A 57,671-nucleotide genomic window follows, 5' to 3' on the forward strand; every position below is an offset into this window, starting at 1 on the left:
GATCAGAAACTGTCTCGGCGGCCAATCGCGCTCCTGTCCGTTACTGGCTGCCTCAGCGAAGCCACGACACCCACAGACTGCCACAGAAGTTGACCTGGCATCGGAGGTGCAAAAGCAGTGGCGGTCCGGGGCAGAAGCCCCGGACCGCCACCGTTCTGGCTGGTGCTAGTTGAACAGGAAGTTCGCCGTGTGTGTGGTGCCGTCGATCAGCGTGACCTCCAGGCGCCCACAGCTGTTCGCCAGGGACTTGTCGGTCTTCCAGTTGTACTGGTACTGCCGGGTGACCGGGTCGTACGTCAGGGTGCTCGCACCCGGAGTTGCCGTCGGCTTGAGCCCGCCCTTCGGAGCCCACGTGTCGCACGTCGTCGGCTGCAGCTGCGGGGCGCCCGCCGCGAAGATGCCCAGGCCCTGGTCGCCGCCGAGGCCAAACTTGATCGGGACGGCGCTGCCGGCCTTCGCGGAGTTGGCCTTGTCAGCGCTGACCGGTGCGCCGAAGGTCTGCCAGTCGTAGACCACCTGGTAGGTCACGCTGACCGGGGCGGCGTTGTTGCCGGCGCGGTCCCGAGCGCCCGAGCAGGTGGCGGTGAAGTACCCGACGGTCGGTCCGCCGGTGACGGACAGGGTGGCGGGCACAGCGACTCCACTGTCACTGTCGGTGGTCGAGCAGCCCGGGGTCACCGACGTGCCGAGGGTGATCTGCTGGCCCTGGCCGACCCCGGTGATCTTGACGGTCGGCGGCGTCACGTCGTCGGCCTCGGTTACCGCCTTGTAGGCGTTCACCAGGCCATACCCGAAGAAGCCGTTGACGTTCGGGTTGTTCGGGTCGACCTTGCACCGGCCCTGGGTGTAGTCGGTGCCGGAGGTGGGGCAGGCGAGCGGGATGGCCTGCTTGCGCAGCAGCTCCCTGATGTAGTCGGGAGTGGCCCCGGGATGCTTCGACACCAGCAGCGCGGCGACACCGGCAACGTGTGGTGAGGCCATCGAGGTGCCGGACAGCGTCCGGTAGCTGGCCACCCCGGTCGAGGGCGAGGTGGAGTAGATGCTCGATCCGGGAGCGGCCACGTCTACCGCCCCGAGGCCGAAGCTGGAGAAGGACGAGCGCGCCGGCTGCGTGGTCAGCCCCGGGTACCACGGGCCGACGGCGTTCGCCGGGGCGGTGGGCTGGGTGGTCGACGAAACCGACACCACGTTGGGCAGTTCCGACGGCAGGTCGAGGCAGCTCGGGTCGAGGGTACGCCGGCTCGGGGTGGTGTCGTCCGGGCTGGTCGTGTCGACCGTCTTGCTGGCGAGGTCCTGGTTCTCGTTTCCGGCCGCGGCGACGTTGAGGATGCCGTGCTCGGTGGTGTAGTCCACCGCTCGGCGCACCGCCTCGACAACCGGAGCCTGGTCGGCCTGACTCTCACACCAGTACAGCCACGGGTCGATGTAGTAGCTGTTGTTCGTGACCTGGATGCCGTGCTCGGCCGCCCATACGAAGCCGCAGATCGCGTACTCCGGGTAGATGAAGCCGTCGGTGTTGACCACCTTGATGGAGGCCAGCTTCACGCCGGGCGCGACGCCGACGATACCGACGCCGTTCTTTGCCGACGCGATGGTCCCGGCCACGTGCGTACCGTGGTAGTCGGCGGTCAGGCTGGTGGGCCGCCACGCGCCCGGCGTGGTGTCCGGGGCACCGGTGCCGACACAGTTCACCGACTTCGACTGATCCACCACCGGGGCGAGGTCCTGGTGGTTGGCGTCGATTCCATCGTCCAGAACGCCGACGGTGACCGACGGGCTACCCAGGTTGACCTCGTGAGCCGCCCGCGCGCCGATGAGGACCATGTCGCTCTGCCGGGTCGCGTTCTCCAGGTCGTCCGGCGCGTACGCGTCGGCACCCTCGGCCTCCCCGGCCATGGCGGGCAGTGCCGCGGTCCGGGTGGCGCCCGCGGACTGGACGGCGCCACCGTGCGCGACGGTCTTCACCTTCTGGGCGAACGCCGGGTCGGTGGAGCGGGCGATGACCACTCCAATCTGGGCGTACGAGACCATCACCTGGCCGCCGGCTTCGGTGACCGCGGCGGCGGCGTCCGCCGTCTGCGCCTTGTCGAGGGCATTGACGACGTAGCTGAGGTTGGGGCCGGCGGCCGCGGCCGCGCTCGGCGCAACAATCGCACCGAGCCCAGCAACGACGCTGGTCGCAGTCGTGACGATGAAGGCACGCCTGCCTAACTTCAAATTCATTCCGGGCCTTTCGAATGGGGGCGTGGGGGTCACCCAACGTTGAGCTGGCTGATCGTAGAGTGAACATTGATCGAAGCGCACTCACCCGGATGGTTGGCGGCCGTGACCAGGAGAGCCGCCTCCGCGGTCCTTATCGTCAATTCGTCGGGGGTTACGCGGCGGCGATTCGTGGACCGGCGTCATTCGCGGTCGAGAAGCCTGGGGAGGCCATCAACGCTGCCGCCGACTTCTTTCTGACTGGTCGGCGTCGTCTGTCCACTAGGGTGTTCGGCCGTGGATCTTCTTGTCGTCGGTGGTAGCGGCTTCCTTGGCCGCCAGCTGGCGCTTCAGGCCCTGGCAGCCGGTCATCGAGTTATCGCGACCTCGCTAACTCGACCGATCGATGTCGCTGGCGCCGAGTGGTTCCCACTCGACGTCTGCCAGGTCCGCGACGTAGTGACCTTGACCGAGAGCACGCGGCCAGACGTGGTGATCAACGCTGCGTACCGCCAGGCTGATTGGACAACTACAGCCGACGGAGCAGCGCACGTGGCACTGGCGGCGGCTGCCGTCCGCGCTCGCCTCGTCCACGTCTCCAGCGATGCCGTGTTCTCGGGCGCGGCCGTCCACTACGACGAGACCTGTGTCCCTGACCCCACGACGCCGTACGGTGCGGCCAAGGCAGCCGCCGAGACCGCGGTGAAAGCCATCGTGCCGACTGCGGTCATCGCACGGACGTCGCTGATCATCGGCGACGGCAATTCACCGCATGAGTTGCTGGTGCACGAACTCGCAACTGGACACAGGACGGGCGTGCTGTTCACCGACGATGTTCGCTGCCCCATCCATGTGACCGACCTGGCGGCCGCGCTGCTGGACCTGGCGGCGTCACAGTACGCCGGCGTCCATCACGTCGCCGGCGCCGATGCCATCAGTCGTCACGAGCTGGGGCTGTTGATAGCACGCCGTGACGGTCTCGGCGCCGCCTCGCTGCCTGTTGGCCGACGCGCCGAAACCGGCCCGCCGGGCCCGCTCGACGTACGACTGGACTGCACCCTGACCCAGGCGCGGGTGAAGACCCGGCTGCGCGGCGCAAGGGAGTTCATGGCACTTCGCTGACACCTGTGGAAGAGCAGGCTGATGAAGCCGAGGACGGAGCGCCTGTCAACGACGACCCCGTCGGCGGGCCGGAGATGCGGCCCGGGTGAAACCTTGCGGGAAATAGGAGTGTCAGTCGCCGGCAGCCAGCCGAGCCTGATTCTGGTTCCGAGCAGGTGTGATCACCTACCTGAATAGGGTCAACATGATCTAGCGGCCCAGTGTGGGCTGCGGAAAGGTGCGCGCGTGGCTCGTGGTTCTTCGAAGTCGCCCAGACAAGCAGTCCGGACCGTTAGTGCACCCCTGGTCGCCGAAAGTTTGCGTCCCCTCGACCCGCACGAGACCACCGTTGTCCTGCGCGGCGATCTCCGGTCCGACCTGCCCGCGATCTTTGAACTCCTTCGGCCACGTCCTGATGTTCATGTTGCAGTGACCGCCGGGTGGGATATCCCGGACCTAGATTGGCTTGCCGACCTTCCGCCGCTGCGTTCGCTGAGCATCACCGATCTTCTTGAGCTTCGCGACATCAGCGGCCTCGTACACCATGCCGCGACCCTGGTCTCGCTTCAGCTGGGCGTCAGCCGACGCAGTGTGCTGTTGGCACCGCTCGCCGACATGACCGCGCTCCGACAGTTGTACCTGACGAAGCTAGGGCCGCTGCGCCAAGTCGAACCGACGCTCGCCGCCCTCTGCCAACTTGAGCACCTGACCCTGCACAGCGTCACCCTCGCCGACTCTGAATGCCTGCTCGGCATGTCGCGGCTCCGTGCCCTGGCGCTCAAGCTTGGCGGTACCAGAGACCTGTCGGTGCTGCCCCGCCTGCCTGCGCTGGAGTTTTTCGAAGCCTGGCAGGTACGCGGTCTCGACAGCGTCGAGCCGATCGGCTCCTGCGGCCAGCTCAGGGCCGTGTTTCTGCAAACCCTCTCGCGTGTGGCTGCCCTACCGGATCTGGCGGGTGCAACCCAGCTCGCCCACCTGTACCTGGAACACCTGACTGCCTTTACCGACCTGTCACCGCTGCGAGCGGTCCCGGCGCTCGAACAGCTCTGGCTGATCGACATGCCCCAACTTCGGGTCGGCCACCTGGAACCGCTTGTCGGTCACCCCGCCCTGCGCGCGGTGGCACTCGGCCTTGGCTCGCTCGCCCGCAACCGTGATGCCGCAGAGCTGCTCAAGCTGCCAGCACCGGACCGAACGGTGCTCAGCCAGTACGCAGCAGGAACGATGGGGCTGCCACCAGTCGGGCTGTCCGCAGCGGTTCGTGCAGATCGCCCGGGAGCGTGATCGGGCACGCAACGGGCACGCACAGCGGAAGAAGCCTTAGGCACAAAATGAAGGCCCAGGCCTGACACCGGGTCCGACCTGGGCCTTCATATACCGAGCGGGTGACGGGAATCGAACCCGCACTGTCAGCTTGGGAAGCTGATGTTCTGCCATTGAACTACACCCGCAAGCGGAGCGGTCCCTACTTTAGCCGACCTCCCGGCCTCAGTGCACCTCGCACCCCTCAGGTAACCGGGGGTCACGCCAGATCCTGCGGAACGGCCGGCCGGGGTGGCCCGTCATCCCCGGCGTCTGCGTGTGCCGCACGATCATGGCCACGTCGACCGTGAACTCGTACAGCCGCCAGTCGGCCCGCGGCTCGGCCCTCATCTCGGCGGCGTACCGCTGCACCCGCTCGGCGTCGGACACCAGCCGTGCCAGCCCGGCCACGTACGCTTCGTCGTCGCTGGTCTCGGGCGGAAACGAGTGCAACGCGTAGCGACCGTCGCGCTCCAGGTCGCTCCGCTTGGGTGAGTTGATCACGAAGCAGAACAGGCCGTCACGAGTGATGAACGGCGCGACCGGATGGACCCGTGGGCCGCCGTCAGGTCGGACGGTGGCGAGATACCCGAGCCCCGGCCCGTACTGGTGGACCAGGGCGTGGATCGAAGCCGCGAGCTGCGGCTCGGCAACAGCGAACTCCGGCCAGGTAGCCATACGCAAAGTTTATCGAACATACGTTCGAGATGGATAGTCCCGAGGTTGACGGGTGACGGGACCGCCGCACCCGCGCAACGAAAGCGGGGTGACGAGACGGCCATCGCCGTTTCGTCACCCCGCCAGGAGTCCTGACCGACGGTCAGCCCGGTCGGCCGTAGCCGGCGATGGGCATCTCGTCCACCGGCGCCATCCGCACGACGTCGCCACTGTGGGGAGCGTTGACCATCCAGTTGTTGCCCACGTACATCGCGACGTGATGGATGTCGGAGCCATAGAAGATCAGGTCACCGGGCCGGAGCTGGTCCCTCGTGACCCGCTTGGTCTCATTGAACTGCGTGACCGTGTAGTGGTAGAGGCTGACGGCGCCGCCGGTGGCCTGGGACCAGGCCCACATCGTGAGGCCGGAGCAGTCGAAGACGTTCGGACCCACGGCACCGAACACGTACGGGCTGCCGATCTTCCCACACGCGAACCGGGCGGCCTTGGCACCCGGGCTACCGTCGTAGGAGACCGGGCAGGGACCGAGGCGGGGGTTGCCGGGCGAGGCGGTGGTACCGAAGGCCGCCAGGCGCATCTGGTTGTACTGCGCGATCTGGTCGTTGATCGACTTTTCCTGCTGCGCGAGCTCCGCCTCCTGCGCCGAAAGCTTCTTGACGAGCTCGTCGAGCGGCTTCTTCTGCGCGTCGTACTGAGACTTCAGCCTGGCCGCGTCGGCGACGCTGTCCTGCTGACCCTTCGCCACCGCGTCCAGCAGGGAGAGCTGGTCGGCCAGGCTGGTCGGCTTGCTGCTCACCAGCAGTGCGGTGAACGCGGAGGCCTGCCCGCTCTTGTACGCCTGCGCGGAGATCGTGCTGACCCGCCCCCTGGCGATGTCGACCTGCAGCGCCAACGGCCGGATCTGGTCGGCGAGCTGAGCCGCCTTGGCCTGGTTGTCGGCGAGCTGCGCCTTGACGTTGTTGTGCTGCTCGATGAGCGGTTCGAGCCTGGCCCAGGCGGCGTCGATCTGCGACTCGATGTCACCGGGTGCCGCAGGCGCCGCGTGGGCACTGGTGGACAGTCCAAGTGCGATGACCAGCCCGACGCAGACAGCCCCCATCGCGCCGAAGAGAGCACGCACGGGTTTGAGACGCGACCCAGAAGGCCGCATCACACGCAATTCCACCGGGGTCCGGCTCCTTCTTCCCTGGCCGCCTACCGGGTTAGCTGACGGATTCGGGCGGGAAGTGTCGCCCTACCGCTGCGAGCAGCGGATTCACCCCATGTTCTGGTTGGGTCCCCGGTTCGTTGCACGAACGATTAGGCGGCGCCGCGTGGCGTACCCGCTTTGGGCACGGACATCCACCCGGCTGGAAAACACGCTAGGGGTGACCAACCGCTGTGGCAAGTCCAGACCCCTATCGGGTACAGACGTATGGTCCGACACCCCTAACGGGACGGTTGACCTGCCCTTTCTCGCCGGCGGACCGACGGCCACCAATACGCAGTGAATCTTCCTCATCTACGGTGAGTAATGTGTCTATCGACACACGCTACCTGGTTGCGTAAACCACCGCACATATGAGAGGTGCCCTGCGTCGATCCGCTCGATCCTGCCCATTCGGGACGATAACGGAAGACGACACGGCATGATTTCGTAATCGCTCAGTCGCGATGAGCAACCATGCAGTTGACGAGGAAGCGCCGGCGGCCCTCGGCCACCGGCGCTCCGTCGTTACCAGACGATCAGCCCGGCCGGCCGTACCCGGACGCGTTGGCGGCGTAGTACCCGGTCAGCTGTGCCATCCGGACATGGTCTCCGGTGTTCGGGGCGTGAACCATCCAGTTGCCACCGACGTATATCCCGACATGGTGGGTGTCGGAACCGAAGAAGATGAGATCGCCGGGACGTAGGTCGGCCCGGGAGATCCGTTTCGACTCCGCACGCTGCGCGCTCGCCAGGTGGTCCAGCTTCACGCCGGCCGCCGCCCAGGCCACCATCGTCAGCCCGGAACAGTCGTACCCGTTGGGGCCGGCAGCCGCCCAGATGTACGGCTTGCCGATCAGGCTGCACGCCTTCTGCGCGGCGGTACCACCCGGACCGCCGGTGTACTCGAACGGACAGGCGACAGGCTTCAGCGCACCGGTGGCGCCGCCGCTCGCCCCGTACGCCTGCAACCGCAGCCGCTGCAGCTGACTGATCTGGTCCTCGATCTTCTTCTTCCGCGCGGCGAGGTCGGCGTCCTGCTTGGCCTGCTGCACGATCAGCGCATCAAGGGTCGCCTTGTCCGCGGCGTACTTGTCCACCATGCTCGCCACGCTGCTGATCTGCTCGTGCTGGGCGCGGGCCACCATGTCGAGCAGCGTGAGCTGGTCCGCCAGCGCCGTGGGGGAGCCACTGGACAGGAGCGCGTTGACCGTGGAGCTACGCCCTCCCTTGTAGACGTTGGCCGCGATGGTGCCGATGTTGGACATGGCCATGTCGACCTGGAGCTGGAGCGGCTGCAACTGGTCCTGGAGGCTGGCTGCCTTGGCCTGGTTGGCGGTGAGCTGCCCGTGAACGGCGTTGTACTGCTCGATGGTGGGCTCGAGGGTGTCCCATTGCTGCTGGATCTGCGCCTCGAGATCGCCGGGTGAGGGGGCGGGGTCGGCGAAAGCCGGCCCGGACAGCACGAGAGCGGCGGTGGCGCCCGCGAGGATGGCGGGGACGAAGGCGCGAAGCGCTCTGCGCACACGATTGGGTGGCACCGGAGTCAGGCTCCTTCTTTCCTGACCGCCTACCGGGCTCGCTCACAGGGTTCGGCCGGCAAGCGCGCCTACCGCGGAGTGGGGGCCCGCGGATTCACCCTGGGGAACGTCTGTTTTCCCGGCTCGCTCGCGCGACGCGGCGGTACCCGACCGCGGTCGCTGGGGGGAAGACGACCTCGGTACGGCCGGACGAGACCCGAGAGTAGTGAAGGTCGCAACCCGCGAGCAAGCGAAAGCTGAAGCCTGTTCGCAGTGCATTCGGGTCAATACCACCGGTGGTGGAATTCCCTGCGCGCAACGGTTTCCGGCACACCGAGCCGGCTGTCCTCAGGCCGCGGTGCTCGCGGTCGGCACTGCCTCGCCGACCACCGCGTGCAGGACGTCGTCGAGCGTGACGATGCCCAACGGCCGCCGGCCGTCGCTGACGAGCACGATGTGGCGCCGCTCGCGACGCATCGCCAACAGCAGTTCCGCGAGGGTGCGGTCGGAGGGAACGACGGCGAGCGGTCGGATCAGGTCCGGCGAGATGGGCGCCCGCCGCTGCGGGCCCACGATCCCGAGTACATCCTTGACGTGCACGAATCCCAGGACCCGGCGGGTGGCGCGCTCCACGACCGGGAAGCGGGACCGGCGGGTACGGGTTGCCAGCACCTCGAGTGCCGCCGGCGAGACGTCCTCGGCCACGGTCGTGACGCGCGACCACGGCCGCAGCGCGTCGGACGCGGCGCGCTCGTTCAACGCCAGCGCGCCGGTGAGGCGGGCGTGCTCTTCCGGATCGAGGAGCCCCTCCGTCCGCGCCTGGCCGACCAGGCCGACGAGCTCCTCGGCCGTGAAGACGGTTTTCACAGCGTCGGTGGCCTCGATGTGCCACAGCCGCAGGATCAGCCGTGCCGCCCACCGCATCGCCACCAGCAGCGGCTTGGTCGCGACGCAGAACGCGTACATCGGCGGGCCGAGCCACAGGACGGCGCGCTCCGGGCCCGCGAGGGTGAGGTTCTTCGGCACCATCTCGCCGATGACGGTGTGCGCGAACACCACCACGCCGAGGGCGAGGACGAACGCCACCGGGTGCGCGAAGTTCTGCAGGCCCGCCGCCTCCAGCGGCCCGGTCAGCAGGTGGGCGAACGTGGGCTCGGCGATCGCGCCGAGCGCCAGCGAGCAGATCGTGATGCCGAGCTGCGAGCCCGCGATGACCAGCGGGATCTCGTTCATCGCGCGCAGGGCCAGCCGGGCGGCCCGCGAGGTGGCGGCCAGCGGCTCGACCGCCGTACGACGGGCCGAGATCAACGAGAACTCGCCGCCCACGAAGAACGCGTTGCCGAGCAGCAGCAGGACCGTGATCAGGAACTTAGTCATCAGCGGGCTCCGTACGGGCGACGCGTACCTGCTCGACCCGGTGCCGCTCCACCTCGACGACGGTGAACTCCCACCCGTCCTCGCTGAAGGTCTCCCCGACGGTCGGGATGTGCCCCAGGCGGGCCATGAGGAAGCCGGCGAGGGTCTCGTACGGGCCGTCCGGCAGTCGGAAGCCCGTACGCTCGGCCAGCTCGTCCCCGCGCAGCACGCCGTCGACGAGCCACTCGTGGCCGGGTACGCCGCTGGCGTCGGGCAGGATCAGCTCGTACGTCGTGGACTCCTCGGCCGGCGCGATGTCGTGCTCGTCGGCGATCTCGCCGACCAGCTCCTCGACGAGGTCCTCGACCGTCACCACGCCGTCCGTCCCGCCGTACTCGTCGACCACGATCGCCATGTCGGCCGAGCCGCTGCGCAGCGCGTGCAGCACGCCGTCGAGATCCAGGCTCTCCGGTACGTAGATCGGCTCCCGCGCCACGGCGGCGACCTTCGTGGTTGCCCGTCGCACCGGGGGTACACCGAGCACGTCCTTGACCGTCGCCACGCCGGTGACGGTGTCGAGCGTCTGCTCGTACACGGGGAACCTGCTGTGCCCGGTCTCGCGGGCCGCGGCGATCAGGTCGGCGACGGTGGCATCGGCGCGCAGCGCCGCCACGTCGACCCGGGGAGTCATCGCCTCGGCCGCGCGCTTGTCGCCGAAGCGGATCGTCCGGCGCAGCAGGACGGCGGTCTCCGGCGGGAGCGCGCCGGCGCGGGCCGAGATGACGGCGAGCAGGCCGAGCTCCTCCGGCGAGCGGGCGCTGGCCAGCTCCTCCTGCGGCTCCACGCCCAGCCGCCGGACGATCCAGTTGGCCGCGCCGTTGAGCGCTTTGATCATCCACCCGAAGACCCCGGAGAAGACGCGCAGCGGGCCGGCGGTCGCCCGCACGATGGGCAGCGGCCGGGCCAGGGCGGCGTTCTTGGGCACCAGCTCACCGAAGAGCATGGAGAAGAGGGTGGCGATGGCGAGGGCGATCACGTGCGTGACGCCCCTGGTGGCGTCGCCGGCGACCGGGTGGACGAGCGGGTCGAGCAGGTGCGCCAGGGCCGGCTCGGCGAGGTAACCGGTGAGCAATGCGGCGATGGTGATGCCGAGCTGGGTGCCGGAGAGCTGGAAGGACAGGTCGTGCAGCGCGTCGCGGACCGTCCGGGCGATCCGGTCGCCCGCGTTGGCCTCGCGGTCGATCTCCGCCCGGTCGACGGTCACCAGCGAGAACTCGGCCGCGACGAAAGCCGCGTTGGCCGCGGTGAGCAGTATGAAGCCGAGGAGCGGCAGCAGCGTCGTGAATAGTATGCCGTCGATGATTCCTTCACCTCGGGCCAATTGTTCCATGGGTCCGTAGCCGGCAGGGCGGATCCCGCTGCGGCGACCTCCTGAAAGGTCGCCGCAGCGGCCGGTCAGTCAGCTCAACGAGCGGCGTCCTCCGCCGGCTCCGGCTTGAGCGAGCGCAGCAGGACGGTCGCCACATCGACGACCTCGACGTCGTTGCTCGCCTCGCCGACGGACTTCTTGGCGGTCACGCCGTCGCCCAGCATGGTCAGGCAGAACGGGCAACCGACCGCGACGGTCTGCGCACCGGTGGCGATGGCCTCCTCGGAGCGCTCGATGTTGATCCGCTTGCCGATGCGCTCTTCCATCCACATCCGGGCACCGCCGGCGCCGCAGCAGAACGACCGTTCGGCGAAGCGCTCCATCTCGGTGATGCCGTTGCCACCGTTCGCGCCGGCCCCGTCGGCCCCGTCGGCCTTGGCGCCGACGGCCGCGGCGAGGACCTCGCGCGGCGGCTCGAACACGCGGTTGTGCCGGCCGAGGTAGCACGGGTCGTGGTACGTGACCCCGCCGTCGACCGGCTGTACCGGGGTCAGCTTTCCGGTGGCCACCAGGTGGGCCAGCAGCTGGGTGTGGTGCACGACCTCGAAGTTGCCGCCGAGCTGGCCGTACTCGTTCGCCAGGGTGTTGAAGCAGTGCGGGCAGGTGGCGACGATCTTCTTGACGCCGACCTCGTTGAGGGTCTCGACGTTCTGCTGCGCCAGCATCTGGAAGACGAACTCGTTGCCGATGCGCCGGGCCGGATCACCGGTGCACGTTTCGCCCTCACCGAGGATCGCGAAGCTCACCCCGGCCTCGTGCAGCAGCGTGGCCACCGCCCGGGTGGTCTTCTTGGCCCGGTCCTCGAACGCCCCGGCGCAGCCGACCCAGAACAGGTACTCGAAGTCGCCACCGTCGGTGACGCGCGGCACCTCGAAGCCGAGACCCTTGGTCCAGTCCTCCCGGGTGTTCTGCGCCGCGCCCCAGGGGTTGCCCTTGTTCTCCAGGTTGCGCAGCATCACGCCGGCTTCGCTGGGGAAGTTGGACTCGATGAGCACCTGGTAGCGGCGCATGTCCACGATGTGGTCGACGTGTTCGATGTCTACCGGGCACTGCTCCACGCACGCCCCGCAGGTGGTGCACGACCACAGCACGTCCGGGTCGATGATCCCGCCGTCGGCCTCCCCGCCGATCAGCGGCCGGTCGGCCTCGGCCAGGGCGAGCACGTTGACGTTCGCGAGCTGTTCCTGGGTCGCCTTCTCCTCGCCGGTGAGGTCCTTGCCGCCGCCGGCCAGCAGGTAGGGCGCCTTCGCGTACGCGTGGTCGCGCAGGCTGAGCACCAACAGCTTCGGCGACAGCGGCTTACCGGTGTTCCAGGCCGGGCACTGCGACTGGCAGCGGCCGCACTCGGTGCAGGTGGTGAAGTCGAGCAGGCCCTTCCAGGTGAACTGCTCCACCTGGGCGACGCCGAACTGGTCCTTCTCCGGGTCGGCCTCTTCGAAGTCCAGCGGCTTGCCCTCGCTCATCATCGGCCGCAACGCGCCGAGCGCGGGCCGCTCGCTGGCGGTGCGCTTGAAGAAGACGTTGAAGAAGGCGGAGAAGCGGTGCCAGGCCACACCCATCGTGATGTTGAGCGCGATTGTGATCAGCCACGCCATGCTGATCAAGATCTTGATCAGCGCGGTCACCGTCACGCCGGTGTGCGCCGCGGACTCCGACAGGCCCCCGAACGCCGAGCCGATGCCGTGCGACACCGGCGCCGCCCACATCGGGTACGGCAGGTCACCGGCCGCCGCCTTGAACCCGCGGATGAGGAACCCGCAGATCAGCACGCCGAGGATCGTGTACTCGACGTAGTAGGCCTGCCACATCGTCGAGCCGAAGAAGCGCGACCGGCCCTTGGTGCGGGTCGGCAGGTTGCGCAGCCGGATCCCCATCAGCACCAGGATGCCGAGCAGGCCCAGGACCCCGATCCACTCGGTGACGAAACCGTAGATCGCCCAGCTACCGATGATCGGCAGGTCCAGCGTCGGCTTGACCACCTCGAAGTACGCGCCCAGCACGAGGAGTGACAGGACGATGAACCCGATCATTACGAACCAGTGCGAGATCCCGACCACGGTCCACTTCAACATCCGGGTGTGGCCGAAGATCTCTTTGAGCATGTTCGCGGTGCGCTGACCCTTACGGTCGAACCGCTCCGGGTCGGGCTGTCCCAACCTGATGACGCGAACCATCCGACTAACCGTGCGGACCGCGAGGACCACGGCGGCGATGGTCACCAAAGCCGCGATGATCGTCGACACGATCTGTACGGGTCCCATGCGTGGGCCTCCTGGTTGTGCCGGGTCTCTAGAACCGGAGCCTATCCGGTCAGTTACCCACAAGTAACATGACAGCCACCACAGCATTGGGACGGACCCGCACCGACCATCCGGCCCGTTCAGGGCATATGGGTGATCTGTCCTGGTCCCTATCCACACCGTGTGGATGAAGGCTGTGGAGAACTACAGCGGTGTAAGACGGTCCACGCCCACGTCCGTCGAGCCGCAGCCGTCGAGCGGGTCGCAGCCGTCGAGCCGCGACCGTCGGGCCGTCGATTCGCAGAACCGCGACCGTCAGTCCGCCACCCGCGCCGAAGCGCCGGTTACCGCCACTTCGACAGCAGGATCAGCGCGCCGATCATGGCACCGAACCCGATCGCGAAGTTCCAGTACCCGATGTTGGCCAGGAACATCAGCGCGGGGGCGTCGACGAATCCCTGGGTCAGGTAGAACACCACCATCCACGCGATGCCCAGCACGAGCAGCGCCACCGCGGTGGCCGGTACCCACACCGGACTCGGCCGCTTGGACGCAGCCGTAGACTGCGGCCGCAGCTCGGCCGGCGGCGTGTAGACCTTCTTCTTACGTACTTGGGACTTCGGCACAGCGTTCTCCCGGGAGGATCGTCTCGCGAACGTTACGCCAGGCGAGGGTGCGAGGCGAGGCCCCGCTGACCTGAATAATGTTCCCGGCTAGCGTAGTCGTCTCGGCACGTCAGCGGGGGAAAGGGGGCCACGTGAGTACTAACAGTGATCGAATTGCGGCCCCCTCGGGAACCGGCGGATCGGACACCGTGGCGGCCGCCTCCTCCTGGGGCCGTGCGCTGCGCCGGATGGGCAGCGCGCTGTCCCCCCGGCGCCCGGCCGACCGGCGTCGTGGCTGGTCGCTTCTCGTGCCTGTCGTCCTGCTTTTCGCCGGCATGCTCTTCACCACCACGGCGACCACCGCCAACGGCACCGAGCTGCGCGACGACCGGCGGCCGGAGCTGGCCAACCTGATCACCACCCGGAAGCAGGACGTGGCGGCGGCCGAGAAGCGCGCCTCCGACCTGCGCCACCGGATCGACTCCGAGACCAGGGCCCAGGCCGGCGTCGACGCCCCGCTCGCGGCGCAGAACGCCCGCGTCCAGGCGGAGCTCGGGCCGGCCGGCCTGGTGGCGGTACACGGGCGCGGATTGACGGTGCGGCTCAACGACGCGCCCAGGCGACCGGACGGCACGCGCCCGTCCGCCTCACCTGACGATTTGGTGGTCCATCAACAGGACGTGCAAGCTGTCGTCAATGCACTATGGTCCGGCGGCAGTGAGGCTATGTCGATCATGGGAGTACGGGTGATCTCGACCAGCGCGGTACGCTGTGTCGGCAACACCCTGCTTCTGGACGGCCGGGTCTACTCACCTCCCTTCGTGGTGACGGCCATCGGAGATCCGGTGCTGCTCCAGCGCGCGCTCGACGCGTCGGACGGTGTGCGCGCCTTCCGTAGCGCGGCGACTGACTTCGGCCTCGGTTACGAGGTGAAGGTGGAGGGAGACGTCACCGTGCCGGCGTACGACGGATCGGTAGCGCTGCGATCGGCGCAGCGACCGTAATGGGATCTCCGCGATGACTGACGATCCGCAGCAGCGCGGGCACCGACCGCGCCACAGCGCACCCGAAGAGGACACCTCGGTCCCGGCCGTCCCGTGGCCGGTGCCGAACAGCCCCGTCGCGCCACACGCGACGAGGCACGATCGGACCGCGCCTTGGCAGGGCCCACCCCCTATGGCCCCGCCCCCTCCGGCCCCGCCCCGGCAGGCCGTACCGACGCAGGCACCGCCGGCGGCGATTCCGCCCGGGATGATCCCGACCCAGGGCTCGCCCGTGTCGGCGCGTCCGGCACCGACGCAGCAGCCACCGATCCACGACGCGGCGCCGCTCACCGCGCCACCGTCCACAGGCCGGGACCCGGGCCAGACCCTCACCTCGCAGCGCGTCATACCCGCCCAGACACTGCCGGCAGACAAGGTGGAGGCCGCGCGCCCCGTCAGCCCGGGCATCATCTGGACGGTCGACGCCACCGAGGACGAGCCCACCGCCATCCAGCCCCTGCCCGGACCGGAGCAGGCCAACTGGCAGGGCCGGCAACCCCCCGGCCCGCACGCTTCCGGACCCGGACCACGCGAGCCCAGAGGACCCAGGGACGCCGGATCGACCGGCCAGCCCCCGGTGAACCCGCTGGCCGGGGAACCACCGCAGCCGTTGCCCCGGCGCGCGAGTGTCTTCCGTAGCGGCTCCGCCACGGCTGGTGCCGCGGCCACCACCGGCAGCCCGTTCGGCACCCACCCGCCCGGTGGCACCGCTGGGGGACCGTTCCCGCCCGGCGATGCGGCCGGCACCCCGTTCGGTGCCCCTTCGGCCCCGGATCCCGTTCGTGACAACCCCACGGCGCCCGGTCCGGCATACGACCACACCGTCCCGGCCGATCCGGCGGCGACCGCGTTCATCCCCAGGATCACCGCGGACGCGCCGCCCGCCGGCCCGGGGTCGGCGGGCGGCACCCCGCCGGCCGCCGGCTCCGCCCACCACGGTGCCGCGGAGTACGGGCCGACCGCGCCGGGGACCGGCGCTGACGCCACGGCGGTCATCCCGCGGCTGCACGTACCGCCCGCCGACGGCGCCCCGTCCACCAACAGCATGACAATGCCGCTTCCTGCTCAATCCGCCCCATCCTCGGCCGACAATGAGACGGCCGGCGGCACCGGAGAACTCCCCCGCGGAGTGAAGGTGGTGCCGCTTCGGCCCGTCCGCACCGAGGAGGGCTACCGCAGCGTGTACTCACACCTGACCCGCAGGACACCCGGCGCGGTGTTCCGCGAGATCGTGCGCGGGCTGGGCGAGCTCTGCATCACCCTGGGCATGGTCCTGCTGCTGTTCGCGGCGTACGAAGTGTGGGGCAAGACAGCCGCGGTCAACGCCCACCAGGACAAGCTCAACAGCCAGCTCGCGCAGGAGTGGGCGGGCCCGGATCCGACGGTCGGACCGACCCCGAGCGCGTCGGCGAGCACCCTTCCAGCGCCGGACGGGAAGGCGCTCGCCCGGCTGTACATCCCGCGGATCGGCAAGAACTGGATCGTGGTGCAGGGCGTGACCCCGGCGGACATCCGGTTCGCGCCCGGTCACTACCCGAACAGCGCCATGCCGGGCAAGATCGGCAACTTCTCGGTAGCCGGCCACCGTACCCCGGCGATCTTCTGGGATCTCGACCAGATGCAGAAGGACGACGAGATCGTGGTCGAGACGAAGGACACCTGGTACGTGTACCGCGTCACCAAGTCCGAGATCGTCTCCCCCAACGCGGTCCAGGTGGTCGCCCCGGTACCCGACCAGCCCGGTAAGACGCCGACGCAGGCCATGCTCACATTGACGACCTGTAACCCCAAGTGGGACAACTACCAGCGCCTCATCGTGCACGCCGCGCTCGACCCGAGCCAGACCCGCACCCGCGACCAGGGCCGTCCGGCCGTGTTGGGAGGCTGAGCGGCGATGTACTCGTGGATCTGGCGTCACCTGCCGTTCGGCCTGCCGGGACGGATCATCGGCTCGCTCGTGCTCATCGCGGCCGCCGGTGCGCTGCTGTGGTACGCGGTGTTTCCGAACATCGAGCAGTACATGCCGTTCACCGACGGCCAGGTGACGGGCACCGACGGCGGGGGCACCGGCGCGGACACCCTCACCGGCCCGTCGGCCGGTCCATCGGACCACGCCAGCCTGCCGCCGCCTGACGTCATCCCGTACTCGACCGTCTCCAACGCTCCCGCACCATCGACGACCAGGTGACCCATCGTGCGCGTCCTCGTCATAGACAATTACGACTCCTTCGTGTTCAACCTGGTCCAGTACCTGGGCCAGCTCGGTGTGGAGTGCGTCGTCCGCCGCAACAATGAGATCTCGCTGGCAGAGGTCGGCACCGCCGGGGCGGACGGGATCCTGCTCTCCCCCGGCCCGGGCACTCCCGAACGTGCGGGCATCTGCATGTCGGTCATCGACGAGTACGCCGGAAAGCTACCCATCTTCGGCGTCTGCCTGGGACATCAGGCGTTTGGAGCGGCGTTCGGCGCGACGGTCGAGCGGGCGCCGGAACTGCTGCACGGCAAGACGTCGGTCGTCCATCACGACGGCGCAGGGGTGCTGGCCGGCCTGCCCGACCCGTTCACCGCGACGCGGTACCACTCGCTGGCCGTCGTGGAGTCGACGCTGCCGTCCGAGATCGAGGTGACCGGCCGGACGGAGTCAGGCATCGTCATGGCGATGCGCCACCGGGAGCTGCCCATCGAGGGTGTCCAGTTCCACCCCGAGTCCGTGCTCACGCAGGGCGGCCACCTGATGCTCGCCAACTGGCTCGCGTCGTGCGGCTACCCGGAAGCGCTCGAACGGGCACCCGAGCTGGCCGCCGCGGTCGAGGCGCGCCGGATCGCCGCCTTCGCCTGACGGCGCACCGGCCCGTCAGGCTCGAGCCGTCCGGCGTCGGGGCCGCGCCCCGAGCGGGCGCTACCCCGCGATGTTGATACCGACGCCGGGACCGTCGAGGCCACCGCCGATGCCGCCGCCGTGCGACGCGCTCGCGCTCGGCTCGGCGCTCGGCGGGGCGGACGACGGCGGCGGTGCCGTCGACCGGCCCACGAAGATCGTGACCGTATCGCCGACCGGCGCCGTGGAGTCGGCCTCCGGATTCTGACCGATCACCGTACCCACCTTGGCGGGGTCGTTCGTGTCCCGTGGCGCCACGTTGACCTTGAATCCGGCGCCCTGGAGCAACGTCTTGGCATCGGCCTCGGCCTTGCCGCTCACGTCCGGAACCTTCTTGAGGTTGCCCTTCGAGACGACCAGGTTGACCGCACTGTTCTCCTTGGCCGCGCTGCCCTGCTTGGGGTCGGAATCGATCACGGTGCCCTTGGGCTGGTCGCTGTCACCCTGAGTGACCTTACCGACCGTCAGGTGACTGTTCTCGAGGGCCCTGGTGGCCGAGTCCTGGGTCAGGCCGACCAGCTGCGGCACGGTGGTGTCCCCCGGTCCCAGGCAGATCTTGTACTGCACCACGGTGCCGGGTTCGACCTGCGCGTTGGCGGTCGGCGTCTGGTCGGAGACGGTGTTCTGGGTGCAGTTGAGGGCGTGGAACTCGCTGGGGCTGGGCTTGAGCTTCGCCCGCGTCAACGCGTTCTGAGCGTCCGTGGCGCTGCTGCCCTGGATGTTGGGCACCGCGACGAGCGTCTTGTGGTTGGCCACGTAGAGACCGACGGCGAGCGCGCCGACCGCCAACAGGCCGAGGAGCGTGAGCAGCACCGCCACCCAGGCGTTTCCGCGGCGCGGGGGCGGCGCGACCCGGGCGACCGGTCGGGTCGGCGGACCGCTCCGGGCGGCAGGGGGCGCCGCGATCATGGCGGTGCGCTCGTCGTTGCGCAGGACCGGCGTGGCCAGTACGGGCCGACCGGACGCGGCCCGGAGCAGATCGGCGCGCATCTCGCCGGCGCTCTGGTACCGGTTGGCGGGGTTCTTCGCCAGCGCCTTCAACACGATCGCGTCGATGGCCGGCGTGACGTCGGGGTTGCTGGTGCTCGGCGGCCGCGGGTCCTCGCGTACATGCTGGTAGGCCACGCTCACCGGGTTGTCGCCGACGAACGGCGGGTGTCCGCACAACAGCTCGTAGAGCACGCAGCCGGTCGAGTAGACGTCGCTGCGCGCGTCGACCGACTCCCCACGCGCCTGTTCCGGCGACAGGTACTGCGCCGTGCCGATGACGGCAGACGTCTGGGTCATCGTGCTCGCGCCGCTCGCGAGCGCCCGGGCGATGCCGAAGTCCATCACCTTGACCTGTCCGGTCTGGGTGAGCATGACGTTGCCCGGCTTGATGTCCCGGTGGATGATGCTGTGCCGGTGGCTGAACTCCAGGGCGGCGCAGATGTCCGCGACGATCTCCAGCGCTCGGCGGGGCATCAGCCGCCCCTCGGTGGCCAGCACCTCCTTGAGGGTCCGCCCGTTGACGAACTCCATGACGATGTACGGAAGTTCTTCGCCGCTCGGCCCGTGCTCCTCGCCGGTGTCGTAGACGGCGACGATGGCCGGGTGGTTGAGCGCCGCGGCGTTCTGCGCCTCCCGTCGGAAGCGCAGTTGGAAGATGGCGTCACGGGCGAGGTCGGAACGCAGCGTCTTGATCGCGACATCACGGCCGAGCCGAAGGTCCCGGCCGCGGTGCACCTCGGCCATGCCTCCATAGCCGAGAAGCTCGCCGACCTGGTACCTCCCCCCGAGGGTGCGGGCCTGCGCGGTCATCTCGTCTGTCGTCCTTCGTCTGGTCGGTTCATCGTCGGCAACACTCACCGCTGCGGCGGACAACTGGCGAGGTTGCCCGGGTCGATCGGATTGCATGAGGTTCCTGGGTCGGGCGTCGTCCCGTTGGCGCCCGTGGACACATGCAGGTCCACCTCTGTGCCCTCCGGCTGCTCCCCGCAGGGCGACATGTCTGCCACCCTGCCCTTGCGTCCTCCCGGTCGGTCGTTGAAGACCTGCACGTTGTAGTTGTTCTTTTCGAGTTCCTGACGGACGGCGTCGGCACTCTTGCCGATGGCTTTCCCGCACTCGATGAAGTGCGTCTTGGCCTGGGGTACCGCGGGCGCCGGCGCGGCGGTCGTCGGCTTGGGCCTGGTCGGCCGCACCGTCGGGGCCGGTGCCGTGGTGGCGGTCGTGGTGGCCGTCGACGGTGACGGCGGCGCGCCCGCGTGGCTGTCGTTGTTGTTGGCGTTGTTCCGTAACAGTAGCCAGCCGCCCCCGGCACAGAACAGCAGCACGATGAGGACGGCGAGAACTGCCCAGGGTGCGACGCTTCTCCTGCCGCGCTCGCCGGCGTCGGACACCCTGGACGGTGTCATCGATGGTGCGGGCGCGGCGTGCGTGTGCTCGCCCACCGGTGCGGCGGCGGATACGGCGGCTGCGCCGCGGGCGTACGGCCCCTGCTGCTGGCCGGGGACAGCCATCGTCCCCGTCGTCGGATATGCCGGATGCGGCATGACCCGGGTGCCGCCGGGCGGCGGTGGTCCACCCATCCGTCCGGTCGGACCGCCGAACGGCGGGGAGACGGGCGCGCCGGCCATCGGCCGGGTCGGGCCGCCGGAGGTTGGCGCCATGCCCGCCACGCCCGCGACGGTCACCGCCTGTGCCGCGCGGCGCGCCGCCTGCGCCATGGCGGCCGCCGATGGGTACCGAGCCGCGGGGTCCTTCGCCATCGCGATGTCGACGACCTGCCGGACGGCCGGCGGAATGTCGCCGGGTAGCGGCGGCGAAGCGTCCCGTACATGCCGCATGGCGATCTCGACCGGGCTGTCACCCTCGAACGGCCGCTTCCCGGCCAGGCACTGGTAGGCGACCACGCCGAGCGCGTACACGTCGGACAGCGGGGTGGCGGTCGCACCGGTCGCCTGCTCCGGCGAGATGTAGGAGGCGGTGCCGAGCACCGAGCCCGCCGCGGTGAGCTGGGCCGCGGCGGCCGACCGGGCGATGCCGAAGTCGGTGAGCACCAGCGACCCGTTGGGACGTACCAGAAGGTTGCCGGGCTTGACGTCGCGGTGCACGATGCCTTTCTCGTGCGCGGCGTGCAGCGCGTCGGCCGCCTGGGCGATCAGCGCCATGGTCCGGGCCGGGGTCAACCGGTGGACCCGGGAGAGCGTACGGGACAGCGCGTCGCCCTCGACGTACTCCATGACCAGGAACGCGGTGCCGTCCTCGCTGCCGTAGTCGTAGACGTCGACGACTCCGGGGTGGTTGATGGTGGCCATGGTGCGGGCCTCACCACGGAACCGCTCGGCGAAGCCGGGCTCCTGCAGCAGCGCGGGCAGCAGGATCTTGATCGCCACCGTCCGACCGAGAACCTCGTCGGTGCCGCGCCACACCTCGCCCATGCCGCCGCCGGCGATCCGCTCATCGAGGCGGTACCGCCCGCCCAGGGTCACTCCGGGGCTCACCATATTGGACACCTCACATCAAGCCCCGTTCCCGCGCGATGGCGGCCATCACCTTGCCGGCGATCCCGGCGGCCTCGCCACTGCCCGACAGGCCCGCCTGCTGCAGGAAGACCGCGACCGCGGCGACCGGCTTGCCGTTCTTCATCGCGAAGCCGATGAACCAACCGTGCTCGGGGTTGCCGGTGCCGTTCTCGGCGGTGCCGGTCTTGCCGCCGACCTGCAGCCCGGAGATCTGCGCCTTCCTGCCGGTGCCGTTCTCGACCACGCTGACCATCATGGTCTGCAGGTCGCTGGCCACCGACTGGTCGATGGGCCGGGACTGCTGCTGCGGGCGCGCCACGTACGTCGGGGTGCGGTCGCTGGTCAGTTCCTTGTTGATGAGGTAGGGCCGCATCTGTGAACCGCCGTTGGCGACGGTGGCGGCGATGAGCGCGCCCTGCAGCGGGGTCATCCGGACGTTGCTCTGGCCGATGGCCGACAGCGCAACCGTCGGCTGGTCGACCTGACCGTTCTGGTCCAGCATGGAGCCGGTGTGGCTGGCGACGACGCCCATGACGTTCCTGCTGTCCTGGTCGATGAGCGGGGCCTTCTCGAACCCGAACGCCTGAGCCGTTTGCTTGAGCTTGTCGGCTCCGATCTTCTCCACCGCGAGCCGGGAGAAGGCGGTGTTGCAGGACACCGTCAACGCCTGCTGCAGAGTGATCTGGTCCGGGCAGACGACACCCTGCTCGTTGGGGATCGTGTGGGTCGTCTGCGGCGGAGTGTAGGCCGGGCCGCCCTGGAGCACGTCGCTCGGCTTCATGCCGGCGCTGAGCGCGGCGGCCGAGTCGATCACCTTGAACGTCGAGCCGGGTGGGTAGGTCTCCGAGAAGGCCCGGTTGAGCAGCGGCTGGTTGGAGTCCTTGTTGAGCTTGTCGTAGGCGTCGACCGCGGCCTGGGTGTCGTGGCTGGCCATCGGGTTGGGGTCGAAGCTCGGCGCGGAGGTCGCGGCCAGGATCGCACCGGTCGTGGGGTCGAGCGCCACCACCGCGCCCTTGTGCACCGAACTGTTGGCCAGCGCGTCGTACGCCACCTTCTGGGCCGTCGGCGACAGCGTGAGCAGGACGTTGCCGCCGGAGGGCTCCTTGCCGGTGAGCATCGCCAGCCACCGGTCGGTCACCTGCGAGTCGGCGTTGCCCTGCAGGTAGGCGTTCTCGAGCTTCTCGATCCCGCTGCTGCCGAGGTTGACCCCCTTGAACCCGACGAGGTGCGCGTACTGGGCCCCCTGCGGGTAGCTCCGCAGGTACTTCAGGTTGTCGCCGGTCGCCGCGCTCTGCGCGAGCAGCACCCCGCCGGACGCCTCGATCGTGCCCCGCTGGTGCTGGTACTCCGAGATCTGCACCCGCGGGTTGTAGTCACTGTTGCGGTAGTCGTCGGCCTTGTACGCCTGGACCCAGTTGAGGTTGGCGAACAACAGGCCGAACAGGACCAGGACGACCACACCGGCCCGACGCAGCGGGGCATTCACGACTTGTCTCCAACATGTCCGCTCGCGGAGCCCGCCCTCAGCATCTCGGTGGGCAGGTCCTGAAGCTTGACCGGGCCACCGCCGGCCGCGGGGCCGCCGGAGCGACCGGCGCCCGACCCGTCAGCCGGGCGGCGCGCCGCATCGGAGATGCGCACCAGCAGCGCGATCAGCACCCAGTTGGCCACCAGGGACGAGCCACCGGCCGACATGAAGGGCGTCGTCTGTCCGGTCAGGGGGATCAGCTTGCTCACCCCGCCAACGATGACGAACACCTGCAAGCCCAGGGTGAAGGACAGGCCACCGGCGAACAGCTTGCCGAACGAGTCCCGTACCCCGATCGCGGCGCGCAGGCCACGCATGGCGATGAACAGGTAGACCGCGAGCAGGGCGGTCAGTCCGAACAGGCCGATCTCCTCGCCCATCCCGGCGAAGATGAAGTCGCTCTGCACCAGCGGCACCTTGTCCGGCCGCCCCGCGCCCGGCCCGGAGCCGAAAAGGCCGCCCGTGCCCAACCCCAGCAGGGACTGTACTAGCTGATAGCCCTTGTTGGTCGGGTCGGCGAACGGATGGAGCCAGATGTCGGCCCGTTCGTAGAAGTTGGCGAACGGGCCGCCGACCGTGCCGCCCAGGAAGTACGCGAGGAAGGCGCCGCCCAGGAACAGCAGGAGGCCGATGATGAGCCAGCTGACCCGTTCGGTTGCGACGTAGAGCGTCACCACGAACATGCCGAAGTACATGAGCGAGGTGCCGAGGTCCTTCTCGAAGATCAGGACCATGAGGCTGAGCAGCCAGACGGCGAGAACGGGTCCGAGGTCACGGCCACGCGGGAAGTCGATGCCGAGGATCCGCTTGCTCGCCAGCGACAGCACCTCGCGCTTGCGCACCAGGTAGTACGAGAAGTAGACGAGCAGGAGGATCTTGGCGAACTCACCGGGCTGGATGGCGAAGAAACTGCCGAACCTGATCCACAGCTTCGCGCCGTTGATGCTGGAGAACCGGGCCGGCAGGATCGCCGGAATCATCATCAGCGCGATGCCGGCCAGCCCGAGCGTGTACGCGTAGCGGGACAGCGAGCGGTGGTCGCGCACCACGGCGAGGACGGCGACCGCGCAGATGACGGCCAGTAGCGTCCACATCAACTGCCGGCCGCCCTGCCCGCTGAACAACGGGATCTTGACGGTGCCGTGCTCCTTGAGGTCGGCGACGTCCAACCGGTGCAGGAACATCACGCCGAACCCGTTGACGACCGCCACCGCCGGCAGCAGGACCGGGTCGGCGTGCGGCGCCAGCCAGCGGATAAGCAGATGGGCCGCGAAGAAGATCGCGGTCAGCGTGATCAGCGGACCGAGGAACCCGAGACTGACGCGGCCGACGAGAGCGGCCTCCGAGGCGGCCGCGTACCCCCCGACGAGCACCATCGCGAACAGCAGCAGACCGAGTTCGGAGTTGCGACGACCTCCCGAGCGCGGGGACCGGGCAGCGGTCGCTCCGCCGCCCGCGGTGGCGGGCGGCGGAGCCGGAGTGGCGGCAGCGGTCACGACGGAGGCTAGTCCTTAAGCAGGTCGGGTCAGCGCTTGCGGCAACTGATCGTCGGCAGGGGGGTCTGGGTGGCGTCGCTGCCCGAGGCGCTGGGAGCGGGCGCGGCGCCGGCGGACGGAGCGGTACTCGGCGTGGCGGACGCTGCCGTGCCCGGTGCGGTGGACGCTGCCGTGCCCGGACCCGGTGCCGCCGGGGCGGACGGTTCTGTCGACGGCGGCGACTGGCACAGCGGCAGCTTGTTGCTGTTGGTCGGGTCGTCACTGGTCAGTTGGGTCAGCTTGCGCCGGGCGTCGGCCGCGTTGTCGGCGTGGATCCCCTGCTTGACGGCGTCCTGGGCGCTCTTGGTCAGCTCGTCGAGTGTGGTGGTGCTGCGCTGCTGCTCCGATGACAGCCGCAGTCCGGCGACCTGGCCCGGCACGCCGCGGAACACGGCCACCACACCGTCGTCGGTCGCTCCGACGTAGTACCGCGTCTGAATGTAGCGCCAGCCGAGCGCGAGCCCGCCGCCTAACAGTGCCAGCAGGACCAGGGCCAGCAGCGAGTTGCGGACCGGGTGGCGGCGGGGAGGTTCGTCCTCGTCGCTGTCCACCGACGTCTCCGGGGCCGACGGTCGAGGACTGGTCAGGGCGGACGCCCGCGCGGCCGGCGTCGAACTGTCGGCCGAGGTCGAGTTGCCCCGGTCGCGGGCGGCGGCGCCACCCACGATCGGCGCCTCCTCGACGATGTCCTCGTCGGTGACGTCCGCGACGATCACCGTGATGTTGTCGGGGCCGCCGCCGCGCAGCGCGAGCTGGATGAGCCGCTCGGCGCACTGGTCCGGGTTCTTGTACTCGCGCAGCGTCGCCTCGATCGTCTCCGCGCTGACGACGCTGGACAGCCCGTCGCTGCACAACAGGTACCGGTCACCGGCCTTGGCCTGGCGCACCGAGTACTCCGGCTCGGCGTCGCGCCCGTCGAGGGCACGGAACAGCAGGTGCCGCTGGGGGTGGGTGTCGGCCTCCTCGAGGCTGATGCGGCCTTCGTCGACCAGCATCTGCACGTACGTGTCGTCCTTGGTGACCTGCCCGAACTCGTCGCCGCGCAGGAGGTACGCCCGGGAGTCACCGATGTGGACCATGCCGAACTTGCTGCCGCCGAAGAGCATCGCGGTGAGGGTCGTGCCCATGCCCTCCATCGCGGGGTTGGCCTCGACCGTGTCCCGGATCTGCTGGTTGGCGTGGTCGACCGCGCCGCGCAGCGCGTCGATGACCGCGCTGCCCGGCACGTCCTCGTCGAGCGGCGCCATGGCGGCGATGACGATGTTGCTGGCGACGTCGCCGGCGGCCATTCCACCCATGCCGTCCGCGACGGCGAGCAGGCGTGGCCCAGCGTAGACGGAGTCCTGGTTTCCGCCTCGGATGAGACCGCGGTCACTGCGGGCCGCGTAGCGCAGGGTCAGGGTCATGGGCGTAGCTCGAAGGATGTACGACCGATCCGGATCGGAACGCCGAGGGGTACGGGGGTCGGTGCGCCGACCTTAGCGCGGTCGAGGTAGGTCCCGTTGGTCGAGCCCATGTCCTCGATGAACCACTGCCCGTCACGCGGGACCAGCCGCGCGTGACGGGCGGAGGCGTAATCGTCGGTCGTCACCAGCGTGCAGTCCTCCGCGCGCCCGATCGTGATGGGTGTCTCGCCGAGCGTGATCCGCGTGCCGGCGAGCGCTCCTGCCGTGACCACCAGCTGGCGTGCGGCCCGGCCTCGCTTGACCTTGGCAGGCTTGGCGCTCGCCACGGTCGGGCCGACGCCGCGCGGGGCGGCGACGAGCCGGCTGGAACGTGCGCCGGCGAAGAGGTCCCGCCGGATCACACCCACCACCGTGAACACGAAGATCCACAGCAGGATGATGAATCCGTACCGGGCGACGGTCAGGACGATCTCAGGCATGCAGTTCTCGATCCGGGCCTGGCGGACTGATCACTTCGGGCACGTCGGCTAACCGTCGGCCCGGAAGGTCAACGTCGTCGTGCCGAGCTGGATCATGTCGCCGGGGTTGAGAGCGACCGCGGAGACCCGCTGCCCGTTGACCGTCGTGCCGTTGGTCGAGCCGAGATCCGTCAGCACCACCTGCGCGCCGTCGAAGTCGAGCCGCGCGTGCCGCCGCGAGATGCCGACGTCGGGCAGACGCAGGTTGGCCTGGTCGCCGCGGCCGATCACGGTGGAGCCGATCGACAGCGGATAGCTGCGGCCGTCACCCGAGATCAGGCGTGCGGCTCGCGCCGGGCCACCGCCGTGTGCCGGCGGGGAGCTGTGCGGGGCGTACGGGTTCTGGTCGTAGGCGTTCTGCTCGTACGGCGCCTGGTCGTACGGGCTCTGCTCGTACGGCGGGTAGCCGGGGGGCGCCTCGTAGGTGGGCACGGGCGGCACGTCGCCACCGGTGTAGACCTCGGCGGTGACCCGGAACATGCCGGTGTCGAGGCCGTCGCCGCGCTCGATCTCGACGATGACGTCGCCGTAGACCGTCCAGGCCTGCTCGCCGATGAACTCGGCCTGCGACTGCGCGAGCTCCTGGGCCAGCGCGGCGGCGTAGGGCGCCAACCGGCTGTGGTCGTAGGGCGAGAGATCTATCACGTATCGGTTGGGAACGAGAGTTCGGCCACCGGCCAAGATCGCCTTGTGCGCCTCCGCCTCCCGTTGCATGGCGTTAAGGATCTCCACAGGGTGGACCACACCCTTGAAGACCTTGGCAAAAGCCCCTTCGACAAGGCCCTCCAAGCGCTTCTCGAAGCGCTGCAGCACACTCACCGGCTCCTCCTCGGGTCCCGAGGTCATGATGGTATCTGGCGAGTGCTCTCCTGCACCCGCACCAACCGGCCTAGCTCGTGCTATTCTTCCGGGGCGCCTACGGCAGCCTAGTCTTAACACGTGCATTGTGCCCGGTTGGATTAGGCTATCGGACGAAAAGAGCGAGACGGCTACCGGTCTGGCTCTGCGGCGTAGCCACTCCGGCACGCGTGGTATCGTTCACCACGCCCCGGCTGGGGCAAGTCACTTCGGGGAAGTGGCGGAATGGCAGACGCGCACGGTTCAGGTCCGTGTGCCCGAAAGGGCGTGAGGGTTCAACTCCCTCCTTCCCCACCACACCACAGGCGGCCCACTCGGGCCGCCTGTTCTGTTTTCCGAGACGACTCCGTCAGCCAGGGCTCTCGCCGTCCGCAGCTAGACTGCACTCGCTGTACCAACATCGCGAAACCTGGAGTTGCCCGTGAGCGTCGCAATCGTGACCGGATCAGCCGGCCTGATCGGCTCCGAGGCGGCGCGGCACTTCGCCTCGCTCGGACTTGACGTCGTCGGCGTCGACAACGACATGCGCAGCCGCTTCTTCGGCGCCGAGGCCTCGACCGCGTGGAACGTGCAGCGCCTGAAGAGCTCGCTGGGCGACCGGTACACCCACTACGACCTCGACATCCGGGACCGCGAGGGGCTGGCGAAGATCTTCGCGCGGTACGGCCGCGACGTCGCCGTCGTCATCCACACGGCCGCGCAGCCGAGCCACGACTGGGCGGTCCGCGACCCGTACACCGACTTCGACGTCAACGCGGTCGGCACCCTCAACGTGCTGCAGAACGTACGCGAGCACTGCATCGAGGCGCCGGTCATCCACTGCTCCACCAACAAGGTGTACGGCGACCGCCCCAACTCCCTGCCGTTCGTCGAATTGGAGACGCGGTGGGAGCTCGAGCCGGGCCACCGGTACTACCACGGCATCACCGAGGACATGTCGATCGACCAGTGCCTGCACTCGGTGTTCGGCGCCTCCAAGGTCGCCGCCGACGTCATGGTCCAGGAGTACGGGCGGTACTTCGACATGAAGACCGCCGTGTTCCGGGGCGGCACCCTCACGGGCCCGGCGCACTCGGCCACCGAGCTGCACGGCTTCCTCGCGTACGTGATGCGCTGCAACATGGAGCGCCGCACGTACCGGATGTTCGGCTACAAGGGCAAGCAGGTGCGGGACGCCATCCACAGCCACGACGTGGTCTCGGCGTTCGAGGCGTTCTTCCGCAACCCGCGCTCGGCCGCGGTCTACAACCTGGGCGGCGGGCGGCACTCGCACACCTCGATGCTGGAGGCCTTCGCGCTCGCCGAGAAGATCACCGGCACGGAGATGGTCACCGAGTACGTCGACCAGAACCGGATCGGCGACCACATCTGGTGGGTCGGCTCCAACGCCGCGTTCCAGGCCGACTACCCGGACTGGAAGCAGGTGTACGACGTTCCGATGATCCTCCAGGAGATCTACGAGGCCAACGTCGACAAGTGGCTGCCGACCGCATGATCGACCAGGGCAAGCGGAGCGTCCTCGGCGTACTCGTCGACGTCATCGACTACGAGGCGGCCGCCGAGAAGGTCCTCGCCGCCGCCCGCGAGCAGCGGCCCTTCGCGCTCACCGCGCTCGCCGTGCACGGGGTGATGACCGGGGTGCAGGACCGGGCGCACAACGCCCGGCTCAACGCGTTCGACGTCGTCACCCCGGACGGCCAGCCGGTCCGATGGGCGCTCAATCTGCTGTACGGCGCGGGGCTGGCCGACCGGGTGTACGGCCCCGCGTTGACCCTCAGGGTTCTCGAGGGTTGTGCCGCCGAGGGCCTGCCGGTCTACCTCTACGGTTCGACGACCGAGACTCTCGACCGGCTGGTCCCGGCGCTGATCGGGCTCTTCCCGGCCTTGAAGATCGCGGGTACGGAGCCGTCGAAGTTCCGGGCGGTGCGTCCGGGCGAGGACGCCGAGATCGCCGAGCGGATCAAGGCCTCCGGCGCGCGGGTGGTCCTGGTCGGGCTGGGCTGCCCGCGTCAGGAGATCTTCACGTACGCGATGCGCCCGCTGATCGACGCGCCGCTGCTCGCCGTCGGGGCGGCGTTCGATTACCACGCCGGGCAGCTTCGCAAGCCGCCGGCGTGGATGCAGAAGTACGGCTTGGAGTGGCTGTGGCGGCTCGGCCTGGAGCCGGGCCGGCTCTGGAAGCGCTATCTGCTGCTCAACCCGAACTACGCGGCGCGGCTGACGGCCCAGAAACTGAAGCTGTGGCGGGTCGCCCCGCCTGAGCCGGCGACCGAGCGGCCGTCGACGTTCGCCGTCTAGCTAGGCGATCTTGGACACTTTTCGGTGCCGTAGGCCCGCCAAGTGTCCAAGATCGCGGAGTTCTACTCGCCCTTGAGCTTCTGCATCTGAACGCGGCGCTGGCGCAGCTCGGCCCGCAGGCGCACGGCGCGGTCGGCCGGCAGCAGCATGAGCGCGAACGGCGCGGCCATCCACCAGCGGCCGGCGAGAGTCACACCGGCCACCGTGACCAGCACCCCGACGACGTACAGCCGGATCAGCCAGTCGACTCGCGCGCGCTGCGGGTTCCGCTTGTGCCACGCGTCGAGCACCCCGAACGCGCCGATGCTGAACGCCAGCATCCCGAAGCCGCCAACCAAGCCGAAAGTAGTCGTCACATCCATCGAGCCGCCTTTGTCGGACAAACCAAACGCGGCCCAAGGTTAGGCTGACGTTCCGTCAAACGACCATCAACGATGAGCGCGGTCAAACGGCATGATCAGGCCGACCGGCCAGCCGGAAGGCTCACTTCTGTCGAGGCGTGACCACCCGTTCAGGCGATGGACAGACCACCCAATCGGCGCAGACGGGCACGAGTCTCCTCATCGCAGAGCGCCCCCTCGACGCCTGCCGCGTACGCGTCGGCGGCCGACACCCCGAGCCCGGCCGCCACCTCGTACTCGCGACCGAGGTCGGTGCCGAACATGGCCGGATCGTCGGTGTTGACGGTGCAGCGCACCCCGGCCTCGCGCAGCAGCGGCAACGGGTGCTCCGCCAGGCTCGACACCACGCGGGTACGCAGATTCGACGTCGGACACACGTCCAGCACCAGGCCCCGGTCGGCGATCTCCTTGACCAGGTCCGGATCCTCGACGGCCCGGATGCCGTGGCGGATTCGGGCCGCTCCCAGGTCCATGACCTCCCGTACCGACTCGGGGCCGGCGCCCTCGCCGGCGTGCGGTACGAGTGCGAGCCCGCCGTCGCGGGCGATGTCGAAGGCCCGCCGGTACGCCGACGCGGTCGTCGCCGTCTCCATGCCACCGAGCCCGATACCGACGATGCCCCGGTCGCGGTAGCGCACCGACACCCGCGCGCACTCCTCCGCGGTCTCGACATCGAGTCCCCGATAGAGGTCCGGGGTGAACCGGATCGTCACCCCGTACCGCTCGTACGCCTCGACCGCGCCCTCGGCGTACCCGGTGTAGATCTCGTCCCATCCGACCACGCCGCGCTGGACCCGCTCGGACGGCGAGAAGATCGCCTCGAGGTAGACCGCACCGAAGGAGGCCGCCTCGGCCGCGTAGTCGACCACGATCTGCCGGAAGTCGTCCGCGGTGCGCAGGCAGTTGGTGGTGAGCACCCAGACCTCGATGAAGTGCCTGAAGTCGGTGAACTCGTAGAGGGCGGTCAGCTCCTCGACCGTGTTCACCGGCAGCGGCAGGTCGTTGCGCCGGGCGATGTCGAGCAGAGTCGCCGGCCGGACCGTCCCCTCCAGGTGGACGTGCAGCTCGATCTTCGGGGCGACGACGGGATCAGGGAGAGTTCGAGTCGTTGTCACAACCCAAACTCTCCCTGATCACGCAGGGTGTCCGCGACCGGTCAGACAGTCAGGGTCCAGGAATCGATGTAACCGGTGTCCATGCGGTACATGTCCTGCACCTTGAGCTTCCAGGTGCCGTTGGCGGCCTTGCCGGACAGGTTGACGGTGTACGTGGTGTCGACGTTGGCGGCGCTGTCGAAGCCCTCCGTCTTCAGCCGGGACGAGGTGCTGTCCGGGGCCACCAGGTCGATGCGGAGGTCCCCGCGATAGGTGTGCTTGATGTGCACCTCGACCTTGGCCGACGCCGAGGCGTTGCGGTCACAGCCGGAGATGGTTATCGGGCTGGTCACGGCCGCGCCGGCGTCCGGGACAGGGACATCCGTGCCGTTGGTGCCCGAACAGCCCGCGGGCGGCGGCGGGGGCGGTGGCGGCGGGGTGCCGCCGTTGCCCACGTACAGGAGCTTGTTCGGCGAGCCCGTGCCCGGGTTGCCGACGACACCCGAGGTGGCGTTGTTCACGAGCGCGTCGCGGACCTGCTGCGGTGTGAAGCCGGGGTTGGCCGCGGCCACCAGCGCGGCCGCACCGACGACGTGCGGGGTCGCCATCGACGTGCCGCTGATGGTGTTCGTGGCCGTGTCGCTGGAGTTCCACGAGGACGTGATGGAGACGCCCGGAGCGAAGATGTCGACGCAGGTGCCGTAGTTGGAGAAGGACGCCCGCTGGTCGTTGTTCTGGGTCGCGGCGACGGTGATCGCTTCGGGTACGCGGGCGGGCGAGGTGCCGCACGCGTCCTGCGGGTTGCCGAAGATGTCGCCGTTGCCCGCGGCGATGCCGTAGGTGACGCCCGAGGCGATGGAGCGCTGGACGGCCGCGTCGAGGGTGGCGTCCGCCCCGCCGCCGAGGCTCATGTTGGCCACGGCGGGCTTGATCGCGTTGGCGGTCACCCAGTCGATACCGGCGGCGACGCCGGAGGTACTGCCGCTGCCGTTGCAGTCGAGTACCCGGACCGCGACGAGCTGGACGCCCTTCGCGACGCCGTAGGTCTTTCCACCCACGGTCCCGGAGACGTGGGTGCCGTGGCCGTGGCAGTCGTTGGCGTTGCCACCGCTGGTGACCGCGTCGAACCCGGGCGTCGCCCGCCCGCCGAACTCGCTGTGGGTGACCCGGATGCCGGTGTCGATGATGTACGCGTGCACGTTGGACGCCGTCGTCGGATAGGTGTAGTTGCCGTCCAGCGGCAGGTTGCGCTGGTCGATCCGGTCCAGACCCCAGGTGGCCCCGGTCTGGGTGTCCGAGATTGTGAAGACGCCGTCCTTCTGGACGTAGGCGACGGACGGGTCGGCGGCGAGCCGGCGCGCCTGCACCTCACTCATGGACCGGACCGCGTACCCGTGCAGTGCGCTGTGGTACGTGTGCCCCAGCTTTCCGCCGAACCTGCCCAGCAGGTCGTGCACCGGCGCGTCGACGCCCCTCGTCCGCGTGACGGTGTCCTTGAGCACGACGACGTAGCTGCCGGGTACCACGCGCGTGGTACCCGCATCGCGCACGACCCCGTCCGCCAGCACGGCCGCTGACGCGGGTCCGCTGACCGCAACGGTGGCGACGGTCGCCGCGGCGGTGGCGAGACCGAGCAGTGCGACCCACCGGCCGGGTTCGGACGCCCGTCGGCCTGGCCTCGTTGATTCCGGGAGCCTCATCTCCACTCCTCCCCTGTGTGGACCGCCACGCTGACGGTGCCCCACGCCGAGCGGACGGCGGTCCGATTAGAGAAGAGGGTATTTGGAGACCCTTTTAAATGAATAGGTCCAGAATTTGATCTATGAATCGCCCGCCGCCCCGCCCGTTCAGCACGCTAAGTGAACGGGCGCCCGGCCGCACCTCCACCGACCTCAGGCCCTGACTTGCGAGGAGAGTGCCGTCGGCGCGGTTGCGATGCGTGGGCGAAACGCCACGAGCGGTGACGACCGTGCGCGCCCGACGGGCCCGCCGGACTTCACGGCGCACCTGCCGTAGGGACCGCCGAGGGTACTGTCGAGGGTCGGAGTCGCCGACTGCCGCACGCCCGACGGGCGTGCGGCGGCGCGGATCAGCGCCGGGCGGAGGACTGAGAGTACAGCAGCTCGAGGATTGAACGCGCGGCCTCGAACCAACGGTCCAGCCACTCCTGCGACGGCGCGTTCCCCTTGGCCGGCAACTCGAGGAGGAGACCCCGCAGCAGCGGATGGTCGGCGAGCGGCTCGCTTGCGATGTGATTCCACGGGTCGGTGGTGAAGACGGACCCGTCCAGCTCGGGCTCGACGAGCTCCGGGGTACGCAACGACGAGCCGATCGGGCCGGTGTTCTCCATCTGACCCTTCACGCGGTCGATCGCGGACGTCGAACCGTTGCGTCGGCCCAGGTCGTCACCGTTGGCGGCGGGCAGCACCGCACTCTCTCCACGGGTCGGGCGGTACCCGCCCAGCTGCGAGGCGAAGTGGTCGTCGCCGTTCGCCGAGCCATTGGTGTAGTTGTTCGGGCCTGTCGTCATCACGTCTCACCTGTCTTCAGGGTATGCGTCGGTCGCTCGTACGGGGCAGCTCACCACGCCTGGCGCTCAAAGCGGGCCGCGCCGCCTGGTACAACGAAGATCCGTGATGCCGGCGACGCCCACCGCCCGATTTGCTTTCGCGAGCGGTGACCGGCCGTCGGCGCTTGCCGGCCAAAGGCGCTTGCCGGCCGAAAGCGCTCACGAGGTGGAGGACGCCTACAGGTCGAACTCGCCGTCCTTGGCGCCTTCGACGAACGCGTCCCACTCGGCCTGAGTGAACAGCAGCACCGGGCCGCGGGGATCGGCGGACCCGCGAACCGCGATCGCTCCGTCCACGAACGCCACCTCCACACAGTTACCCGAACCGCCGTCACCGCGGTCGCTTCGACGCCACCGGGCGCTGTCGAGATCGACCCGCAGGCCCTTGGCCGCTATCTCCACCACAACCCCTCCACCGATCGCCGGTCACCGCACACGTCACGCATCAGCATTGTGCGCGTCGATGTCCACCGGTTCACGCCGTACTCGCCGCGAACCCTGCCGCCGGAACCGGCCATCGTTACCGACAGTGAAATAGCAGTATGCAACTTGCATTAGCAAAGGGACTAGTGAAAACCTGTGGGTGCGGCACGGGTTACTCACCGTTGGTCAAGTTCCGACACGCAGCTGTCTTTCGGACAAAGCGGGCGGCGGATCGGCAGGCGGGCCCAAGCCGGCACAACGAATCGGTTGCCACGCGCAGCGGATACCCAGCGTGTCCGGTGGCTTCCGAACTGCAAGGACGTGTTCGGGGACGCGTCGGCCCGCCAGCGCGCGGGCGCCAGACGCCGCGCGACGCCCACCGTCGCCGGCCGAACTAACCAGGCAGAGAACAGGAGTCGGTGTGCAACCCAGGGCCGGAGACGTACTGCGCGTGACGAAGGCGGCGAGCGTGCAGTTCCTCGAGCCGATGCTCTTCCGGGTGATCCGGGTACACGACTGGCCGACCTACGACGGATGGGCCTGGCTCGACGGGTATCAGTTGAACGCGGCCGGTGACGCCGTCGAGCGCAGGTCGATCTTCGTTCAGCTCAAGGGCCTGGAGCCCGGGAACGCCACTCCGGCCGGCGGTCTGCGGTCCCGGGCCGGCGTGAGCTGACCACCGGCCGGGTTCACCGCTTCGGCGACGCCGAGGGTGGCGTCTGCGATCGGGCCGGTGTCGGCGACGCCGAACGGGTCGCCGTCGTCGGTGCCGGCACCGGCGCGGCGGCAACGACCAGGGTCACCCGACTGCCCGCCGCCACCATCGTTCCGGCACCGGGATCGGTCGCGATCACCGTACCGGGAGCCGCGCCACCCGTGACGCGCCGGGCCACCGTGGCGGTGAGCCCGTACGCGGCCAACTGCTGCCTGGCCGCCCCCTCGCTCTGACCCACCACATCGGGCACCGCGATCTGGTCGGGCGTCGCCGCGGTCGGCGCCGTCGTGGGCGCCGCCGGCGGGGCCTGCGAGGCCGGCGCGGTCGCGGTAGACGAGGAGGCCGCGGTGGCCGTCGCGGGGACGACCGTCGTGGGCGCCGACCGCCCAGCGACGTGATTGAAGATCAGCCACAGGCCGGTGCCGAGCATCGCCAGCAGGACGAGTACGACCAGAGCGATCAGCACCGGGCGCAGCCAGGACCGGTCGGAGCGCTCGGCACCGAACTCCTCCTGCCACGGCGGCGGCTCCGGGGCGGGTACCGGATCGGCAGCCACCGGAACCGACGCCCGGGCGGCCCATACGCCGGGCTCCTGCGGCGGCGTCCCGTGGCCGTTGGCCGACATCGGGCGGGTGGATTCGAGATCCTCCGGCATCGGCCGCGTCGACGCGAAGTCGTGGGGCAGCGCCTGCGTAGACCCGACATCCGGGGGCAGCGCCTGCGTGGACGCGAGGTCCGCGTCCACATCGTCGTCGTCGGCGAACGGGTCGAACGTCGACGTCGGGTCGTCGGCGGACATCCGCCGCGTGGCCTCATCCCGGCGGTCGTTCTCGGTGGCTTCGTCGCGTTCATCGGCCATGACCCCATCTCATCAGAAAGCCGGCGGCCATCGATCGGCGGTCGGGCCGGTTACGCCACGGGGGCTCGCACGTATCGGTTGATCAGGCGTACGCTGCGCCGCATGGCGGCGCGCGGATGGGCAAACTCAACGATGACCGCGGTCGGTGTCGCGGCCGGTGCCGGTGCGGCGCAGTTCGGCCTCGTGTACGGACTGGGCATCGTGACGTGGCAACCGGTACGTAACGGGGCGGACAACAGCCTGTGGCTGGCCAATCTGACCTGGTCACTGTGGATCGCCGCCACCTCTACCGTGCTCGGCGCGGTCTACGCGAACGGCTCGGGTACCCGTCGCCTGCCGGCGACGGCGGCGTCGAGGAGCACGGTCGATCTGGTGATGCGGATAGCGACCGCGCTCGCCGCCGCGATCGGCGCCCTGGTGACTGTCCCGCTCGTGGTGCTGCCGGCCCGGGCGGCGCTGCGCGCGGACACGTTCCGCCCGGAGGTCACCGCCGGCGCGTACGCCGTGGTCGGCGTCCTCGCCGGCCTGGTCGCAGCCCTGATAGCCGTCAACGTACGGGTGATCGCGGCGAACGTCGTGGCCTCGACGGCCTGGGTCTGGCTGCTCGCGGCGGTCGCCGTCGCCGATGCGGTACGGGCCCATCGGACCGCGGGCACCGCCCAGCTCGCGGCGTGGCAGTTCCTCGACAAGGGATGGTTCCACGACGTACTGCACATCCCCGGCGCGTTCCTGATGCTCGGCGTCGCCCTGCTGATCGGCGTGTTCTCCGCGCTACCGGCCGACCGGCGCGGAGACAACCGGTTCGGCATCGCGGTCTCCGGCGCGGTCGGCCCGTTGCTCGTCGCGGCCGCGTATCTGCTCAGCGCACCGAAACCGACCGTACGGATGGACGACACGGCGTACGGGTTCTCGGCCTACGCGGTCATCGCCGGCCTCGCCGGATCCGTGTTCGTGGCGGTGCTCGCGCCGCTGCGGCCGCGCCGCCGCGTCACCCCGCCGACCCCGGACCGCGACGCGGCGACGTCCGCGCGCGGCGCCGCGTCACCCGCCCGGGAAGCCGTGCCGGCTCCCGGAGTGGTCGGGCCCACCGCCGACGACGACAGCGATCTCACCCAGTGGACGAGTGCGCTCGCCGGCGACGCCCCCGGGTACGGGCTGCCGGCTTCTCCGCCGGCAACCGCCGGCGCCGGCAGGGCGACGCCCGGTATGCACGGTGTTCCGCAGCCGGCGACCGGCAGGGCGACGGCGAGCATGGACGGCGTTCCGCAGACGGCGACCGGCTGGGCCACGGTGGCCGAGCCGGTGTCCCCGACGGTCACCCGGTGGGCGTGGTCGGATGTGCCGCAGCCCCGCCAGACGCGGGACTTCAGCGATCCCGCCACGTCCTGAGGCACAACCCGACGCTCCGGGGCGCTACCCGATGGGCCAGGTGTGTACGGGCTCGTTGTCCGCCTGGTTGACGCTATAGCGGCGCAGCATCTCGCGGAGCGCCGCGATCCGGTCGAGGTTGCGGTCCCGCTCCAGGGCGCGCACGGTCTCGGTCTGCCACACCGCCCCGTTGCGCCGCTCGACGCAGCGGGCTTCGATGACGCCGAGAAGACGGTCGCGGGTGGACGGATCGACGCCGAAGCGGTCGAGCCCGTCGTACGCCTTGGGGAGCAGCTTCTCCAGGACGAGATCCGTCACTCTCATCTCACCGAAGCGCGGCCACCACAGGCTGGAGGCGATGCCGTCCCGGGCCGCCGTGTGGAAGTTCTGTTCAGCGGCCGAGAAGGTGAGCTGCGTCCAGATCGGGCGGTCGGCCTCGGCCAGCTCGCGTACCAGCCCGAAGTAGAACGCGGCGTTGGCGAGCAGGTCCACCACCGTGGGTCCGGACGGCAGGACCCGGTTTTCGACTCTCAGATGCGGCCGGCCGTTCATCACGTCGTACACCGGACGGTTCCACCGGTAGACGGTCCCGTTGTGCAGCCGTAGCTCGCCGAGGTGGGGCACGCCCCCGTTGTGCAGCACCTCGACCGGGTCCTCGTCCTCGGTGATGGCGAGCAGCGGCGGGAAGTACCGCACGTTCTCCTCGAACAGGTCGAAGATCGAGGTGATCCAGCGCTCACCGAACCAGACCCTCGGGCGTACTCCCTGGGCTTTGAGTTCGTCGGGGCGGGTGTCCGTGGCCTGCTCGAAGAGCACGATCCGGGTCTCGGACCACAGCTGGCGGCCGAACAGGTAGGGCGAGTTCGCGCCGAGGGCGACCTGGATGCCGGCGATGGCCTGGGACGCGTTCCAGTAGCAGGCGAAGTCCTCGGGCGCCACCTGGAGGTGGAACTGCACGCTCGTGCAGGCCGCCTCCGGCACGATCGAGTCGGTGTACGCCTGCAGCCGCTCGGGGCCCCGGATGTCGAGGAACATGTCCTCTCCCCGGGCAGTGATGATCTGCTCGTTGAGTACCCGGTAGCGCGGGTTGGCCGAGATGTTGTCGAGGACCGTGTGCGCCTGGGTGAGGGTGGGCAGGATGCCGATCAGCACGAGTTGGGCGTCGTGTTTGTGCGCCCGCTCGTTGGCGTGGGCGAGGCTCGCGGACACGTCCCGCTCGTACTCGTCGAACCCGTGCCCGGCGATGAGCCGCGGCCGGACGTTGATCTCCAGGTTGAACTGGCCGAGCTCGGTCTGGAACGAAGGGTCGGCGAGATCCGCGAGCACCTCGGCGTTGCGCATGGCCGGCTGGGCCTCGCCGTCGATGAGGTTGAGCTCGATCTCCAGCCCGGTCGTCGGGCGGTCGGCGTCGAAACGGAAGTCATGGAGCATCAGCGCGAACACGTCCAGGCACCGGCGGACCTTCTGCCGATAGCGCGCTCGATCTTCGCGGCTGAAAGTAGCCTGCGAAACGTCCTTGCCCATCGACGAATCCACCCCTGCCCGTGTCCTCGGACCTCAACCGTAGGAGCGCGTCCGCCGACACCGCTAGGGGCAAACCGGACCCCGTTCAGCGCAGGGTAAGCAACAGGGTGCGGATGGTTCGGGCCCTTGAACAGATACGTGAAAGCCGCGGGTCACCTCGCGGTTCCCGCGGCTTTCACGGAACGGAACTGCCCGCTCAGGCCTGCCGGATCGCCTCGGCCTCGATCTCAATCTTGATCTTCTTGCCGACCAGCACGCCGCCGGCCTCGAGGGCCTGGTTCCAGGTCATGCCGAACTCCTCGCGGTCGATCTCGGTGCTCGCGTTGAAGCCGATGACCTCCTGGCCCCACGGGCTGGTCGCGAGACCCTCGAACTCGACGTCGAGGGTGACCTCACGGGTGACGCCACGGATGGTGAGGTCGCCGACGAGCTTGAACTCGCTGCCGTCGAGGTCGACCAGGCGGGTGCTGCGGAAGGTCAGCTCCGGGTAGGTCTCCACGTCGAGGAAGTCGGGGCTACGGAGGTGGTTGTCGCGGTCGCCGACACGGGTCTCGATGCTCGCGGCGGGGATGCGCACGGTCACCGTCGAGGCCAGCGGGTCCTCCGCAACGGTGATTTCACCGCTGACCTCCGTGAAGTTACCGCGTACCTTGCTCACCATGAGGTGGCGAGCCACGAAGCCGACCCGGGTGTGCGTGGGGTCGAGAGCAAAGGTGCCGGCGGTGGGGATGGTCAGACCGGCAAAGGTGCGGCTGGTGGCGGGTGCGGACATCAAGGGCCTCCCAGGTTGGGGGTGGTGCTTTAGTTGACCGCTCAACTATATCCTCAACAACTTTCCTCTTGTCAAGTACCTGCTGGTAAGGTGGTTATGTGACCGAGCACCTGTTCGATGACCGACGAATCACAGCCATGGGCCTGTTCACCGAGGCGTTCACGGGCCTGACCGCGCGCGTCTCCGGACAGCTGGCGACCCATGGGTTGTCGCTCGTGGAGTTCGAGGTGCTCATACGGCTGGCCCGCTCCCCCCGCAGCCAACTGCGGATGACCGATCTCGCCGCCCAGACACAGCTGACCACCAGCGGCATCACCCGCGTCGTGGACCGGCTGGAACGCACCGGCCTGGTGCGCCGCGAGGCCTGCCCGACCGACCGGCGCAGTTCGTTCGCGGTGCTCACCGACGCCGGCCGGACCCGCATGGAAGAGGTACTGCCGGGTCACCTCGAACTGATAGAGCACTGGTTCACCGGCCGGCTCATGCCGGACCAGCTGAGCCAGCTGCTCGACTCGCTGCGCGTCGTACGCGACGCGGTCCGCCCCGAGGCGACCTCCGGCGCCGCCAGGAACGCGAGCGAGTGCGAAACCAGGTGAGCAGCCGCCGAGGCGCCGACCGGCAGGAGTAGCGGCAGGACTTGCGCCCGAGTCGGACTAACGACGCCAAAAGGGAGTAATCCATTGACCGCGTTGAGTAATCTTCCCCTCGGGAGGCAGTAAAAGGGGATCGGCACGGGCGAAGCGGTGGGGCCTGGGGGGCCTTCGCCCGTGCCGCCCCTGTCTCCGCCCCAGCGCCTCAGCCCCGGGGCCGCCGCCCCCGGGGACAGCGACCCCGGCGCAGAGATCAACCGGTTTCCAGCAGGGCCAGGTCCCGCGGCAACAGGACCTGGCCGGTGCGCCGGCACATCGCCCGGAGCTGAGCGAGCGCGGATGCGCGGTCCGCCGGACCGTCCGTGCTCGCCGCGACTCCGACCAGCGCCTCCACGACATCACGCGCGTCATGGCGACCGAAGAGGGCCGCCGCGGCCGCTTCGAACAGCTTCGCAGCGTACGCCCGCTCGCCTCGCGCCCGCGCAAGATAGCCGCCGATCATCGCCTGCGTACCCTCCGCCGGCGCCCCGATCTCCGCCAGGGTCGACCGGACCGCCTCCGCCTCGGCCCACGCGCCCGACTCGGCCAGGGCCAGCCCGACCGTAGCCAGTGCGCGTACCCGGTGGCCGGGATCGCCGACATCCGTCAGCAGCGCGAGGGCACGCCGACCGAACTCGACCGCCGGTTCGTACCGCCCCTCCAGCCGGGCGACCTCGGCCAGATCCACGAGCGCGATGGCGCACAGCCGCGTGTCGTCGCCGGCCAGCCGGGTCACCGTGTCGAGCCGTCGCCTTGCTCCGGCCAGGTCACCATTTCGGACGTCGTGCCAGGCCAGGCCGCGGTGGGCGACCAGGACCTCGCGCGAGCGACCGGTCCGGGTGGCCAGGTCGAGCATCTCCTCCCCGTGGCGCCGCGCGTCGTCATGCCCGCCGACCGCCCGCCACAGGGCGCTCAGGCAGTCGTGTGCGGCCAGCTCGCCACTCACGTCGCCGAGGGCGGCGAACGTTGCGAGCGCCTGGCGCGCGCCGGTCAGCTCGGCCAGGCCGTCCCCATGCTCGATGGCCAGCGTCGCGGCGCCGAGCTGCGCCCACGCGCGTACCTCCGGATCCGCTTCGGCGCTGCGCGGGTCGTCCAGCAACCGGCGCAGCCACGCTCTGCCCTCGGCGTCCCGCCCCCGAAACCGCCACCAGCGGGTGAGTGCGGCGGCCAGCCGCAACGCGGTCGGCGGGTGTATGTCCGCCGCGTACTGGAGAGCCCCCAGCAGGTCGCTGAGCAAATGGTCGAGGAGCGAGACGGCGCCCGGCATGCCGGGCCCGGCGAGCGCGGGCGCTGTCCGCGCCGCGAGGCGGGCGAAGAGCCTGGCGTGGCGGCAGCGCACCTCCGCGAGGTGGCCGTCGTCGGTGCAGCGTTCGAGGGCGAAGTCGTGCACGACATCCAGCAGCCGGAACCGGAGCGGGCCGGTCGCCCGCACGCTGACCAGACCGAGCCCCACGAGCCGATCGAGAACCGCTTCGGCCTGATCGGTGACGCCACCCAGCAGCTCCTCGGCCAGCTCCACCGACCACCGGCCGGCGAACACGGCGAGCCGCTCGAGCGCCGCCTGTTCGGTCGCGTCGAGCAGCCGGTAGCTCGCGGCGACCGCGTCGCGCAGCGTCTGACCGGCTGGGCGCTGGTCTCCGAGATCGAGGAGGCGATGGCCGTACCGGTCGAGGATCTCGGTCAGTTCGAGCACCCGGCCGCGGGCGGCGGCCAGCTCGATCGCGAGCGGAAGACCACCCAGGCGGCGCGCGAGTTCACCGAGCACCGGCACGTCGGCCGGCGTCACGGGGTGACGGCGCACCTGCCGCAGCCGCTGCAGAAACAGCGACACCGCCGGGTACTCGGACAGCTCGGCGAGGTCGGACGTCGGCCGGCGGGGTGGCACCTCGAGCGGGGAGACCGGCCACGTGACCGCGCCCGGCAGGTCGACCGGTTGGCGGCTGGTCACCAGGATCCGCAGCGCCGGAGCGTGCGCGCGCAGCCAGGCGAGCGCGGTGGCGCAGGCCTCGGGCGCCCGGTCGGCGCCGTCGACCATCAGCAGGGTGGGCCTACCCGCACATCGCTCGGACAGGTCGGCGGCGAACCCCACACCGAACACCGAGGCGGTCGCGGCGAGGACATCGTCGGACTCCGACACGTCAGCGATGGAGATGCCGGCGACGCCGCCGGGAAACCGATCGGCGACGCGGTGCACGACCGCGAGGGCGAGACAGGACTTCCCGACGCCGGCGAGACCGATCAGCACGACGTCGTACGCCGGCAACAGGTCGGCCAGGTCACGCAGGTCCGCGTCGCGTCCGACGAGGGGAAGCGGCGGGGGTAGCGCGATGGTGTTCGTCGTCCGTGCCACGGCCGGGCCGACCGCCGTATCCGCGGCTGCCGGCGCGCGCGGTCCGCTGCGCGCGAGCGTCACGAAGCGGATCCGCTCGTCCCCGGTCAGCCCGAGCGCATCGGCCAGCAGGTCGACGGTGCCTCGCTGGGGCCGGACGGCGCGTCCCCGCTCCAGCTCGCGCACGGTCCGGACGCCGAGCCGGGCTCGGGCGGCGAGCTCCTGCTGTGTCAACCCGGCGGCCCGGCGGTGAGCCCGCAGGGTGGCGGCGAAACCAACACCGGGTGTCGGTTCAGGATCCGGGATCACGCCTAGGAAGGCTACGCAGATAGGCCATTGAGGCGAACCGCTTTGTCCCCGTAATGACCGCCACTCGCAAAAAACACGACCCTTTGCGGGCTTGTGCAATTTACGGCGTGTGCGGTGCCGAACGGTCCATCTGTCAAGTGCCTTGCTTGTTTTGTACGGCCGAAGCGATAATGCGGGCGCGCAGGTATCGATCACTATGCGCCTCCCCCCCCTTCGCTTTCACAAAAGGAACAACGTGCGCAGACGCCCTGTCGCCAGGCTGGCGATCGCGGGACTGGTCACGGCTGCGGCCCTGGTTACGGGAACCGTCCCGGCCGCCGCCGGCCCGTCGACACCACTACCCGGCCACAACTCCCCAGCGACACGTTCCACCGCGGTGAGCGGTGCGAGCCCTCAGGCCACGTCCTGCGTCTACCCACCGTTCGCGCCCGGGTCGGGGTCGCTGTCGGTACGGGCGGACTTCAACGGTGACGGATACGACGACGTCGCGCTGTTCTACGACTACGGCGGCGGACATGTCGCGCTGTTCACGATGTCCGGGCACGGCTGCAACTCGATCGACCAGCCGGTGCGCCGCTGGGACGCCCCGTACTGGGGCGGTGGCACGAAGTTCGTCACCGCCGGCGACTTCAACGGTGACGGCAGGACCGACGTCGCGCTGTTCTACGACTACGGCGCCGGGCACGTCGCGCTGTTCACCCTCACCGCGAACGCCAACGGTGACGGCGGCTTCGCCGCACCGGTACGCCGCTGGGACGGCCCGTACTGGGGCGGTGGCACCAGGTTCGTGCCCTCCGGTGACTTCAACGGTGACGGGAAGTCCGATCTCGGCCTGTTCTACGACTACGGCGCCGGGCACGTCGCGCTGTTCACCCTGACCGCGAACGCCGGTGGAGGGGGCGGCTTCGCCGCGCCGACGAGTCGCTGGGACGGCCGCTACTGGGGCAGCGGCACCAGGTTCGTCAACGCGGGCGACTTCGACGGTGACGGCGCGGACGACCTGGCCCTGTTCTACGACTACGGCAACGGGCACGTCGGGCTGTTCACGCTGAGCGCCAACGGAAGCGACACCTTTACCGGGCCGTTCACCGGCTGGAACGCCCCGTACTGGGGCAGCGGCACCGCGAAGATGGCGGTCGGCAACTTCAACCAGGACGGCAACGACGACATCACGCTCCTCTACAACTACGGGGGCGGACACGCGGCGCTGTTCACGCTGACGGCCAGCGCGCCCGGAGACCGCACCTTCGCCGGCCCCACGCTGATCTGGGACGACACCGCGTGGTGGGCTGACGCGACCAAGGCCGTCATCACCGGTGGCTTCTTCGCCGGTGCCGTGCGGGACGGCATTGTCCTGTACCGGGAGGACTCCACCGGCCATGCGCGGCTGTGCATCGCAAGCCCCAACGGCGTGGACGGCAACTCCCCGCCCGGGTGCATCTGGGACGCTCCGCACTGGGGCACCGGGACCCGGGCGGCGTTCTGACGCACCGGCATGAAGACGGCGGGCGGTCGATCGCGACCGCCCGCCGCGCCCTCGGCCGGACGGTTACAGCCCCAGCTCCCGAGCAATGATCATCCGCTGGACCTCGGACGTACCCTCGCCGATCTCCAGGATCTTCGAATCGCGCCAGAAACGACCCACCGGGAACTCGTTCATGAAGCCGTACCCGCCGTGGATCTGGGTCGCCTCGCGCGCGTTCGCGACCGCCGCCTCGCTGGCGTGCAGCTTGGTGATCGCGGCGACCCGCTTGACGTTCTCGCCCGCCACCAGCCGGGCCGCGGCGTCGTAGTAGGCCAGCCGGGCGGTGTGCGCCCGCATCTCCATGTCGGCGATTTTGAACTGGATCGCCTGGAAGTCACCGATGGGGTGGCCGAACGCGTGGCGTTGCGTCGCGTACTTCAGCGACTCGTCGACACAGCCCTGCGCCAGCCCGACCGACAGCGCGGCGATGGCGATCCGGCCCTCGTCGAGGGTCCGCAGGAACTGCGCGAAACCACGCCCGCGCTGGCCGAGCAGGTTGGCGGCCGGTACGCGTACCTCGTCGAAGCTCAGCTCATGGGTGTCCGAGGCGCACCAGCCGACCTTCGAGTAGCCGGGCTGGACGGTGAAGCCGGGCGTACCCGACGGGACCATGATGGCCGAGATCTCCTTGCGGCCGTCCGGCGTCTCGCCCGTCACGGCCGTCACCGTGACGACTGCGGTGATGTCGGTGCCCGAGTTGGTGATGAACGCCTTTGACCCGTTGATGACCCACTCGTTGGTCGACTCGTCCAGCCGGGCCCGCGTCTGGGTGCCGCCGGCGTCTGAGCCGAACCCCGGCTCGGTCAGGCCGAAGGCCCCCAGGGCTTCCCCGCTGGTGAGCTTCGGCAGCCACTCGCGCTTCTGCTCGTCGGTGCCGAACCGGTAGATCGGCATCGCGCCCAGCGAGATCGCCGCCTCCAGCGTGATGGCGACGCTGGAGTCGACCCGGGCCAGCTCCTCCAACGCGAGGCAGAGCGCGAAGTAGTCGCCGTCCATCCCGCCGTACTCGGCCGGGAAGGGCAGGCCGAACAGGCCCATCTTGCCCATCTGCCGGATGATCTCGTACGGGAACGCGTGCCGCTCGTAGTAGTCACCGATCACCGGCGCGATCACGTCCTGCGCGAACTCGCGGACGGTCTGCCGCAGCGCCTCGTGCTCCTCGTTGAGCCTGAAGTCGGGCATCGAATGCTCCTTGGGAACGGCTAGACGGGTGTGACGCCGTGACGGCGCCGGGAGAAGTGGCGGTCCTTGCCCGCGGCGGCGGCGAACCGGCGGATCAGCTCATCCCGCAGCTCGTGCGGCTCCACGATCGCGTCGACGACGAGCTCGCTGGCCAGGCGAACGACGTCGATGTCGCGCTCGTACTCGGCGCGCTTCGCGGCGACGAACTCCGCCCGTTCGGCCTCGTCCTCGATCGCCGCGATCTTGTTTGCGTACACGGCGTTGACCGCGGCCTCCGCCCCCATCACGGCGATCTTCGCGGTGGGCAGCGCGATCGTGGCGTCGGGCTCGAAGCCGGGGCCGGCCATCGCGTACAGGCCGGCGCCGTAGGCCTTGCGCACGATGACGCAGATCTTCGGTACGGTCGCCTCGCTGATCGCCGTGATCATCTTCGCGCCGTGGCGGATGATCCCCTGCTTCTCCACCGCCGAGCCGACCATGAACCCCGGCACGTCGGACAGGAACAGCAGCGGCACGTTGAACGCGTCGCAGAGCTGGACGAACCGGGTCGCCTTGTCGGCCGAGTCGACGAAGAGCACCCCGCCCTTGAACATCGAGTTGTTGGCGACGACGCCGACCACTTCGCCGGCGAGGCGCCCGAAGCCGACGGTGAGCTCCTTGGCCCACAACGGCTGGATCTCGAAGAAGCTGCCCTCGTCGAGCAGGCCCTTGGCGTACCGGCGCATGTCGAACGCCTGGCGCTCGCTGGCCGGCACGAGCGCGGCCAGGTCCACCTTGGACGGCGCGTCGACCGCTTCCGCCTTGGGCGGGGACTGCGTCCAGTTCGACGGCAGGTAGGACAGGTACCGCTTGACCGTGTCGATCGCCTCGACCTCGGTCTTGCACAGGAAGTGCCCGACCCCCGACTCGGCACAGTGGACCTTCGCGCCGCCCATGGCCTCGAGCGTGGTCTTCTCCCCGGTCACCATCTCGACCATGCGGTCGGAGCCCAGGTACATGCTGGCGTTGCCCTCGACCATCGCCACGACGTCACAGAACGCCGGGATGTACGCCCCGCCGGCCGCGCTCGGCCCGAACAGCGCGCACGCCTGCGGGATGCTGCCGGAGGCGCGGACCTGGTTGTAGAAGATGTTGCCCGCGCCGCGCCGGCCGGGGAACAGCTCCACCTGGTCGGTGATGCGCGCACCCGCGGAGTCGACCAGGTAGACCATGGGCACGCCGGTCTTGTACGCCCGCTCGATGATCCTGATGATCTTTTCGACGGTACGGGCGCCCCACGACCCCGCCTTGACGGTGGAGTCGTTGGCCATCAGGCAGATCTGCCGCCCGTCGACCGTGGCGGTGCCGGTGACGACCCCGTCGGCCGGCAGCCCCTCGGCGAGGACGTTGGCGTACGTCCCGTCCTCGACGAACGAACCCTCGTCGACCAGGAGCGCCACGCGCTCGCGGGCGAACAGCTTGCCCTTCGCCGCGTTCGCCGCGTGGTAACGCTCGGCGCCCCCGGCACGTACCCGCTTGCGCAGTTGCTCCAGCGTCTCCCCGTCTAGGGTCACCGAACACCTCCGGACAGCACTACCTGAACGATCGTTAGGTTAGCGCATCCGGGAGGTGGTATGCGAGGCGCTCGGTCAGCGCATGTCCGGCAGCCTCGGCCCGGCGCGGAGCACCCCGGACGGAAGCTCGCGCCCCACGATCTCCTGTGCCAGCCGGGCGGCGTCGAGCAGCGCGGCCAGGTCCACCCCGGTCTCGATGCCCATGTCGTGCAGCATGTGCACCACCTCCTCGGTGGCGACGTTGCCGCTCGCGCCCGGCGCGTACGGGCAGCCGCCGAGCCCGCCCACGCTCGCGTCGAACTCCGTCACCCCGAGCTGGAGCGCCGCGTACACGTTGGCGAGCGCGGTGCCCCGCGTGTTGTGGAAGTGCAGCAGGATCGGCAGGTCGGGATGGCGTTCGCGGACCCGGGAGACGACCGCGACCACCCGCGGCGGGGTGGCCATGCCGGTGGTGTCCCCGAACGCGACCCGGTCGGCGCCGTCCGCCACCACCCGGTCGATGATCGACGCCACCCGGGCCGGGTCCACGTCGCCCTCGTACGGGCAGCCGAAGCTGGTCGCGACGATCACCTCAGCCCGCGCGCCGGCATTGTGCAGCAGGTCGATCAGCGCCGCGATGTCGTCGAGCGACTCATCGGTGGACCGGTTGAGGTTGCGCCGGTTGTGGGTGTCGGAGGCGGAGACCACCACCTCGATCTCGGTGAAGCCCGCGTCGAGGGCCCGCTGCGCGCCACGGCTGTTGGGTACGAGCGCCGAGTACCGCACCTGTGGATTCTTCGACGCCGCCTTCCAGACCTCGTCGGCGTCGGCCATCTGCGGGATCGCCTTCGGGTGCACGAAGCTGACCGCCTCGATCCGCCCGACCCCGGTCGCCGTCAGCGCGTCCAGCAGCCGGACCTTGGCCTCGGTCGGCACCGGATCCTCGTTCTGGAGCCCGTCGCGCGGGCCGACCTCGCGGATCGACACCGCGCTCGGCATTGCGCTCATTTCTTCTCCCGCATGCGGCCCACGATGCCGGTGTCGTAGTCGCCACTGACGAACTCGGGGTTGTCCAGCAGCTCGGCGAAGAAGGGCAGGTTGCACTTCGGCCCGGCGATCTCGAATCCGGCGACGGCATCCCGGGCTCGCGCGAGGGCCGAGGAACGGTCCGGGCCCCACACGACCAGCTTGGCCATCAGCGAGTCGTAGAACGGCGTCACGGTCGTGCCGGCCGCGTACCCGCTGTCCACGCGTACGCCCTCGCCGGCCGGCTCGTTCCACGTGGTGATCGCGCCCGGCCCGGGCAGGAACCGCTTCGGGTCCTCGGCGTTGATCCGCAGTTCGATCGCGTGCCCGTTCGGGGTCAGCTCGCCGAAGGTCGGCGGCAGGCCCGAAGCCACCCGCAGCTGCTCCTCGACCAGGTCGACGCCGTACACGAGCTCGGTGATCGGGTGCTCGACCTGCAGTCGGGTGTTCATCTCAAGGAAGAAGAAGTCGCCGGTGGTCGGATCCAACAGGCACTCGACGGTGCCGGCGTTGCGGTAGCCGACCGCCTCGCCGGCACGGACGGCCGCCGCCAGCAGGCGCTCGCGCAGCTCCGGCGACACCGCCGGAGAGGGCGACTCCTCGGCGACCTTCTGGTTGCGCCGCTGCACCGAGCACTCCCGCTCGCCGAGAGCCACCACGCGGCCGTCGGCCAGCCCCAGAATCTGCACCTCCACGTGCCGCACCCGGGGGAAGTACCGCTCCAGCAGCACCGAGCCGTCACCGAACATGCGCTCGGCGAAGGCGCGCACCTTCTCGTACTCCGTGCGCAGGCCGGCCTCGTCGGTCGCGACCCCCATGCCCATGCCGCCGCCGCCCGCCGCGGCCTTGACCATGATCGGGTACCCGATCTGCCCGGCGGCTGCGACCGCGTCCTCGACGCTGGCGGCGGGGTCCGTGGTCCCCGGCGCGACCGGCACGCCGGCCTGCGCCATCAGGTTACGCGCGTTGATCTTGTCGCCCATCGCCGCGATCGCGTCGGGGCCGGGCCCGACCCACACGATGTTGTGGGCTTCGACGGCACGCGCGAAGTCGGCGTTCTCCGACAGGAAGCCGTAGCCGGGGTGGATCGCCTCGGCACCGGTCGACTTGGCGGCGGCGAGGATCGCCTCCACGTTGCGGTAGGACTGCGCCGGGTTCGCCGGGCCCAGCAGGACGGCCTCATCGGCCTCGGTCACGAACGGCATGCCGGCGTCGGCCTCGGAATACACGGCGATGGTGCGGATACCGAGCCGCTTCGCGGTCCGAATCACGCGGCGGGCTATCTCTCCCCGGTTGGCGACGAGAAGCGAACCGATCACTGCGGCCTCCTGTGTGCTCAATGGTCGTCACGCTGCTCACGGATCCCTGTGGACAAACCTGTGGATCCAGGCTGTACGAACCTGTGGAAAAAGCTGTGGGATTCCCTCACCCGTAAGAGTGATTCAACGGTCTCGTATTGTCATCTCGGCAGCTCGTCGGCGGTGCGGAGCGCCGCCGACGAACCGTCTCAGCCCTGCAGGGCCGCGAGGGTCGCCGCCCGCAGCAGGTCGGCCCGGCGCTCCCGATCGACCTCGCCACCGAGGAACGGCGTCGAGTTCATGAGGCCGAACGCGGCGTGCGCCAGTACCCGCGCCTCGCCGGCGGACAGCTCCGGGCGCAGGGCGGTGAGGGTCTTGACCCACTCCTCGACGTACAACCGCTGCAGCCGCCGGATCTGCCGGCGCGGCTCCTCGGGCAGCCGGTCGAGCTCGTGCAGGTGCAGCGCGATCACGGCGGGGTTCGCGAGCGCGAAGTCGACCTGGAAGTCGATCAGTGCGGCAAGCGCGTCCCGCGGTCGGCCGACGTACTCGGCGTTGCGCTCCCGGCCACCGGCTAACAACTGCTCACTCACCGGCATCAGCGCCGCGATCAGCATCGCCTCCTTGCCGGCGAAGTGGTGGTAGAGCGCCGGCCCGGTGACGCCGGCCGCCGCCCCGATGTCGTCCATGGAGACGCCGTGGTAGCCGCGGGCGGCGAAGAGCCCCATCGCGATCTCCAGGATCTCGTCCCGGCGGGAGCGGCGCCGCGCGGGCGCAACCTGCTGGTCGGCAGTCATTCGTGAAGGGTAACCGGTTGTCAAGCGTCACCTGAACGATCGTTAGACATCCGAGGCTCGGTTCTTTTCGCACCTGCGGGTGCCGCCTCTTCGCCCCCGCCGCGATCGACGCGGGCCCGACCGGCGCGAGCGGGGCCGCTCGCACTCCGGCCGGGTCCGCCAAAAGTGATCAGCCCGGCAGCTTGCCGGTCAGGCCGACGGCTTGCCGGTCAGGCCGACGGCTTGCCGGTCAGGCCGACACCTTGCCGGTCAGGCCGGCAGTTTGCCCGGCTCGGCACCCCGGACGATCGGCGCCCGTACGAGGTTGCCCCACTCGGTCCACGACCCGTCGTAGTTTCGCACGTTCGGGTACCCGAGCAGGTGCGTCAGCACGAACCAGGTGTGCGAGGAGCGCTCGCCGATCCGGCAGTACGCGACGACGTCGTCGTCCCTGCCCAGACCCAGCTCGTCGGCGTAGATGCGCTGGAGCGCGTCCGCCGACTTGAAGGTGCCGTCGTCGTTGGCCGCCTGCTTCCACGGCTTGCTGACCGCACCCGGGATGTGCCCGCCGCGCAGCGCACCCTCCTGCGGGTAGTCGGGCATGTGCAGCAGTTCCCCGGTGTACTCGCCGGGCGAGCGGACATCGACCAGCGGCCGGCCGGCCCGGACGTGCTCGAGCACCTCCTCGCGGTACGCCCGGATCGGCGCGTCGTCACGCGTCACCACCGGGTAGTCGCCGGGCGCCCGCTTCGGCACGTCCCTGGTCAACTGCCGGCCCTCGGCGATCCACTTCTGCCGGCCACCGTCGAGGATCCGCACGTCCGGGTGGCCGAACAGGGTGAACACCCACAGCGCGTAGGTGGCCCACCAGTTGAAGTTGTCGCCGTAGAAGACGATCGTGTCGTCACGGCTGATGCCCTTGGCCCGGCACAAGCGGGCGAACCCCTCGGCGTCGAGATAGTCGCGGGTCACCTGGTCGTTGAGCTCGGTGTGCCAGTCGACCTTGACCGCGCCGGGAATGTGCCCGGTCTCGTAGAGCAGGACGTCCTCGTCGCTCTCCACGATCACCAGGCCGTCGTCGTCCAGGTGGTGCGCCAGCCAGGACGTGGTCACCAGACGCTCCGGATGCACATAGCTCTGCAGTTCCGGTGCGGGATCGTTGGGAAGGGCCATGCGCCCTACGCTACCCCCTGTGGATCAAGCGGGCAGCGGTGCCGTTCGACCGCCCGACCACCGGCGCACACCTGGGATACGGGACGGGGCCGCCGGCTCCGCCCGCCGTCGGGCCCCCGGGCTGTAACTCTGGCCGAACGGCGAGTTCAGGCGGGAATCGATCTCCATTAGTGTGGGTCAACTTTCTGATCAAGCAGTACACCGATGTGTCGAAATTAGGACTTAATGGGACATCAGGTACGTCGGGCCGTTCTCGCCGCGTGCGCCGGCCTGCTCGCGGCCGTGACGAGCGTCGCCGTGGCCGGCCCGGCTCACGCCGCAATCCCCGGCACGGTCACCGTCACCGTCACCGACTACACCGGCGCGCCCGTGGCCGGCGCCAAGATCGAGATGTCGCCCAACGGTCAGACCTGGTACCTGGCCGGCACCACGGGCACCGACGGGGGCCACACCCTCGGCGGCGTCACACCGGGCACCTACAAGGTGCGCATCCAGGCGCCCGGCGGGCTCGTGCAGTACGTACCGGGAAAGACCGTCGCCGATCAGGCCACCGCGTACCAGGTCCAGTCGGGGCAGACGACCCAGGTCACCGACCGGCTCATCGCGTCCGGCAGCGTGCAGATCTCACTGGTCGACCGGGTCAGCGGCGCTCCGGTGACGCGTGGCTGCGTCCGGATCGGGCCGAGTAACCGCGTCTGCGACCACGCCGACGGGCGGTACTTCTTCGCCGGCGTGCCGACGGGCCCGCAGACCATCGTCGTCGAGAGCACGAAGACAGCCTGGCCCGCATCGCAGGGGGTCACCGTGCCCGCGGGGCCCGCCGACTTCCCGATGAAGCTCGACCCGGCGGCGGCCATCCAGACCACCGTGCAGGCGGCCGACAACGCGGCGATCCACCCCAGCACCTGCGTGCTCGCCGTGTATCACGGCGCGGATGCGGCGACGAACACCAACTGTGACATCGATCCGGCCACCGGCAGCCTCCTGATCGGCCCGCTCGCGTCGACCGCGGTCCAACTGTTCGCGGTATCCGCCTCCGTGTTCGTTCCGGGCTCCCCGTTCAACCCGGTGTACGGGGCGCAGTGGGTCGGCGCGACCGGCGGCACCGGCGACCAGCGGCAGGCGTTGAAGGTGAACACGAAGGCCGGCACGGTCACCACGATCCCGCCGATCCGGCTCGACCACGCCGGCTCGATCGCCGGGTCCCTCGACGACCCCTACTACGGCGATTCCGGCACCTACGCCTGGGTACGGCCCTTCGGTCTCCAGGACGGTCTACGAAACCTGCCGGCGCCCGGCCTGGTCGACTACGCGTACGTCGGGGGCATCTACCGGATCAACGGGCTCGGCCCTTACGCGTGGCCGGTCCAGTTCGCGGGAGAGCGCGGCGTTTACGCGGAGCAGTGGTCGGGCAACGCGCCGGACCGTTACGCGGCGATCCCCGTCCACGTGGTCGCCGGCCAGACAGCCTCCCTGAACGCGACGATGACGTACGCCACCGGCGGCATCACCGGCCGGATGCGGCTGACGGACGCCGACACTCCGGCGAGCGGATTCTGGGTGAGCGCCACCAACGCGGTAACCGGAGACGACACCGGACTGGGCTACATGCTTCAGGGCAACTCGTTCGCGGTGGCCGGTCTCAATGCCGACCCCGTCGTACTGAGCGGCGGCTACGCCGGAGGCCCACCGTGCACGGCCACCCGCCGCACACCGACGCAGGGGCCCAACAGCCAGAACGTCGTACTCACCTTCCCCGCCGTCACGACCTTCCCGGCGACGGTCTCGTGCGGCTCGTTCGCGCCGCCCCGTACCGTACCGCCGGCGCTGACGTCGAAACCGGCCGCGTCGTACAACCCCGGTACCCACCGTCTCGACGTGTTCGCCAACGCCGGCGGGTCGGTGGTGGAACGGCTCTGGGACCCGAAGAGCGGCTGGTCTGCCCTGAACAACTTCGGCGGCAACATCGCGGGTGCGCCAACGTCCATCTACAACCCGCGGTACGGCACCACCGAGGTCTACGCGCGATCCGGCAACCACCTGATCTACAAGTACTCGGGCAACGGCTGGTCGAACTGGATCGACCTCGGCGGTGACCTCGCGGGTGACCCCGAGGTCATCTACAACCCCCGGTACGGCACCACCGAGATCTACGTCCGCACCAGCGCCAACCACGTCGCCTACAAGTACTGGAGCAACGGCTGGTCGAGCTGGATCGACCTCGGCGGGAGCCTCGCCGGCGACCCGACCCTGCTGTACAACCCCCGCTACGGCACCACCGAGATCTACGCGCGATCCGGCAGCCACCTGGTCTACAAGTACTGGGGCAACAGCTGGTCAGGCTGGATCGACCTCGGCGGGAGCCTCGCCGGCGACCCGACCCTGCTGTACAACCCCCGTTACGGCACCACCGAGATCTACGTCCGCACCAGCGCCAACCACGTCGCCTACAAGTACTGGGGAAACAGCTGGTCGAGCTGGTTCGACCTCGGCGGCAGCCCCGCCGGCGACCCACAAGTGATCTACAACCCGCGGTACGGCACCACCGAGATCTACGTCCGCACCAGCGCCCACCACGTGGCCTACAAGTACTGGGGAAACAGCTGGTCGAGCTGGTTCGACCTCGGCGGTGACCTCGCGGCGGACCCGGCGGTCATCTACAACCCCGGCACCACCAACACCCATATCTACGCCGACGGTGACGGTTACCTGTACGAGAAGTACTGGGACGGCCAGGCGGGCGCCTGGACCACCTGGACCAACCTGTCGCCGTAGCCCCCACCCCGCTCACGGTCCCGGCCGGGCTTCTCCGTTGCGGAGAAGCCCGGCCGGCGCGTTTTCCGTGCGGGCAGCGGCGCCTGCGGTGAGTTTCAGTCCGTGGGCGGAAGGACCGGCGCGAGCTCCGGGCGCTTGGCCGTCACCAGGTCGCCCGACGAGCGGCCCTGCACCCGCCGCTTGACCCACGGCGCCAGGTAGCGCACGGTCCACCGGGCGTCCGCGGCGCGCGCCATCGGCCAGGACAGCGGGCGCGGCGCCGGGGGCACGTCCATCCAGGTCGGGTCGGGTATCAGCCCGAGTGCGGTCAGGACGTGGCCGGCCACCCGGTGGTGCCCGGCCGTCGACAGATGCAGGCGGTCCTCGCTCCACATCGCGGTGTTGAGCGACAGCTCCTCGTCCGACCACAGGTCGACCAGGAACGCGCCCTGCCGGGCGGCGACCTCCGCCGCGGCGTCGTTGAGGTACGACGCCCGGGGCACGATGATCCGCCGGCCGGGCAGTCGGCGGGACAGGTCCGCGAAGCGGAACAGGATCACGTCCGCGCCGGCGCTCCGCAGCTGCGTGAGGACCTCCTCGAAGCGGGCCACCAGAGCCGGCCCGTCGAAGTTGGGGCGCAGGGCGTCGTTGCCGCCGGCGGCGAAGCTCACCAGGTCCGGACGCATCGCGAGGGTGGGCGACAGCTGCTCGTCGACCACGGCGTTGAACAGCCGGCCACGGATGGCGAGGTTGGCGTAGTGAAACTCCTCACCCCGGGCGGCCGCCTCGGCCGCCAGCCGCTCGGCGACCAGGTCGGCCCAGCCCCGGAACCCGTTGCCGCTCGGGTCATGGTCGTTCATGCCCTCGGTGAAACTGTCCCCCACAGCCACGAAGCTGTGCCACGCCATGTCGTACCCCTCTCCGGCGAGGAATCTTGACAAATGCTAAGCATCGGCGGCGGTGACACGGCACGGGGGCGACGTACGGCACGGGGCGGGCCGCCGCGGCCCGCCCCGTGTCGCACGTGATCTGTCCTCAACTGGTCAGCATCGTCAGGTTCTTGAGCGCCGCCGGCTCGTCCCACCGGTTCAGCTCGGCGCCATCCGCGGAGACGATTACCAGCTGATTGTGCTGATCCCCCTTGACCCGCAGCACCATGCTGCCGTCGCCCCGGAAGAGGGCCTGGAGGAGCCGGCTGTCCGGCACGGGCAGCTTCACCTTCTGGCCGGTACGGGTGTCGATCACGGCGTTGCTGTACAGGCCGCGGGACACGTCACCGACCGGCGTCGTTCCGTCGCTGAGCCAGAGCGCGATCTGCCGCCCCTGCGGGGAGACGCTCTCCAGATGGCCACTGTAAGGCGGCGTACCAAAGTTGTTGATGCCCGGCACGGCGCGCTGGCCGGAGCCGTCCGGCTTCGCCACGAAGATCTTGCCGTTTCCGTCGGCGTACCCGATCGCCGCGCCGTCGGCCGCCCAGGTCAGGTGGCAGCCCTGGATCGCGGTGGCCAGCGGGGTGAACGCGCCCGTCGTCACGTCGATCAGCCCCTGTCGGGCATTGGCGGAGCCGTCGGCGGAGACGCTGACCAGCAGCCGCCGGGAGTCGCTGCTCCAGGCCGGCTCGGCGCACTGGCCGTCCACATGCTCACGGAGTACCCGGTCCCGGCCGGTACGCACGTCCACCAGGTGCAGCGCGGACGTATCACCGCGCACGTAACTCACCCAACGCCCGTCCGGCGACACGTTGACGTTAAAAGTGACGGCGAAGTCCACCGGAAGCTTCGCGATGGCCTTCGACTGGGTATCTCCCGGCAGCCATGACACCACGAAGCCCGAGGGATCGGGGCTGAGGTCGCCGTAGTACAGCGGACCGACGGTCACGGTCGCGCCGCTTTCCGAGGCGGCCGGGGTGGATGAGGCACTCGGCTCGGGCGTCGTGGGCTCCGGCGCCGGTGACGAGGGCTGCGGCTCCGGGGTTGCCGAATCGCTGGCCGCCGGCGTGTGCGGGGCCGTGCGCTGGGGCAGCACCTGACCGACACCGGCCGCGGTGACGCCGAGAAGCACGACGGCCGCGGCCGTCACGGTGACCGAGCGCCGGACCGCGAGCCGCCGCGAGGTACGCAGCGCCCGGTCGCGCAGATCCACCGGCTGTGCCGTCTCGGCAAGGTCGGCGAGGGCGTCGTGGAGCGGGCCGGGAGCGAAGTCGTTCATCTGGCGCTCTCCTTGCGGACGTAGAGATCGGCAAGCTCGGGCGCGACAGTGCGCAGCCTGGCCAGTGCCTTGGCGGTCTGGGACTTCACGGTGCCGACGGTGACGCCCAGCAGCTCGGCTGCCTCGGTCTCGGTGCGGTCTTCGAAGAAGCGCAGCACCAGGACGGCGCGCTGCTTGTTCGACAGCTTCAGCAGCGCCGCGCGCAGCGCCAGCCGCAGGTCACTACGGTCGTGCGGGTCGCGGTCCGCGGTCGCCGGCTCGGGCAGGTCCCCCGGGAGGGACTCCGCCACGCGGCCGCGCCGCCACCACGAGACCTGCAGGTGGTACATGACCTTCCGGGTGTACGCCTCGGCGTTGCCGCTGGCGTGCAGCCGCTTCCACGCCCGGTGGGTACGGGCGAGCGCCGACTGCACGAGATCCTCGGCGAGGTACTGGTCGCCGGTGAGCAGGTACGCCGAGCGCAGCAAGGCTGCGGTGCGCCCCCGTACGAAGGCGTCGAACTCGTCGGCCGAAGCGTCCATGCTCGCCAATCTCCGCTGGTGGTCGAAAGGGTCGGGCGGCGCCGGCGACCCCAGGTCAGTCGGTCGCGTCATGGTCATCGTCTTCTCCACTGGCGTGGTGAGGTGATTCGGCCGCCGGCGAGCCGGGGATCGATCGTTGTCGCCAGCCATGACGCATCCCGCCCGGTCTACGGTTGCCGGTCGGCCGGAACTTTCGTGAAGCGGTCAGCGACGACCACGTACGCTGCGGTCATGCTTCTGCGCCTGTCCAACCTGTTCGTCCGTACGCTCCGCGAGGACCCCGCGGAGGCGGAGGTACCAAGCCACCGGCTGCTGGTCCGCGCCGGCTATGTGCGGCGCGTCGCGCCGGGCGGGTACGCCTGGCTGCCGCTGGGCAAGCTCGTACTCGACCGGGTCGCGGCGATCGTCCGCGAGGAGATGAACGCCATCGGGGCGCAGGAGGTGTCGTTTCCGTCGCTGCTGCCGCAGGAGCGCTACGAGGCGACCGGCCGGCTGCGTGACTACGGGCCGGACCTGTTCCGCCTGAAGGACCGGCGCGGTGCGGGGTACGTCCTCGGCCCGACCCACGAGGAGCTGTTCACGCTGCTCGTGAAGGATCTCTACGCGTCGTACCGCGACTACCCGGTGACGCTGTACCAGATCGGCACGAAGTTCCGCGACGAGGCGCGGCCGCGCGGCGGCCTGCTGCGCGGCCGCGAGTTCCTCATGAAGGACGCGTACTCGTTCGACCTCGACGACGAGGGTCTGCGCCGGGCGTACGCGGCCCAGCGGGAGGCGTACATCCGCGTCTTCGACCGTCTCGGCCTGGATTACACGATCGTGGCGGCGATGGCCGGCGCGATGGGCGGATCGGCCTCCGAGGAGTTCCTGGCGCCGTCGCCGGCCGGCGAGGACACCTACGTCGCGTGCACGGCCTGCGACTACGCCGCGAACACCGAAGCGGTCGCGACCCCGGCGCCGCCCGCCGCCACCGACGTCGAGCACCCCGCGTCGACCGTCTTCGACACCCCGGGCACGCCGACGATCGATTCGCTGGTCGAGTACGCGAACTCGGTCGCCACGGGCGGACGCACGGACTGGACGGCCGCGGACACGCTCAAGAACGTCGTTCTCCAGGTCGGCGACGAGCCGCTCGTCATCGGCCTGCCCGGCGACCGCGACGTCGACCTGAAGCGGGTGGAGGCCGCCCTCTACCCCGCGACGGGCGAACTGTTCGACGACTTCAGCTCGTACCCAGACCTGGTACGCGGCTACATCGGCCCGCAGGTACTCGCCAAGCTCGGCATCCGGTACCTCGTCGACCCGCGGGTCGTACCCGCGACCGCCTGGGTCACCGGCGCCAACGAGCAGGGCAAGCACGCGATCAACGTGGTCTGCGGCCGCGACTTCGTCCCGGACGGCACGATCGAGGCGGCCGAGGTGCGGGCGGGCGACCCGTGCCCGAACTGCGCCGCCCCGCTGGAGATACGCCGGGGGATCGAGGTCGGCCACATCTTCC

The 57,671-nt window shown here is 69.7% G+C and carries 47 protein-coding genes, 2 tRNA genes and 2 riboswitches (1 of these 51 only partly in view); of the genes, 15 read left to right on the forward strand and 34 right to left on the reverse strand.

What is annotated here, in order from left to right; translation table 11 throughout:
* Positions 1 to 165: 165 nt before the first annotated feature.
* On the reverse strand, positions 166 to 2,223 hold the full coding sequence (locus HC031_RS03305) for a S8 family serine peptidase (RefSeq protein ID WP_167923658.1): 2,058 nt from the start codon (positions 2,221 to 2,223) through the stop codon (positions 166 to 168).
* 273 nt (positions 2,224 to 2,496) lie between these two features.
* Between HC031_RS03305 and HC031_RS03310 the strand changes: the two genes are divergently transcribed.
* Both HC031_RS03310 and HC031_RS03315 read left to right on the forward strand, forming a co-directional pair.
* Positions 2,497 to 3,321 carry a sugar nucleotide-binding protein gene (locus HC031_RS03310; RefSeq protein WP_167923659.1) on the forward strand — a complete coding sequence of 275 codons (825 nt, stop codon included), beginning with the start codon at positions 2,497 to 2,499 and terminating at the stop codon, positions 3,319 to 3,321.
* Positions 3,322 to 3,618: 297 nt separating this feature from the next.
* Positions 3,619 to 4,584 carry a leucine-rich repeat domain-containing protein gene (locus HC031_RS03315; RefSeq protein ID WP_167923660.1) on the forward strand — a complete coding sequence of 322 codons (966 nt, stop codon included), beginning with the start codon at positions 3,619 to 3,621 and terminating at the stop codon, positions 4,582 to 4,584.
* A 96-nt stretch (positions 4,585 to 4,680) separates the two neighbouring features.
* On the opposite strand, the gene HC031_RS03320 is transcribed toward HC031_RS03315, so the two are convergent.
* The 8 genes from HC031_RS03320 to HC031_RS03355 all read right to left on the reverse strand — a co-directional run bounded on the left by HC031_RS03320 (position 4,681) and on the right by HC031_RS03355 (position 13,637).
* A tRNA-Gly gene (locus HC031_RS03320) sits at positions 4,681 to 4,751 on the reverse strand.
* A 37-nt stretch (positions 4,752 to 4,788) separates the two neighbouring features.
* Positions 4,789 to 5,280 carry a pyridoxamine 5'-phosphate oxidase family protein gene (locus HC031_RS03325; protein ID WP_167923661.1) on the reverse strand — a complete coding sequence of 164 codons (492 nt, stop codon included), beginning with the start codon at positions 5,278 to 5,280 and terminating at the stop codon, positions 4,789 to 4,791.
* Positions 5,281 to 5,422: 142 nt separating this feature from the next.
* Entirely contained in the window at positions 5,423 to 6,379 is a 957-nt protein-coding gene (locus HC031_RS03330; RefSeq protein WP_167923662.1) for a C40 family peptidase, read from the reverse strand.
* Positions 6,380 to 6,456: 77 nt separating this feature from the next.
* A riboswitch (cyclic di-AMP (ydaO/yuaA leader) is annotated at positions 6,457 to 6,596 on the reverse strand.
* Positions 6,597 to 7,005: 409 nt separating this feature from the next.
* Positions 7,006 to 8,007 carry an NlpC/P60 family protein gene (locus tag HC031_RS03335; RefSeq protein ID WP_167923663.1) on the reverse strand — a complete coding sequence of 334 codons (1,002 nt, stop codon included), beginning with the start codon at positions 8,005 to 8,007 and terminating at the stop codon, positions 7,006 to 7,008.
* Positions 8,008 to 8,018: 11 nt separating this feature from the next.
* Positions 8,019 to 8,159: riboswitch (cyclic di-AMP (ydaO/yuaA leader) on the reverse strand.
* Positions 8,160 to 8,334: 175 nt separating this feature from the next.
* The gene (locus HC031_RS03340) at positions 8,335 to 9,363 is read right to left on the reverse strand and encodes a hemolysin family protein (protein ID WP_167923664.1); all 1,029 of its coding nucleotides are present in this window, start codon (positions 9,361 to 9,363) and stop codon (positions 8,335 to 8,337) included.
* Complete coding sequence (locus HC031_RS03345; protein ID WP_205862211.1) at positions 9,356 to 10,732, reverse strand: hemolysin family protein; 1,377 nt, start codon at positions 10,730 to 10,732, stop codon at positions 9,356 to 9,358. Before HC031_RS03345 ends, HC031_RS03340 begins: the two co-directional genes overlap by 8 nt.
* A 74-nt stretch (positions 10,733 to 10,806) precedes the next feature.
* Complete coding sequence (locus HC031_RS03350; RefSeq protein ID WP_167923665.1) at positions 10,807 to 13,032, reverse strand: (Fe-S)-binding protein; 2,226 nt, start codon at positions 13,030 to 13,032, stop codon at positions 10,807 to 10,809.
* 323 nt (positions 13,033 to 13,355) lie between these two features.
* The gene (locus tag HC031_RS03355; RefSeq protein ID WP_167923666.1) at positions 13,356 to 13,637 is read right to left on the reverse strand and encodes a cell division protein CrgA; all 282 of its coding nucleotides are present in this window, start codon (positions 13,635 to 13,637) and stop codon (positions 13,356 to 13,358) included.
* A 227-nt stretch (positions 13,638 to 13,864) separates the two neighbouring features.
* Here HC031_RS03355 and HC031_RS03360 point away from each other — a divergent pair, with 227 nt between their 5' ends.
* The 4 genes from HC031_RS03360 (at position 13,865) to HC031_RS03375 (ending at position 17,498) form a co-directional block, all read left to right on the forward strand.
* Complete coding sequence (locus HC031_RS03360; RefSeq protein ID WP_240942113.1) at positions 13,865 to 14,620, forward strand: DUF881 domain-containing protein; 756 nt, start codon at positions 13,865 to 13,867, stop codon at positions 14,618 to 14,620.
* Positions 14,621 to 14,867: 247 nt separating this feature from the next.
* Entirely contained in the window at positions 14,868 to 16,547 is a 1,680-nt protein-coding gene (locus HC031_RS03365) for a class E sortase (RefSeq protein WP_167923668.1), read from the forward strand.
* Positions 16,548 to 16,553: 6 nt separating this feature from the next.
* Positions 16,554 to 16,847: a hypothetical protein gene (locus HC031_RS03370; protein ID WP_167923669.1), complete on the forward strand. Its 294-nt coding sequence runs from the start codon at positions 16,554 to 16,556 to the stop codon at positions 16,845 to 16,847.
* Positions 16,848 to 16,853: 6 nt separating this feature from the next.
* A complete protein-coding gene (locus tag HC031_RS03375) occupies positions 16,854 to 17,498 on the forward strand; it encodes an aminodeoxychorismate/anthranilate synthase component II (protein WP_167923670.1) in 645 nt (214 codons plus the stop codon).
* Between the two features lie 60 nt (positions 17,499 to 17,558).
* Here the strand turns inward: HC031_RS03375 and pknB are convergent, their stop codons facing one another.
* From pknB to HC031_RS03410, 7 genes are read right to left on the reverse strand one after another with little or no spacing between them, the layout of a single operon-like run.
* Positions 17,559 to 19,337, reverse strand: a complete 1,779-nt coding sequence (gene pknB / locus HC031_RS03380) for a Stk1 family PASTA domain-containing Ser/Thr kinase (RefSeq protein ID WP_167923671.1) — start codon at positions 19,335 to 19,337, stop codon at positions 17,559 to 17,561.
* 44 nt (positions 19,338 to 19,381) lie between these two features.
* On the reverse strand, positions 19,382 to 21,025 hold the full coding sequence (locus tag HC031_RS32405; RefSeq protein WP_167923672.1) for a serine/threonine-protein kinase: 1,644 nt from the start codon (positions 21,023 to 21,025) through the stop codon (positions 19,382 to 19,384).
* Between the two features lie 10 nt (positions 21,026 to 21,035).
* The gene (locus tag HC031_RS03390; protein WP_167923673.1) at positions 21,036 to 22,529 is read right to left on the reverse strand and encodes a penicillin-binding transpeptidase domain-containing protein; all 1,494 of its coding nucleotides are present in this window, start codon (positions 22,527 to 22,529) and stop codon (positions 21,036 to 21,038) included.
* Positions 22,526 to 24,067 carry an FtsW/RodA/SpoVE family cell cycle protein gene (locus HC031_RS03395; RefSeq protein ID WP_167923674.1) on the reverse strand — a complete coding sequence of 514 codons (1,542 nt, stop codon included), beginning with the start codon at positions 24,065 to 24,067 and terminating at the stop codon, positions 22,526 to 22,528. Before HC031_RS03395 ends, HC031_RS03390 begins: the two co-directional genes overlap by 4 nt.
* Positions 24,068 to 24,096: 29 nt before the next feature.
* Positions 24,097 to 25,512: a PP2C family protein-serine/threonine phosphatase gene (locus HC031_RS03400; RefSeq protein ID WP_167923675.1), complete on the reverse strand. Its 1,416-nt coding sequence runs from the start codon at positions 25,510 to 25,512 to the stop codon at positions 24,097 to 24,099.
* Positions 25,509 to 25,991 carry an FHA domain-containing protein FhaB/FipA gene (locus HC031_RS03405; RefSeq protein WP_167923676.1) on the reverse strand — a complete coding sequence of 161 codons (483 nt, stop codon included), beginning with the start codon at positions 25,989 to 25,991 and terminating at the stop codon, positions 25,509 to 25,511. The genes HC031_RS03400 and HC031_RS03405 overlap by 4 nt, the downstream gene beginning before the upstream one ends.
* A 48-nt stretch (positions 25,992 to 26,039) precedes the next feature.
* The gene (locus HC031_RS03410; RefSeq protein ID WP_167923677.1) at positions 26,040 to 26,876 is read right to left on the reverse strand and encodes an FhaA domain-containing protein; all 837 of its coding nucleotides are present in this window, start codon (positions 26,874 to 26,876) and stop codon (positions 26,040 to 26,042) included.
* Between the two features lie 223 nt (positions 26,877 to 27,099).
* On the opposite strand from HC031_RS03410, the gene HC031_RS03415 reads away from it, so the two are divergent.
* From HC031_RS03415 to HC031_RS03425, 3 genes are all read left to right on the forward strand, one after another.
* Positions 27,100 to 27,185 (forward strand) — tRNA-Leu (locus HC031_RS03415).
* 124 nt (positions 27,186 to 27,309) lie between these two features.
* Positions 27,310 to 28,383 (forward strand): NAD-dependent epimerase/dehydratase family protein, encoded by a 1,074-nt coding sequence (locus tag HC031_RS03420; RefSeq protein WP_167923678.1) that lies wholly within the window; start codon positions 27,310 to 27,312, stop codon positions 28,381 to 28,383.
* Entirely contained in the window at positions 28,380 to 29,186 is an 807-nt protein-coding gene (locus HC031_RS03425) for a WecB/TagA/CpsF family glycosyltransferase (protein ID WP_167924019.1), read from the forward strand. The genes HC031_RS03420 and HC031_RS03425 overlap by 4 nt, the downstream gene beginning before the upstream one ends.
* A gap of 62 nt (positions 29,187 to 29,248) precedes the next feature.
* On the opposite strand, the gene HC031_RS03430 is transcribed toward HC031_RS03425, so the two are convergent.
* The 5 genes from HC031_RS03430 to HC031_RS03450 all read right to left on the reverse strand — a co-directional run bounded on the left by HC031_RS03430 (position 29,249) and on the right by HC031_RS03450 (position 33,652).
* Positions 29,249 to 29,548 carry a hypothetical protein gene (locus HC031_RS03430; protein WP_167923679.1) on the reverse strand — a complete coding sequence of 100 codons (300 nt, stop codon included), beginning with the start codon at positions 29,546 to 29,548 and terminating at the stop codon, positions 29,249 to 29,251.
* A gap of 149 nt (positions 29,549 to 29,697) precedes the next feature.
* Positions 29,698 to 30,702 carry an adenosine deaminase gene (add, locus tag HC031_RS03435; RefSeq protein WP_167923680.1) on the reverse strand — a complete coding sequence of 335 codons (1,005 nt, stop codon included), beginning with the start codon at positions 30,700 to 30,702 and terminating at the stop codon, positions 29,698 to 29,700.
* Between the two features lie 41 nt (positions 30,703 to 30,743).
* Positions 30,744 to 32,381 carry a S8 family peptidase gene (locus tag HC031_RS03440; protein ID WP_167923681.1) on the reverse strand — a complete coding sequence of 546 codons (1,638 nt, stop codon included), beginning with the start codon at positions 32,379 to 32,381 and terminating at the stop codon, positions 30,744 to 30,746.
* Positions 32,382 to 32,770: 389 nt separating this feature from the next.
* Positions 32,771 to 33,211 (reverse strand): hypothetical protein, encoded by a 441-nt coding sequence (locus HC031_RS03445; protein ID WP_167923574.1) that lies wholly within the window; start codon positions 33,209 to 33,211, stop codon positions 32,771 to 32,773.
* Positions 33,212 to 33,427: 216 nt separating this feature from the next.
* Entirely contained in the window at positions 33,428 to 33,652 is a 225-nt protein-coding gene (locus HC031_RS03450) for a DUF397 domain-containing protein (RefSeq protein ID WP_167924020.1), read from the reverse strand.
* Between the two features lie 442 nt (positions 33,653 to 34,094).
* Here HC031_RS03450 and HC031_RS03455 point away from each other — a divergent pair, with 442 nt between their 5' ends.
* The gene (locus HC031_RS03455) at positions 34,095 to 34,349 is read left to right on the forward strand and encodes a hypothetical protein (protein ID WP_167923682.1); all 255 of its coding nucleotides are present in this window, start codon (positions 34,095 to 34,097) and stop codon (positions 34,347 to 34,349) included.
* Positions 34,350 to 34,362: 13 nt separating this feature from the next.
* On the opposite strand, the gene HC031_RS03460 is transcribed toward HC031_RS03455, so the two are convergent.
* Complete coding sequence (locus tag HC031_RS03460) at positions 34,363 to 35,247, reverse strand: PASTA domain-containing protein (protein WP_167923683.1); 885 nt, start codon at positions 35,245 to 35,247, stop codon at positions 34,363 to 34,365.
* Positions 35,248 to 35,379: 132 nt separating this feature from the next.
* Here HC031_RS03460 and HC031_RS03465 point away from each other — a divergent pair, with 132 nt between their 5' ends.
* Positions 35,380 to 36,636, forward strand: coding sequence for a hypothetical protein (locus HC031_RS03465; protein WP_205862213.1), 1,257 nt, complete (start codon positions 35,380 to 35,382; stop codon positions 36,634 to 36,636).
* A gap of 24 nt (positions 36,637 to 36,660) precedes the next feature.
* Here HC031_RS03465 and HC031_RS03470 read toward each other — a convergent pair whose 3' ends face one another.
* Together HC031_RS03470 and HC031_RS03475 are read right to left on the reverse strand one after the other, a co-directional pair.
* Entirely contained in the window at positions 36,661 to 38,139 is a 1,479-nt protein-coding gene (locus HC031_RS03470; RefSeq protein ID WP_167923685.1) for a glutamate-cysteine ligase family protein, read from the reverse strand.
* A 196-nt stretch (positions 38,140 to 38,335) separates the two neighbouring features.
* The gene (locus HC031_RS03475) at positions 38,336 to 38,911 is read right to left on the reverse strand and encodes a YceI family protein (protein WP_167923686.1); all 576 of its coding nucleotides are present in this window, start codon (positions 38,909 to 38,911) and stop codon (positions 38,336 to 38,338) included.
* Between the two features lie 137 nt (positions 38,912 to 39,048).
* On the opposite strand from HC031_RS03475, the gene HC031_RS03480 reads away from it, so the two are divergent.
* Positions 39,049 to 39,507: a MarR family winged helix-turn-helix transcriptional regulator gene (locus tag HC031_RS03480; protein WP_205862265.1), complete on the forward strand. Its 459-nt coding sequence runs from the start codon at positions 39,049 to 39,051 to the stop codon at positions 39,505 to 39,507.
* Between the two features lie 247 nt (positions 39,508 to 39,754).
* On the opposite strand, the gene HC031_RS03485 is transcribed toward HC031_RS03480, so the two are convergent.
* A complete protein-coding gene (locus HC031_RS03485; protein WP_167923688.1) occupies positions 39,755 to 42,178 on the reverse strand; it encodes a helix-turn-helix domain-containing protein in 2,424 nt (807 codons plus the stop codon).
* Between the two features lie 376 nt (positions 42,179 to 42,554).
* Here HC031_RS03485 and HC031_RS03490 point away from each other — a divergent pair, with 376 nt between their 5' ends.
* On the forward strand, positions 42,555 to 43,664 hold the full coding sequence (locus HC031_RS03490) for an FG-GAP-like repeat-containing protein (protein WP_167923689.1): 1,110 nt from the start codon (positions 42,555 to 42,557) through the stop codon (positions 43,662 to 43,664).
* 63 nt (positions 43,665 to 43,727) lie between these two features.
* Here HC031_RS03490 and HC031_RS03495 read toward each other — a convergent pair whose 3' ends face one another.
* From HC031_RS03495 to HC031_RS03520, 6 genes are all read right to left on the reverse strand, one after another.
* Positions 43,728 to 44,885: an acyl-CoA dehydrogenase family protein gene (locus HC031_RS03495; RefSeq protein ID WP_167923690.1), complete on the reverse strand. Its 1,158-nt coding sequence runs from the start codon at positions 44,883 to 44,885 to the stop codon at positions 43,728 to 43,730.
* Positions 44,886 to 44,905: 20 nt separating this feature from the next.
* A complete protein-coding gene (locus HC031_RS03500; RefSeq protein ID WP_167923691.1) occupies positions 44,906 to 46,438 on the reverse strand; it encodes a carboxyl transferase domain-containing protein in 1,533 nt (510 codons plus the stop codon).
* Between the two features lie 75 nt (positions 46,439 to 46,513).
* Positions 46,514 to 47,425 carry a hydroxymethylglutaryl-CoA lyase gene (locus HC031_RS03505; RefSeq protein WP_420813593.1) on the reverse strand — a complete coding sequence of 304 codons (912 nt, stop codon included), beginning with the start codon at positions 47,423 to 47,425 and terminating at the stop codon, positions 46,514 to 46,516.
* The gene (locus HC031_RS03510; RefSeq protein ID WP_167923692.1) at positions 47,422 to 48,762 is read right to left on the reverse strand and encodes an ATP-binding protein; all 1,341 of its coding nucleotides are present in this window, start codon (positions 48,760 to 48,762) and stop codon (positions 47,422 to 47,424) included. Before HC031_RS03510 ends, HC031_RS03505 begins: the two co-directional genes overlap by 4 nt.
* Before the next feature lie 188 nt (positions 48,763 to 48,950).
* Complete coding sequence (locus HC031_RS03515; RefSeq protein ID WP_167923693.1) at positions 48,951 to 49,538, reverse strand: TetR/AcrR family transcriptional regulator; 588 nt, start codon at positions 49,536 to 49,538, stop codon at positions 48,951 to 48,953.
* A 249-nt stretch (positions 49,539 to 49,787) separates the two neighbouring features.
* Positions 49,788 to 50,690 carry a sulfurtransferase gene (locus HC031_RS03520; RefSeq protein ID WP_167923694.1) on the reverse strand — a complete coding sequence of 301 codons (903 nt, stop codon included), beginning with the start codon at positions 50,688 to 50,690 and terminating at the stop codon, positions 49,788 to 49,790.
* Between the two features lie 225 nt (positions 50,691 to 50,915).
* On the opposite strand from HC031_RS03520, the gene HC031_RS03525 reads away from it, so the two are divergent.
* The gene (locus HC031_RS03525) at positions 50,916 to 53,465 is read left to right on the forward strand and encodes a PLL family lectin (RefSeq protein WP_167923695.1); all 2,550 of its coding nucleotides are present in this window, start codon (positions 50,916 to 50,918) and stop codon (positions 53,463 to 53,465) included.
* Positions 53,466 to 53,560: 95 nt separating this feature from the next.
* Here HC031_RS03525 and HC031_RS03530 read toward each other — a convergent pair whose 3' ends face one another.
* From HC031_RS03530 to HC031_RS03540, 3 genes are all read right to left on the reverse strand, one after another.
* The gene (locus tag HC031_RS03530; protein WP_167924022.1) at positions 53,561 to 54,352 is read right to left on the reverse strand and encodes an SGNH/GDSL hydrolase family protein; all 792 of its coding nucleotides are present in this window, start codon (positions 54,350 to 54,352) and stop codon (positions 53,561 to 53,563) included.
* Positions 54,353 to 54,479: 127 nt separating this feature from the next.
* The gene (locus HC031_RS03535) at positions 54,480 to 55,652 is read right to left on the reverse strand and encodes a TolB-like translocation protein (protein WP_167923696.1); all 1,173 of its coding nucleotides are present in this window, start codon (positions 55,650 to 55,652) and stop codon (positions 54,480 to 54,482) included.
* The gene (locus tag HC031_RS03540) at positions 55,649 to 56,173 is read right to left on the reverse strand and encodes a SigE family RNA polymerase sigma factor (protein WP_167923697.1); all 525 of its coding nucleotides are present in this window, start codon (positions 56,171 to 56,173) and stop codon (positions 55,649 to 55,651) included. Before HC031_RS03540 ends, HC031_RS03535 begins: the two co-directional genes overlap by 4 nt.
* 231 nt (positions 56,174 to 56,404) lie before the next feature.
* Here HC031_RS03540 and HC031_RS03545 point away from each other — a divergent pair, with 231 nt between their 5' ends.
* Positions 56,405 to 57,671, forward strand: partial view of a proline--tRNA ligase gene (locus HC031_RS03545; protein WP_167923698.1) — the 5' portion only. 464 nt of this gene lie beyond the right edge of the window; only the first 1,267 of its 1,731 coding nucleotides appear in the window; its start codon is at positions 56,405 to 56,407; the stop codon falls past the right edge of the window.

The organism is Planosporangium thailandense (assembly GCF_011947195.1).
GTDB classification, from domain to species: Bacteria; Actinomycetota; Actinomycetes; order Mycobacteriales; family Micromonosporaceae; genus Planosporangium; species Planosporangium thailandense.

Excerpts from the sequence above, each read along its gene's own strand:
- HC031_RS03360 (WP_240942113.1), top strand. The coding sequence starts at position 13,865 with ATGGGCAGCGCGCTGTCCCCCCGGCGCCCGGCCGACCGGCGTCGTGGC.
- HC031_RS03465 (WP_205862213.1), top strand. The coding sequence starts at position 35,380 with ATGACCGCGGTCGGTGTCGCGGCCGGTGCCGGTGCGGCGCAGTTCGGC.
- HC031_RS32405 (WP_167923672.1), bottom strand. The coding sequence starts at position 21,025 with ATGGTGAGCCCCGGAGTGACCCTGGGCGGGCGGTACCGCCTCGATGAG.
- HC031_RS03345 (WP_205862211.1), bottom strand. The coding sequence starts at position 10,732 with ATGGAACAATTGGCCCGAGGTGAAGGAATCATCGACGGCATACTATTC.
- HC031_RS03445 (WP_167923574.1), bottom strand. The coding sequence starts at position 33,211 with ATGACGACAGGCCCGAACAACTACACCAATGGCTCGGCGAACGGCGAC.
- HC031_RS03425 (WP_167924019.1), top strand. The coding sequence starts at position 28,380 with ATGATCGACCAGGGCAAGCGGAGCGTCCTCGGCGTACTCGTCGACGTC.
- HC031_RS03495 (WP_167923690.1), bottom strand. The coding sequence starts at position 44,885 with ATGCCCGACTTCAGGCTCAACGAGGAGCACGAGGCGCTGCGGCAGACC.
- HC031_RS03470 (WP_167923685.1), bottom strand. The coding sequence starts at position 38,139 with ATGGGCAAGGACGTTTCGCAGGCTACTTTCAGCCGCGAAGATCGAGCG.
- HC031_RS03505 (WP_420813593.1), bottom strand. The coding sequence starts at position 47,425 with ATGAGCGCAATGCCGAGCGCGGTGTCGATCCGCGAGGTCGGCCCGCGC.
- HC031_RS03440 (WP_167923681.1), bottom strand. The coding sequence starts at position 32,381 with ATGAGGCTCCCGGAATCAACGAGGCCAGGCCGACGGGCGTCCGAACCC.
- HC031_RS03515 (WP_167923693.1), bottom strand. The coding sequence starts at position 49,538 with ATGACTGCCGACCAGCAGGTTGCGCCCGCGCGGCGCCGCTCCCGCCGG.
- HC031_RS03540 (WP_167923697.1), bottom strand. The coding sequence starts at position 56,173 with ATGGACGCTTCGGCCGACGAGTTCGACGCCTTCGTACGGGGGCGCACC.
- HC031_RS03530 (WP_167924022.1), bottom strand. The coding sequence starts at position 54,352 with ATGGCGTGGCACAGCTTCGTGGCTGTGGGGGACAGTTTCACCGAGGGC.
- HC031_RS03460 (WP_167923683.1), bottom strand. The coding sequence starts at position 35,247 with ATGGCCGATGAACGCGACGAAGCCACCGAGAACGACCGCCGGGATGAG.
- HC031_RS03430 (WP_167923679.1), bottom strand. The coding sequence starts at position 29,548 with ATGGATGTGACGACTACTTTCGGCTTGGTTGGCGGCTTCGGGATGCTG.
- HC031_RS03370 (WP_167923669.1), top strand. The coding sequence starts at position 16,554 with ATGTACTCGTGGATCTGGCGTCACCTGCCGTTCGGCCTGCCGGGACGG.
- HC031_RS03330 (WP_167923662.1), bottom strand. The coding sequence starts at position 6,379 with ATGGGGGCTGTCTGCGTCGGGCTGGTCATCGCACTTGGACTGTCCACC.
- pknB (WP_167923671.1), bottom strand. The coding sequence starts at position 19,337 with ATGACCGCGCAGGCCCGCACCCTCGGGGGGAGGTACCAGGTCGGCGAG.
- HC031_RS03520 (WP_167923694.1), bottom strand. The coding sequence starts at position 50,690 with ATGGCCCTTCCCAACGATCCCGCACCGGAACTGCAGAGCTATGTGCAT.
- HC031_RS03340 (WP_167923664.1), bottom strand. The coding sequence starts at position 9,363 with ATGACTAAGTTCCTGATCACGGTCCTGCTGCTGCTCGGCAACGCGTTC.
- HC031_RS03480 (WP_205862265.1), top strand. The coding sequence starts at position 39,049 with ATGGGCCTGTTCACCGAGGCGTTCACGGGCCTGACCGCGCGCGTCTCC.
- HC031_RS03405 (WP_167923676.1), bottom strand. The coding sequence starts at position 25,991 with ATGCCTGAGATCGTCCTGACCGTCGCCCGGTACGGATTCATCATCCTG.
- HC031_RS03350 (WP_167923665.1), bottom strand. The coding sequence starts at position 13,032 with ATGGGACCCGTACAGATCGTGTCGACGATCATCGCGGCTTTGGTGACC.
- HC031_RS03475 (WP_167923686.1), bottom strand. The coding sequence starts at position 38,911 with ATGTCCGCACCCGCCACCAGCCGCACCTTTGCCGGTCTGACCATCCCC.
- HC031_RS03400 (WP_167923675.1), bottom strand. The coding sequence starts at position 25,512 with ATGACCCTGACCCTGCGCTACGCGGCCCGCAGTGACCGCGGTCTCATC.
- HC031_RS03535 (WP_167923696.1), bottom strand. The coding sequence starts at position 55,652 with ATGAACGACTTCGCTCCCGGCCCGCTCCACGACGCCCTCGCCGACCTT.
- HC031_RS03410 (WP_167923677.1), bottom strand. The coding sequence starts at position 26,876 with ATGACCTCGGGACCCGAGGAGGAGCCGGTGAGTGTGCTGCAGCGCTTC.
- HC031_RS03525 (WP_167923695.1), top strand. The coding sequence starts at position 50,916 with ATGGGACATCAGGTACGTCGGGCCGTTCTCGCCGCGTGCGCCGGCCTG.
- HC031_RS03365 (WP_167923668.1), top strand. The coding sequence starts at position 14,868 with ATGATCCCGACCCAGGGCTCGCCCGTGTCGGCGCGTCCGGCACCGACG.
- HC031_RS03325 (WP_167923661.1), bottom strand. The coding sequence starts at position 5,280 with ATGGCTACCTGGCCGGAGTTCGCTGTTGCCGAGCCGCAGCTCGCGGCT.
- HC031_RS03305 (WP_167923658.1), bottom strand. The coding sequence starts at position 2,223 with ATGAATTTGAAGTTAGGCAGGCGTGCCTTCATCGTCACGACTGCGACC.